52 protein-coding genes and 1 tRNA gene (2 of these 53 running past the window's edge) are annotated in these 57,671 nt (G+C 40.2%); 48 read left to right on the forward strand and 5 right to left on the reverse strand.

What is annotated here, in order from left to right:
- The 9 genes from L877_RS0100510 to carB all read left to right on the forward strand — a co-directional run.
- Window positions 1–762, forward strand: partial view of a CTP synthase gene (locus L877_RS0100510; RefSeq protein ID WP_034784718.1) — the final stretch only. Its footprint begins 840 nt before the window's first position; the window shows 762 of its 1,602 coding nt (coding positions 841–1,602); its start codon lies off the left edge, out of view; its stop codon occupies window positions 760–762.
- Between the two features lie 90 nt (window positions 763–852).
- Window positions 853–2,082, forward strand: a complete 1,230-nt coding sequence (locus L877_RS0100515; protein WP_026834422.1) for a leucine-rich repeat domain-containing protein — start codon at window positions 853–855, stop codon at window positions 2,080–2,082.
- 235 nt (window positions 2,083–2,317) lie between these two features.
- The gene (gene gltB / locus L877_RS11595; RefSeq protein WP_084554715.1) at window positions 2,318–6,790 is read left to right on the forward strand and encodes a glutamate synthase large subunit; all 4,473 of its coding nucleotides are present in this window, start codon (window positions 2,318–2,320) and stop codon (window positions 6,788–6,790) included.
- Between the two features lie 17 nt (window positions 6,791–6,807).
- A complete protein-coding gene (locus tag L877_RS0100525) occupies window positions 6,808–8,292 on the forward strand; it encodes a glutamate synthase subunit beta (protein ID WP_026834423.1) in 1,485 nt (494 codons plus the stop codon).
- 33 nt (window positions 8,293–8,325) lie between these two features.
- Window positions 8,326–9,603 (forward strand): glutamine synthetase family protein, encoded by a 1,278-nt coding sequence (locus tag L877_RS0100530; RefSeq protein ID WP_026834424.1) that lies wholly within the window; start codon window positions 8,326–8,328, stop codon window positions 9,601–9,603.
- Window positions 9,604–9,620: 17 nt separating this feature from the next.
- The gene (locus tag L877_RS0100535; RefSeq protein WP_026834425.1) at window positions 9,621–10,163 is read left to right on the forward strand and encodes an ANTAR domain-containing response regulator; all 543 of its coding nucleotides are present in this window, start codon (window positions 9,621–9,623) and stop codon (window positions 10,161–10,163) included.
- An 11-nt stretch (window positions 10,164–10,174) separates the two neighbouring features.
- On the forward strand, window positions 10,175–11,755 hold the full coding sequence (asnB, locus tag L877_RS0100540; protein WP_026834426.1) for an asparagine synthase B: 1,581 nt from the start codon (window positions 10,175–10,177) through the stop codon (window positions 11,753–11,755).
- Window positions 11,756–11,836: 81 nt separating this feature from the next.
- Window positions 11,837–12,925, forward strand: coding sequence for a glutamine-hydrolyzing carbamoyl-phosphate synthase small subunit (gene carA / locus L877_RS0100545; RefSeq protein WP_341349111.1), 1,089 nt, complete (start codon window positions 11,837–11,839; stop codon window positions 12,923–12,925).
- A gap of 1 nt (window position 12,926) precedes the next feature.
- Window positions 12,927–16,109, forward strand: a complete 3,183-nt coding sequence (gene carB, locus L877_RS0100550) for a carbamoyl-phosphate synthase large subunit (protein ID WP_026834428.1) — start codon at window positions 12,927–12,929, stop codon at window positions 16,107–16,109.
- Between the two features lie 99 nt (window positions 16,110–16,208).
- Here carB and L877_RS13230 read toward each other — a convergent pair whose 3' ends face one another.
- Entirely contained in the window at window positions 16,209–17,015 is an 807-nt protein-coding gene (locus L877_RS13230) for a PDDEXK family nuclease (RefSeq protein ID WP_026834429.1), read from the reverse strand.
- A 756-nt stretch (window positions 17,016–17,771) separates the two neighbouring features.
- Here L877_RS13230 and nrdD point away from each other — a divergent pair.
- From nrdD to L877_RS14450, 5 genes are all read left to right on the forward strand, one after another.
- Window positions 17,772–19,940: an anaerobic ribonucleoside-triphosphate reductase gene (gene nrdD, locus L877_RS0100560; protein ID WP_341349116.1), complete on the forward strand. Its 2,169-nt coding sequence runs from the start codon at window positions 17,772–17,774 to the stop codon at window positions 19,938–19,940.
- Window positions 19,941–19,948: 8 nt separating this feature from the next.
- Window positions 19,949–20,401, forward strand: coding sequence for an HD domain-containing protein (locus L877_RS0100565; RefSeq protein ID WP_034784719.1), 453 nt, complete (start codon window positions 19,949–19,951; stop codon window positions 20,399–20,401).
- 16 nt (window positions 20,402–20,417) lie between these two features.
- The gene (locus tag L877_RS0100570) at window positions 20,418–21,251 is read left to right on the forward strand and encodes a putative ABC transporter permease (protein ID WP_026834432.1); all 834 of its coding nucleotides are present in this window, start codon (window positions 20,418–20,420) and stop codon (window positions 21,249–21,251) included.
- Between the two features lie 3 nt (window positions 21,252–21,254).
- The gene (locus L877_RS0100575; protein WP_026834433.1) at window positions 21,255–22,574 is read left to right on the forward strand and encodes a M18 family aminopeptidase; all 1,320 of its coding nucleotides are present in this window, start codon (window positions 21,255–21,257) and stop codon (window positions 22,572–22,574) included.
- A 466-nt stretch (window positions 22,575–23,040) separates the two neighbouring features.
- Window positions 23,041–23,163, forward strand: coding sequence for a hypothetical protein (locus tag L877_RS14450; protein ID WP_278244170.1), 123 nt, complete (start codon window positions 23,041–23,043; stop codon window positions 23,161–23,163).
- Window positions 23,164–23,167: 4 nt separating this feature from the next.
- Here the strand turns inward: L877_RS14450 and L877_RS0100585 are convergent, their stop codons facing one another.
- Window positions 23,168–23,377 carry a M15 family metallopeptidase gene (locus tag L877_RS0100585; RefSeq protein ID WP_026834434.1) on the reverse strand — a complete coding sequence of 70 codons (210 nt, stop codon included), beginning with the start codon at window positions 23,375–23,377 and terminating at the stop codon, window positions 23,168–23,170.
- A 299-nt stretch (window positions 23,378–23,676) separates the two neighbouring features.
- Between L877_RS0100585 and L877_RS0100590 the strand changes: the two genes are divergently transcribed.
- Window positions 23,677–24,717, forward strand: a complete 1,041-nt coding sequence (locus tag L877_RS0100590; RefSeq protein WP_156922948.1) for a hypothetical protein — start codon at window positions 23,677–23,679, stop codon at window positions 24,715–24,717.
- A 13-nt stretch (window positions 24,718–24,730) separates the two neighbouring features.
- Complete coding sequence (locus tag L877_RS0100595; RefSeq protein ID WP_026834436.1) at window positions 24,731–25,939, forward strand: leucine-rich repeat domain-containing protein; 1,209 nt, start codon at window positions 24,731–24,733, stop codon at window positions 25,937–25,939.
- 216 nt (window positions 25,940–26,155) lie between these two features.
- On the opposite strand, the gene L877_RS0100600 is transcribed toward L877_RS0100595, so the two are convergent.
- Window positions 26,156–26,908, reverse strand: coding sequence for a M15 family metallopeptidase (locus L877_RS0100600; protein WP_051437586.1), 753 nt, complete (start codon window positions 26,906–26,908; stop codon window positions 26,156–26,158).
- Between the two features lie 249 nt (window positions 26,909–27,157).
- On the opposite strand from L877_RS0100600, the gene L877_RS0100605 reads away from it, so the two are divergent.
- The 25 genes from L877_RS0100605 (at window position 27,158) to L877_RS0100730 (ending at window position 49,850) form a co-directional block, all read left to right on the forward strand.
- The gene (locus tag L877_RS0100605; RefSeq protein WP_026834438.1) at window positions 27,158–27,553 is read left to right on the forward strand and encodes a hypothetical protein; all 396 of its coding nucleotides are present in this window, start codon (window positions 27,158–27,160) and stop codon (window positions 27,551–27,553) included.
- Entirely contained in the window at window positions 27,550–28,716 is a 1,167-nt protein-coding gene (locus tag L877_RS0100610; protein WP_026834439.1) for a hypothetical protein, read from the forward strand. Before L877_RS0100605 ends, L877_RS0100610 begins: the two co-directional genes overlap by 4 nt.
- Before the next feature lie 297 nt (window positions 28,717–29,013).
- Window positions 29,014–29,364, forward strand: a complete 351-nt coding sequence (locus tag L877_RS0100620) for a PadR family transcriptional regulator (RefSeq protein ID WP_034784723.1) — start codon at window positions 29,014–29,016, stop codon at window positions 29,362–29,364.
- 2 nt (window positions 29,365–29,366) lie between these two features.
- Window positions 29,367–31,211: a DUF4097 family beta strand repeat-containing protein gene (locus L877_RS0100625; RefSeq protein ID WP_026834442.1), complete on the forward strand. Its 1,845-nt coding sequence runs from the start codon at window positions 29,367–29,369 to the stop codon at window positions 31,209–31,211.
- A gap of 85 nt (window positions 31,212–31,296) precedes the next feature.
- Entirely contained in the window at window positions 31,297–31,644 is a 348-nt protein-coding gene (hypA, locus tag L877_RS0100630) for a hydrogenase maturation nickel metallochaperone HypA (RefSeq protein ID WP_026834443.1), read from the forward strand.
- A 2-nt stretch (window positions 31,645–31,646) separates the two neighbouring features.
- Window positions 31,647–32,303: a hydrogenase nickel incorporation protein HypB gene (hypB, locus tag L877_RS0100635; RefSeq protein ID WP_026834444.1), complete on the forward strand. Its 657-nt coding sequence runs from the start codon at window positions 31,647–31,649 to the stop codon at window positions 32,301–32,303.
- Between the two features lie 268 nt (window positions 32,304–32,571).
- Window positions 32,572–34,833 carry an ABC transporter ATP-binding protein gene (locus L877_RS11605; RefSeq protein ID WP_207637207.1) on the forward strand — a complete coding sequence of 754 codons (2,262 nt, stop codon included), beginning with the start codon at window positions 32,572–32,574 and terminating at the stop codon, window positions 34,831–34,833.
- A gap of 26 nt (window positions 34,834–34,859) precedes the next feature.
- On the forward strand, window positions 34,860–35,396 hold the full coding sequence (locus tag L877_RS0100645; RefSeq protein ID WP_051437588.1) for a DUF1854 domain-containing protein: 537 nt from the start codon (window positions 34,860–34,862) through the stop codon (window positions 35,394–35,396).
- Between the two features lie 31 nt (window positions 35,397–35,427).
- The gene (locus tag L877_RS0100650; RefSeq protein ID WP_051437589.1) at window positions 35,428–37,626 is read left to right on the forward strand and encodes an ABC transporter ATP-binding protein; all 2,199 of its coding nucleotides are present in this window, start codon (window positions 35,428–35,430) and stop codon (window positions 37,624–37,626) included.
- 62 nt (window positions 37,627–37,688) lie between these two features.
- Window positions 37,689–38,738 carry an L-threonylcarbamoyladenylate synthase gene (locus L877_RS0100655; protein WP_026834447.1) on the forward strand — a complete coding sequence of 350 codons (1,050 nt, stop codon included), beginning with the start codon at window positions 37,689–37,691 and terminating at the stop codon, window positions 38,736–38,738.
- Window positions 38,739–38,769: 31 nt separating this feature from the next.
- A complete protein-coding gene (locus L877_RS0100660) occupies window positions 38,770–39,213 on the forward strand; it encodes an arsenate reductase/protein-tyrosine-phosphatase family protein (RefSeq protein WP_026834448.1) in 444 nt (147 codons plus the stop codon).
- 4 nt (window positions 39,214–39,217) lie between these two features.
- The gene (gene rpiB, locus L877_RS0100665) at window positions 39,218–39,655 is read left to right on the forward strand and encodes a ribose 5-phosphate isomerase B (RefSeq protein ID WP_026834449.1); all 438 of its coding nucleotides are present in this window, start codon (window positions 39,218–39,220) and stop codon (window positions 39,653–39,655) included.
- A 30-nt stretch (window positions 39,656–39,685) separates the two neighbouring features.
- Window positions 39,686–40,477 carry a pyrroline-5-carboxylate reductase gene (gene proC / locus L877_RS0100670; protein ID WP_341349112.1) on the forward strand — a complete coding sequence of 264 codons (792 nt, stop codon included), beginning with the start codon at window positions 39,686–39,688 and terminating at the stop codon, window positions 40,475–40,477.
- 2 nt (window positions 40,478–40,479) lie between these two features.
- A complete protein-coding gene (locus tag L877_RS0100675) occupies window positions 40,480–40,761 on the forward strand; it encodes an AtpZ/AtpI family protein (RefSeq protein WP_026834451.1) in 282 nt (93 codons plus the stop codon).
- On the forward strand, window positions 40,733–41,170 hold the full coding sequence (locus tag L877_RS0100680; RefSeq protein WP_026834452.1) for a hypothetical protein: 438 nt from the start codon (window positions 40,733–40,735) through the stop codon (window positions 41,168–41,170). The genes L877_RS0100675 and L877_RS0100680 overlap by 29 nt, the downstream gene beginning before the upstream one ends.
- A 17-nt stretch (window positions 41,171–41,187) precedes the next feature.
- Entirely contained in the window at window positions 41,188–41,904 is a 717-nt protein-coding gene (gene atpB / locus L877_RS11610) for a F0F1 ATP synthase subunit A (protein ID WP_034784727.1), read from the forward strand.
- Window positions 41,905–42,006: 102 nt separating this feature from the next.
- Window positions 42,007–42,264 carry an ATP synthase F0 subunit C gene (gene atpE, locus L877_RS0100690; RefSeq protein WP_026834453.1) on the forward strand — a complete coding sequence of 86 codons (258 nt, stop codon included), beginning with the start codon at window positions 42,007–42,009 and terminating at the stop codon, window positions 42,262–42,264.
- A 20-nt stretch (window positions 42,265–42,284) separates the two neighbouring features.
- Window positions 42,285–42,803: a F0F1 ATP synthase subunit B gene (gene atpF / locus L877_RS0100695; protein WP_026834454.1), complete on the forward strand. Its 519-nt coding sequence runs from the start codon at window positions 42,285–42,287 to the stop codon at window positions 42,801–42,803.
- Entirely contained in the window at window positions 42,791–43,336 is a 546-nt protein-coding gene (atpH, locus tag L877_RS0100700) for an ATP synthase F1 subunit delta (protein WP_026834455.1), read from the forward strand. Before atpF ends, atpH begins: the two co-directional genes overlap by 13 nt.
- 27 nt (window positions 43,337–43,363) lie before the next feature.
- The gene (gene atpA / locus L877_RS0100705) at window positions 43,364–44,875 is read left to right on the forward strand and encodes a F0F1 ATP synthase subunit alpha (RefSeq protein WP_026834456.1); all 1,512 of its coding nucleotides are present in this window, start codon (window positions 43,364–43,366) and stop codon (window positions 44,873–44,875) included.
- Between the two features lie 14 nt (window positions 44,876–44,889).
- Window positions 44,890–45,771, forward strand: coding sequence for an ATP synthase F1 subunit gamma (atpG, locus tag L877_RS0100710; RefSeq protein ID WP_026834457.1), 882 nt, complete (start codon window positions 44,890–44,892; stop codon window positions 45,769–45,771).
- Window positions 45,772–45,800: 29 nt separating this feature from the next.
- Window positions 45,801–47,192, forward strand: a complete 1,392-nt coding sequence (gene atpD / locus L877_RS0100715; protein WP_026834458.1) for a F0F1 ATP synthase subunit beta — start codon at window positions 45,801–45,803, stop codon at window positions 47,190–47,192.
- Window positions 47,193–47,203: 11 nt separating this feature from the next.
- Window positions 47,204–47,626 carry an ATP synthase F1 subunit epsilon gene (gene atpC, locus L877_RS0100720; protein ID WP_026834459.1) on the forward strand — a complete coding sequence of 141 codons (423 nt, stop codon included), beginning with the start codon at window positions 47,204–47,206 and terminating at the stop codon, window positions 47,624–47,626.
- Between the two features lie 236 nt (window positions 47,627–47,862).
- The gene (locus L877_RS0100725; RefSeq protein ID WP_034784729.1) at window positions 47,863–48,729 is read left to right on the forward strand and encodes an NYN domain-containing protein; all 867 of its coding nucleotides are present in this window, start codon (window positions 47,863–47,865) and stop codon (window positions 48,727–48,729) included.
- Window positions 48,730–48,848: 119 nt separating this feature from the next.
- The gene (locus tag L877_RS0100730) at window positions 48,849–49,850 is read left to right on the forward strand and encodes an NlpC/P60 family protein (protein WP_026834461.1); all 1,002 of its coding nucleotides are present in this window, start codon (window positions 48,849–48,851) and stop codon (window positions 49,848–49,850) included.
- Window positions 49,851–49,929: 79 nt separating this feature from the next.
- On the opposite strand, the gene L877_RS0100735 is transcribed toward L877_RS0100730, so the two are convergent.
- A tRNA-Arg gene (locus L877_RS0100735) sits at window positions 49,930–50,001 on the reverse strand.
- A gap of 196 nt (window positions 50,002–50,197) precedes the next feature.
- Here L877_RS0100735 and metK point away from each other — a divergent pair.
- The gene (metK, locus tag L877_RS0100740) at window positions 50,198–51,391 is read left to right on the forward strand and encodes a methionine adenosyltransferase (protein WP_026834462.1); all 1,194 of its coding nucleotides are present in this window, start codon (window positions 50,198–50,200) and stop codon (window positions 51,389–51,391) included.
- 27 nt (window positions 51,392–51,418) lie between these two features.
- Window positions 51,419–53,146: an ABC transporter ATP-binding protein gene (locus L877_RS0100745; protein ID WP_026834463.1), complete on the forward strand. Its 1,728-nt coding sequence runs from the start codon at window positions 51,419–51,421 to the stop codon at window positions 53,144–53,146.
- A 77-nt stretch (window positions 53,147–53,223) separates the two neighbouring features.
- On the opposite strand, the gene L877_RS0100750 is transcribed toward L877_RS0100745, so the two are convergent.
- Window positions 53,224–53,742, reverse strand: a complete 519-nt coding sequence (locus tag L877_RS0100750; RefSeq protein WP_026834464.1) for a hypothetical protein — start codon at window positions 53,740–53,742, stop codon at window positions 53,224–53,226.
- Window positions 53,743–54,107: 365 nt separating this feature from the next.
- Between L877_RS0100750 and thyX the strand changes: the two genes are divergently transcribed.
- From thyX to L877_RS0100775, 5 genes are all read left to right on the forward strand, one after another.
- Window positions 54,108–54,758: an FAD-dependent thymidylate synthase gene (gene thyX / locus L877_RS0100755; RefSeq protein ID WP_026834465.1), complete on the forward strand. Its 651-nt coding sequence runs from the start codon at window positions 54,108–54,110 to the stop codon at window positions 54,756–54,758.
- 134 nt (window positions 54,759–54,892) lie between these two features.
- Window positions 54,893–55,399: an SEC-C metal-binding domain-containing protein gene (locus L877_RS0100760; protein ID WP_026834466.1), complete on the forward strand. Its 507-nt coding sequence runs from the start codon at window positions 54,893–54,895 to the stop codon at window positions 55,397–55,399.
- Between the two features lie 34 nt (window positions 55,400–55,433).
- Window positions 55,434–56,297, forward strand: coding sequence for a class II fructose-1,6-bisphosphate aldolase (gene fba, locus L877_RS0100765; RefSeq protein ID WP_026834467.1), 864 nt, complete (start codon window positions 55,434–55,436; stop codon window positions 56,295–56,297).
- A 103-nt stretch (window positions 56,298–56,400) separates the two neighbouring features.
- Window positions 56,401–57,552: a THUMP domain-containing class I SAM-dependent RNA methyltransferase gene (locus L877_RS0100770; RefSeq protein WP_026834468.1), complete on the forward strand. Its 1,152-nt coding sequence runs from the start codon at window positions 56,401–56,403 to the stop codon at window positions 57,550–57,552.
- 5 nt (window positions 57,553–57,557) lie between these two features.
- Window positions 57,558–57,671, forward strand: partial view of an XTP/dITP diphosphatase gene (locus L877_RS0100775; RefSeq protein ID WP_026834469.1) — the 5' portion only. It continues 474 nt past the right edge of the window; 114 of the gene's 588 nt are visible here — the first part of the coding sequence; it begins with the start codon at window positions 57,558–57,560; its stop codon lies off the right edge, out of view.

The following is a 57,671-nucleotide window of genomic DNA, read 5'->3' on the forward strand; positions in this document are numbered from 1 at the left end:
GATAGAATGCATCATCCTAAAAAGGAAGTTGTAATAGGAATTGTTGGAAAGTATGTGGCACTTCATGATGCGTATTTGAGTGTTGTAGAGGCGCTAAAACACGGTGGAATAGAGAATGAAACTTCTGTAAATATAAGATGGATTAATGCAGAAGAATTGACTCTTGAAAATTTGGAAAGCTATCTACATGATGTGGACGGAATCCTTGTTCCAGGTGGTTTTGGCAAGAGAGGTATAGAAGGAAAGATTCTTGCAATACGATATGCAAGAGAGAAAAATATTCCGTACCTTGGTCTTTGCCTGGGAATGCAATTAGCAATAGTTGAGTTTGCAAGGAATGTGCTTGGTTTGGCAGACGCGGCAAGTATAGAATTAAATCCAGATACGACTAATCCGGTAATCACACTTATGCCGGAACAAAACGGAGTATCAAATATTGGAGGTACGCTTAGATTAGGGGCGTATCCTTGTGTTTTGTCTGAGGATAGTCTCGTATTAAAACTATATGGAAAGAAAGAAATCTCCGAGAGACATAGACATAGATATGAAGTAAATAACGATTATCGTGATGTATTAAACGATGCCGGAATGCGTATTTCCGGTATATCGCCAGATGGAAGAATAGTCGAGATGGTAGAGCTAAAAGACCATCCGTTCTTTGTTGCTACTCAGGCACACCCTGAATTCAAGTCCAGACCGGATGAGGCACATCCGCTGTTTTCGGGTCTGATTAAGGCAGCAGTGAAGAGTAAAGAGAATTAAATATAGATTATTTGTACTTCTTTGACACAAAATCGACACTTAATTCACATAATATATATAGAGTAAAAAAATAACTAGGAGGAATGGATTATGAAGAGATTAATTAAACTAACGCTATTTGTACTTGTCTTACATTGTTGTATTGCATGTTCAGTAGATGCTAATGCAACTGCCAAAGGAATTTGCGGAAAAGAAGCTACATATGAAGATGATGGAAAAGGCACAATGACTATTAGTGGAAAGGGAGTTGTAGATTCATTGCCGACTCAGCCTCAGACTAATTCGGGAGGAAGTGAGTCACTAAAAAAGATAGTAATTTCAGAGGGCATCACTTCAATAAACGTAGGCTTATCTAAGTGGATTTATCTTAATTCTATAGAGAGTGTTGTATTGCCTGATACAATTCAGGATATCGGATCAACATTTTCCGGAACGAAAATTAAGGAAATCATCTTGCCTCAAGGCATAAAAGTTTTAGGAGATAAGTCCTTTTATAATTGTGCAGAATTGAAGAATGTGGTTTTATCGAATAATCTTGTTGAAATAGGTGATAGTGCGTTTTGCAGATGCACAAAGCTTAGTGAAATCGTAATTCCCAAATCGGTTATAAAGATCGGTAAAAATGCCTTAGAAAATGCCGACAACCTTATGAGAGTAGATAACAAATCAAGCGTTGTATGTGAATTACCTACTAAGAGAGAGGGATCCCTTAAGTTGCTTCAAACGTTTTTTGTTGATGGTAAACAGGTAACAAGTGTTCCCGCCAATAAAATTGCAATTGGAAAGTGGAATTCTTATAAGGTAACTTTAAAACTTGCTGGTGGAAAGCTTATAGGAAAAGGTATTAAATATCATGTATACAATACTGAAGAAAAGCTGCCGAAGGCTAGGAAAAAAGGCTACATATTCTGTGGATGGCTCCAAAAGAATTCAGGTTATGATGTGACATGCGATAGGATATCTAGTTCACTATCCCGAGCAGTGACATTCAAAGCAATATTCAAGAAGGTAGTTAAGAAGAAGACTAAGAAAAAAACTACATTGACTCTAAAAAATGCCATAATAGGTAGTGGGTCATCTCATATTGTTGTAAAAGTGTCAAATAACAAAAAGATGGATAAGTCAGTTGTATTTAAAATTGAAATGTCCAAGAACTGCAAGAAAAATAAACGTGGTATTAGTTGTAATTATGTAAAGAAAAACAAAGATATTATAATTACAATTAAAAAACGCAAAGGAAAGTTTGTTAAGGTTTCATGGGGAGATTCTGGAGATTCTGAGAGTACATTGAAGTCGCCAGAGTACTTGATTGCCAAGTAATAGTATAATTGGGTTACGAAGTTGAAATAGTCGTTCCGTTAAATTTATTAAGTTTTTTCGTAAAACTACTTGACAAAGTAAAGTTTCGAGTGTAGAATAATTAATTGTAATAAGAAATAACTGACAAAGGCGTCAGGAGAGCTTGTAGTAGATACAAGTTCTTCGACGTCTTTTTTTGTGCTATACGCACATATAAAAAAGAGTAAAAACGACGAAAGAAACTGGAGGACTACATATGTTAGAGAGTAAGTATAATCAAGGTTTGTACAGAGAACAATTCGAACATGACAATTGTGGAATTGGAGCAGTTGTTAACATCAAGGGAAAGCCAACACATCAAATTGTGGCCGATGCTCTTCATATAGTAGAAAACTTGGAGCATAGAGCAGGAAAGGATGCTGAGGGCGAGACAGGAGATGGTGTTGGAATACTAACACAGATTTCCCACAAGTTTTTCAAGAAGGAATTGAAGAAAATGGGGATTGAAGGCTTGGAAAAGGGAGACTATGGTGTCGGAATGTTTTTCTTCCCTCAGAATGAACTTGGAAGACTTCAGGCCAAGAAGATGTTTGAGATTATAGTGGCCAAAGAGGGAATGGAGTTCCTTGGTTGGAGAGAAGTTCCTACTAAGCCAAGTGTTCTCGGAGAAAAGGCGAGAAGTTGTATGCCTTGCATCTGCCAGGGATTTGTGAAGCGCCCGGAGAATGTAGAGAAGGGAATTGATTTTGACAGAAAACTTTACATTGTAAGGCGTGTATTTGAGCAGAGTAATGTTGATACATATGTACCTTCTCTTTCAAGTAGAACAATTGTATATAAGGGAATGTTTCTTGTTGGTCAGCTCAGAACATTTTTCCTAGATTTGCAGGATAAGAGCTATGATTCAGCGATTGCTCTTGTGCATTCGAGATTCTCGACTAATACGAATCCTAGCTGGGAGAGGGCACATCCCAATCGTTTCATAGTTCACAATGGAGAGATAAATACGATTAAAGGAAATGCTGACAAGATGTTGGCGAGAGAAGAGACCATGGAGGCCGTAAAACTCAGCGATGAAGATATGTCAAAGGTGCTTCCGGTTGTAAGTGCGAGTGGCTCGGATTCGGCAATGCTCGATAATACTCTTGAGTTCCTTGTTATGAGTGGAATGGAGTTGCCTTTGGCTTTGATGGTTACGATTCCTGAGCCATGGACCCACAACGATACAATTTCTCAGGAGGGAAGGGATTTCTTCCAATATTATGCAACAATGATGGAACCATGGGATGGTCCTGCATCAATCCTTTTCTCAGATGGAGATTATATGGGAGCTGTGCTTGACAGAAATGGTCTGCGTCCTTCTAGATACTATCTTATGGATGATGACAGATTGATTCTCTCTTCTGAGGTTGGTGTGCTTGATCTTCCTGAAAAACACATTGTTAAGAAGGAGAGACTTCATCCTGGAAAGATGTTATTAGTGGATACTGTAAAGGGAAAAGTATTCTATGATAAGGAAATTAAAGAGTATTATGCGAGTAAAGAGCCATACGGTGAGTGGCTTGACAGTAACCTTGTAACTCTCGGAGAGTTGAAGATTCCAAATGAAAAGGTTCCTGATTTTACCAGAGATGAGCTAAGCACACTCCAAAAGGCGTTTGGATATTCTTATGAAGAATACCGCGAGGGAATCAAGACCATGGCATTGACCGGTTCTGAGAAGATAGGTGCCATGGGTGTAGATACTCCTATTGCTGCTCTTTCCGGTGAGTATCAGCCGTTGTTCTATTATTTTAAACAGCTATTTGCCCAAGTTACAAACCCACCAATTGATGCTGTCAGAGAGAAAATAGTTACATCAACAACAGTTTATGTTGGAAAAGATGGTAATTTATTGCAGGAAAAGCCAGAAAATTGCAGGGTATTGAAGATAAATAATCCGATTTTAAATGACCTTGATTTATTGAAAATAAAAAATGCTGAAAGTTCAGGATTTAAGGTAGCTACAGTGCCAATTATTTACTATAAAAACACACCTATGAAACGAGTTCTTGATCAGCTATTTGTAGCAGTTGACAAGGCTTATAGAAAGGGCGCCAATATCCTTATTCTTTCTGATAGAGGAGTGGATGAAACGCATGTGGCAATTCCATCACTTTTGGCAGTTTCTGCAGTTCACAAACATTTAGTTAGAACCAAGAAGAGGACAGCATTGTCAATTATCCTTGAGTCAGGAGAGCCTAGAGAGGTTCACCACTTTGCTACATTACTAGGATACGGAGCCAGTGCAGTTAATCCATATCTTGCACATGCTACAATTGGTGAACTTATAAAGGATGGAGCACTTAACAAGGATTACTATGCTGCAGAATCTGATTATGATAATGCTATTATCAGCGGAATTGTTAAGATTGCTTCTAAGATGGGAATCAGTACGATTCAGTCATACATGGGAAGCCAGATTTTTGAGGCTGTAGGTATCTCTGAAGACGTTATTGATAGATACTTTACTGGAACTGTAAGTAGAATCGGGGGAATCGATCTCGATGACATAGGAAGAGAGGTTGACAAGCAACATTCCAAGGCCTTTGACCCACTTGGACTTGATACTGACAATAACCTTAGATCCACAGGTCGTCACAAGATGAGAAGCGACGGAGAGTATCATAGATACAATCCACAGACTATCCACATGCTTCAAAAATCAACGAGAACCGGAAGCTACGAGCAGTTCGTAGAGTATACCAAGATGGTTGACTCTGAGAGAACAGGGTATATTAGAAGTTTGATGGAGTTTAATTATCCTAGCGAGAGCGTTCCAATCGAAGAGGTTGAGAGCGAAGAGGAAATCGTTAAGAGATTTAAGACGGGAGCCATGTCATATGGTTCTATATCGCAAGAAGCTCACGAAGCTCTTGCAATCGCCATGAATAGACTTGGAGGAAAGTCAAATAGTGGAGAAGGTGGAGAGAGCGATGAGAGAATTCTATCCGCGGGAACAAAAAATAGCAGAAATTCTGCAATTAAGCAGGTTGCCAGCGGAAGATTCGGAGTGACAAGTAGTTATCTTGTAAGTGCCAAGGAAATCCAGATTAAGATGGCTCAGGGAGCTAAGCCTGGCGAGGGAGGACATCTCCCAGGTAAGAAGGTTTATCCATGGATTGCCAAGACAAGACATTCAACACCTGGTGTGAGCCTTATCTCACCGCCACCTCATCATGATATCTATTCTATCGAAGATTTGGCACAGCTTATATATGATTTAAAGAGTGCCAATAAGGAAGCTAGAATTAGTGTAAAGCTTGTATCAGAAGCAGGAGTTGGAACTGTTGCTGCAGGTGTTGCTAAGGCAGGTGCGCAGGTAATCTTGATTTCCGGATATGACGGCGGAACAGGTGCTGCACCACTTAGTTCAATTCACAATGCAGGATTACCACTTGAGTTAGGTCTTGCAGAGACGCATCAGACATTAGTTGCAAATGGTCTGAGAGACCGAGTTCGCATTGAGACAGACGGAAAACTTATGAGTGGTAGAGATGTGGCAATCGCCGCAATTCTTGGAGCTGAGGAGTTTGGGTTCGCAACAGCACCATTGGTAACACTTGGATGTACCATGATGAGAGTATGTAATCTAGATACATGTCCGATGGGAATTGCAACTCAGAATCCAGAGCTTAGAAAACGCTTTGCCGGTAAACCGGAATATGTCATGAACTTTATGATTTTTATTGCTAGACAGTTAAGAGAGTATATGGCAAAGCTTGGTGTCAGAAGCGTTGATGAATTGGTTGGAAGAACTGATTTGCTAAAAGTAAGTGACATAAGAGATGATAAGCAGAGAAAACTGGATCTTTCTCAGATACTATATAGAGGAAGTTCAGAAGAGCAGCACATTTTCAATAAAGATAAAGTCTATGACTTTGAATTGGAAAAGACAGTTGACGAGACAGTTGTTCTTGCTGACAAGAGTGTACAGAATGCTATTAAGGGCAAGGGTGAGGCTGAGATTGATGTCGAGCTCATGAATATTAATAGAAGTTTTGGTACATTGGTTGGAGCTGAGATTACAAGGAATCACAGTGAAGGACTGAAGGAAGATTCTGTTAAGATTAATTGTACTGGAGCCGGTGGACAGAGCTTCGGAGCATTTATTCCTAAAGGTCTGACCCTAAATCTCAAGGGAGATTCCAATGATTACTTTGGAAAGGGCCTATCGGGTGGAAAGCTGATTGTGGCACCACCGGAAGATGCAAAGTATGATCCATCGGAAAATGTTATTATCGGAAATGTTGCGCTATATGGTGCTACCAGCGGAGAGGCTTATATCTCAGGAGTTGCAGGCGAGAGATTCTGCGTTAGAAACTCTGGTGTAACAGCTGTTGTAGAGGGAGTTGGCGAGCATGGATGTGAGTACATGACAGGTGGTTATGTAGCAGTCCTTGGAAAGACTGACAAAAACTTTGCAGCCGGTATGAGTGGCGGTATTGCATATGTATATGACGAAGATAGCCATTTATATAAAAACCTCAACAAGGAGTTAATTCTGGTTGAGAAAGTTGAGAGAGAAGAGGACATCAAGAAGCTTAGAGAGATGCTTGAGAAGCATGTGTACTATACTCACTCAGCTAAGGCGCAGACTATTCTCGATGATTTTGAGAATAATCTTGCCAAGTTTAAGAAAATTATACCTGAAGATTTCAAGAAAATCACAGAGAGTGCTAATGCATAGAAAGGAGCGATAGTATCATGGGTAAAGCTACAGGATTTTTAGAATATGATAGACAAGACGCTCCTGTTAGGGAGCCAAAGGACAGAATAAATGACTTCAACGAGTTCCATGGTTGTCTCAGTAGAGAGCAACAAAGCTGCCAGGGAGCAAGGTGTATGGAGTGTGGAGTTCCATTCTGTCAGGGAGGTAGTGTTATTGCAGGCATGGTTTCAGGATGTCCGCTCAGAAACTTGGTTCCTGAGACCAACGACCTTGTAACTCTCGGAAATTACGAATTGGCATATAAGAGACTTTCCTCAACTCATCCGTTTCCGGAGTTCACTTCGAGAGTGTGTCCTGCATTGTGTGAGGCGGCATGTACTTGTGGACTTCACGGTGAACCGGTATCTACTAAGGAAAATGAAAAGACGATCATAGAGTATGCCTTTGAAAAGAATTTAGTGGACTCGGGAGAACCAACCAATAGAACAGGCAAGACTGTTGCAGTTGTAGGAAGCGGTCCGGCAGGACTTACAGTTGCCAAGGAGCTAAATAAAAGAGGTCATAAGGTGACCGTATTTGAGCGCCATGACAGAGTGGGCGGACTTCTTAGATATGGAATTCCCAATATGAAGCTTGACAAGCGCGTTATTGATAGAAGAATAGGGTTGATGGAAAAAGCAGGAATAGAGTTTAAAACAGGTGTTGACATCGGAAAAGATATCAAAGGTGAGGAGCTACTGGAAAAATTCGACCGCGTTGTCCTCTGTGGAGGAGCCACAAATCCGAGGGATATCAAGGTGCCAGGCAGGGAAAGCAAGGGAATTTACTTTGCGGTTGATTTTCTGAGTAAGGTAACAAAGAGAATTCTTGACAATGATTACAAGACGTTTCCATACGAGATGGCCAAGGATAAAAACGTGGTTGTTATCGGTGGCGGTGATACGGGAAATGACTGTGTGGGAACGGCAATTAGACTTGGAGCTAAGAGCGTAACTCAGATTGAGATGATGCCTAAGCCACCTGTTTCAAGAGCAGAGAGCAATCCGTGGCCTGAGTGGCCAAGAATCTTCAAGACTGATTATGGTCAGGAAGAGGCAATATATAAGTTTGGCGAAGATCCAAGAATCTTCGAGAAGACTGTTTCAAAGTTTATCTCCGATGACAAGGGAAATGTGTCAAAGGTTGAGATAATAGATGTAAAAATGGTCCGCGATAATAAGACCGGACGAATGAATATGGAAACTGTAAAGGGGACAGAAAAGGAAATAGATGCAGATCTAGTTCTAATTGCTGCAGGTTTTCTTGGAAATGAAATTTACACGGCAGATAGTTTTGGTGTAGAATGTAATGAAAGAACTAATATCAAAACTCAGAGTGATTCATATCAAACTAACAATCCTAAGGTATTTACGGCGGGGGATATGCACCGCGGTCAATCTTTGGTTGTATGGGCGATGGCCGAGGGGAAGGCAGCAGCCAAACAGGTGGATAAATCGCTTATGGGTTACACTAATCTATAGGGCATAGCAGTTGCCCTAAGTCGGAGGTAAAATATGACAAGAGAAGATATTTTAAATTTGATTGAGGAAGAGGACGTAGAGTTCATAAGATTGCAGTTTACAGACATATTTGGTGAACTCAAGAATGTGGCTATTACTGCAAGACAGTTTGAGCGAGTGCTAGACAATAACTTTGTGTTTGACGGTTCATCCCTCTACGGAAAGAAGAGTGTATTGGAGCAAGATATGTATCTGCGACCGGAACTTGATACATTTGTCATTCTTCCTTGGAGACCACAACAGGGTAAGGTTGCCAGATTTCTGTGCGACATTGTAGATGAAAATGGCAATAGTGTTGAAATATGCCCGAGAAATATTCTGAAAAGGACACTGAGAGAAGCCGAGAAAAAGGGATATTCTGTATATGTTGATTCCGAGTGTGAATTCTTCATGTTCCACACTGATGACAATGGAATGCCAACAACTATCACTCACGAGCAGGCGGGATACCTGGATGTCGGCCCTATGGATCTTGGCGAGAATGCCAGAAGAGGTATCGTTCTCGATCTCGAGGCAATGGGATTTGAAGTAGAATCTTCTCATCATGAAAAGGCACCTGCCCAGCATGAAATCACTTTCAGCAGTGCAGAGGCAATGCAAAGTGCGGATGAAATCATTACATTCAAAAATGCGGTAAGATCTACAGCCAAGAGATTTGGTCTTCATGCAACCTTCATGCCAAAACCGCTGACCGGTGTTCCCGGCTCGGGAATGCATGTTAACTTCGCGGTTTATAAGGATGATCGGAACATTTTCAATTATAAAGATGGAGAGTTAAAGGATGAGGTGAAGTACTTCATCGGCGGCATTCTCAAATACGCCAAGGAGATGTGCCCGATAACGAATCCGATTGTCAATTCATATAGACGCCTGACAGACAGCTTTGATGCGCCAAAGAAGGTGGATTGGACTTCGCAAAGCGGAAATACTCTGGCTAAAGTCAGAAAGAGAATCGGGGATGATATGAAGGTTGAGCTTCGATTCCCGGATCCTTCTGCAAATCCATACCTGACAATAGCTTTGTTTGTGAAGGCAGGACTCAAGGGTATTGAGGAAAATATTCTGCCGGGAGAAGAGTGCAGTGAAAAGGCGGATAGGTTGCCTGCTACACTTGGAGAATCCATCGAGATTATGAGAAATTCAAAGTTTGTCAGAGAAGCACTTGGAGATCAGTTTGTGGATTCATATCTCGATATCAAGAGTGCAGAGTGGCAGGAGTATATGTCTCAAGTGTCAGATTGGGAGATTTCAAAGTATCTATATAGGACGTAGAGAAAGGGTGCGTGCGTATGGCTGGAATTATTATAGCCTCGGCCCATATACAGGATGCTCGCAAACTTAAGGATGTCTTGAATAGGTATGGATATAGCACATGCATAGTGTGCCAAACAATGTCCAGTGCGTTGAATAGAGTCCAGGATTATGATGCGGGAATTGTAATATGCACTGCCAGGCTCCCGGATGGAAACTACGCGGATTTGTACAATGAACTGCCGGAGCGGTTTCAAATGATACTTCTTTCCGGAAAGAGAGAAATTGAAATAGGCGAAGATGAGCGAATTGTACTGATAAGAAGTCCGTTTAAAATACAGCAGCTTATGTATGAATTGGAAGCTGTTGTGAGGCGTTTAGAGTGGAGTAAGGAACCAATTAAGAGAGCAAAAAAGCGCAGAAGTGAGTCTGAGAGACAGATAATAGAAAGTGCTAAGCTTCTCTTAATGGAGAAAAAAGATATGTCTGAGCCGGAAGCTCACAGATACATTCAGAAGATAAGTATGAATTCGGGTGTAGATGTGGTGGAGACTGCTCAGAAAATAATATTAACTTATTAGGAGGCAACAATATGTGTTCAATTATGTGTTACGAGGGAAAGGATATTTCCATTGAAGAATTTAAGAAAAATATGCTGAAGTCTGAGCATCGTGGACCGGATGATGCGAGAGTTATTGAGACTGAAACAGGCTATCTTGGATTTATGAGACTTGCTATTATGGGGCTCACAGAAGAGGGAATGCAGCCATTTGAGAGAAATGGCAACTTCGTAATATGTAATGGCGAGTTGTATGGCTTTCGAAGAATCAAGAAGGAACTTGAGAGAGATGGATATGAGTTCAAAAGCGGATCTGACTGTGAGATCATCCTCCCTCTTCTAGAGCGATATGGTCTTGAGATGCCTGCGCACTTGGATGCAGAGTACGCTTTTGTGATATATGACAAGGAGAAGGGGCTCATAGCAGCAAGGGATCCAATCGGAATTCGCCCGCTTTTCTATGGGTATAGCAAAAGTGGCAACATTATGTTTGCCAGCGAGGCGATTAACCTTGTGGAGTTGACTGACGAGATAAAACCATTTCCGCCGGGAACGATCTATCATGACGGAAAATTCGAAAAGTATGAGGATATCGGACACGTTGATTCCTATAAACATCATTCAGTTGAAGAGATAACGAAAAATATTCACGATCTCTTGAAAGCCGGTGTAGAGAAGAGAATGGACGCTGATGCGCCGATGGGTTATCTTCTGTCGGGTGGACTCGATTCAAGTCTTGTATGTGCGCTTGCGGCAAATATCTCAGGAGCGCCTATCAGAACATTTGCAATAGGAATGGATGTAGATGCTATCGACCTCAAGTATGCAAAGCAGGTTGCAGATTATATAGGAGCAGTTCACACGGAAGTGATAATGACCAAAAAGGATGTATTAGATTCGCTAGAAGAGGTTATTAGACACTTGGCAACCTATGATATTACTACGATTAGAGCTAGTGTTGGAATGTATCTTTTGTGCAAATATATCCATGAAAAGACTGATATTAAAACACTTATGACAGGTGAAATCTCTGATGAATTATTTGGATACAAGTATACGGATTTTGCACCGGACGCAGAAAGTTTTCAGCGGGAAGCGGAGAAGAGAATGCGAGAGCTGTACATGTATGATGTGTTGAGAGCGGATCGATGTCTTGCAGCCAACAGTCTGGAGGCGAGAGTTCCTTTTGGAGACCTTGATTTTGCCAGATATGTGATGCAGGTGGATCCGGCAGCTAAGATGAATACATATGGCAAGGGCAAATACCTTCTCAGGAAAGCTTTTGAGCAGGATGAGATTCTTCCGGAGCAGATTCTCTGGAGAGAGAAAGCAGCCTTCAGCGATGCAGTGGGACACAGCATGGTTGATGATATTAAGGAATATGCCGAGGAATTTTACTCCGATGAGGAGTACGCCGAAAAGATAAAAAAATATTCGGAGAAGACACCATTTACCAAGGAAAGCCTTTTGTATAGAGAGATTTTTGAAAAGTATTATCCTGGACAAGCGAATATGGTTGTAGATTTTTGGATGCCAAACAAGTCATGGGAGGGCTGTGATGTAGGGGATCCAAGTGCGAGATTTCTCTCGAATTACGGCGATAGTGGAAAATAAAAAATTATGCTAGCGTTATTTGAAAAAAGGGTGTATAATCTAATGTGGTAAAAATCAGAATGAAAAAAGAGGTGTTATTCATTGATAGAAAAAAAGAATAGAAAGATTATTCTTGAAGATGGAGTTGAATTCGCTGGATACGGCTTTGGCGCTGATTGCGACAGAGTCACTGAACTCGTGTTCAACACGTCTATGGTGGGATATCAAGAAATATTGTCAGATCCATCCTACACTGATCAGAGTGTGGTTATGACCTATCCACTGATTGGAAACTATGGTATGAATGATGACGATTATGAGACAGTAAATCCAAGCTTGGGAGGATTCATCGTTAGAGAGTATAACGATGAGCCTTCCAATTTTCGGAGTAATAAGACTTTATCAGAGGTGATGAAGGAATATGGAATTCCGGGAATCCAGGGCGTTGATACCAGAGCCATCACTCGTTCTATCAGAGATCTTGGAAGCAGAAAGGTATTAATTACAGATATTGATACATCTCTTGAGGAAGGCTTGGAAATTCTCAAGAAGACAGAACTTCCAAAGGATGCGGTTAGCCGCGTCAGCACCAAGGAAATATATGTGAAGGAGCCAGAAAAATATGACTTTCACGTAGTGGCAATTGACTGCGGAATGAAGTTGAATATCCTTCGCAGCTTGTTGAAAAAGAAGTGTAAAGTTACGGTAGTTCCATACAACACATCGGCGGAGAAAATCAAGGAGCTCAAGCCAGACGGAATATTTATCTCCAACGGGCCGGGTAACCCAGAGGACGCTGTTGAAGTAGTTGAGACAGTGAAACAGCTTGTAGGTAAATATCCTATCTTTGGAATTTGCCTTGGTCACCAGATCATCTCCCTTGTGTATGGAGCCCAAACATATAAACTCAAGTTTGGACACAGAGGTGGCAACCACCCTGTGCGGAACATTTCCAATGGGAAGATAGAGATAACTTCTCAGAACCACTCATATGCGGTGGATGACAAGAGTCTTGCAAATACAGATTTGGAGGCGACACATATAAATATTCTCGACAACACAATCGAGGGTGTGAAGTGTGATAAGGACAATGTATTTAGTGTTCAGTATCATCCGGAAAGTGCGCCTGGTCCACAGGATAGCGGGTATTTGTTTGACATATTTATCGACAATATGAAGGAGGGGAAATAAAGTGCCAAAGAGAACTGATTTGAAGAAAATTATGGTTATCGGATCCGGCCCGATTATAATTGGTCAGGCAGCAGAGTTTGATTATGCGGGAACGCAGGCTTGTCTTGCCCTTAAAGAAGAGGGGTATGAAGTCATCCTTTGCAATTCAAATCCTGCGACAATCATGACAGATCCGGCCATTGCAGATAAAGTATATATGGAACCTCTTAACCTCGAGTATATTGCCAAAATAGTCCGCTACGAGAGACCTGATGCAATCGTTCCAAGCCTCGGTGGTCAGACCGGACTTAACCTTGCTATTCAGTTGGAAAAGCGTGGTATCCTCAAGGAGTGTAACGTGGAGCTTCTCGGTACGGGAAGCAAGAGTATAGAGATGGCAGAGGACAGAGAGCTTTTTAAGGAGCTCTGTGAGAGACTGGGCGAGCCGGTACTTCCTTCAGTTATTGCCAATACAATGGAAGAGGGACTTGAAGCGGCTAAGCAAATCGGCTATCCGCTTATTTTGCGTCCTGCCTATACACTTGGAGGAACGGGCGGCGGATTTGTCTCTAATGAAGAAGAGTTCATCGAGATGATGAAGAATGCTTTGGAACTTTCCCCAGTTAATCAGGTTTTGGTGGAGAAGAGTATTAAGGGATATAAGGAAATAGAATACGAAGTAATGCGTGATGCCAATGACACGGCAATTACTATTTGTAATATGGAAAATATAGATCCGGTAGGTATTCACACAGGCGATTCTACCGTGGTTTGTCCGTCTCAAACACTTACAAACAAAGAGTATCATATGCTCAGAGACAGTGCGCTTAAGATTATCCGTGAGCTTGAAATCAAGGGTGGATGCAATGTTCAGTTTGCACTTGATCCGGAATCATTTCAATACTATTTGATTGAGGTAAACCCTCGTGTTTCTAGGTCTTCGGCACTTGCGTCAAAGGCTAGTGGTTATCCTATTGCAAGGGTATCAGCCAAGATAAGTATAGGCATGAATCTTGATGAGATTATGCTCGCCAATACACCGGCGTCCTTTGAGCCAAGTCTTGACTATGTGGTTACAAAGATGTCAAGGTTCCCATTTGATAAGTTTGCAGATGCCAATAATACACTTGGAACACAGATGAAGGCCACAGGAGAGGTCATGGCAGTAGGAAGGACAATTGAAGAGAGCCTATTAAAAGCTGTGAGGTCCCTTGAAATCGGAGTTGTCCACATCTATCATGACAAGTTTGATGATATATCAACAGAAGAAATTCTCGACTATATCGGTCTTGGAACTGACGATAGATTGTTTGCCATAGCAGAACTCTTCAGAAGAGATGTGGAGTTAGACAAAATACACGAGATTACACAGATAGATAAAATATTCCTTGTAAAGATTAGAAATATTATTGCTATGGAGCGTATGCTGTCAGATAACAAGGGTGATTTGAGCGTTTTAATAGAGGCAAAGAAACTTGGATTTTCAGATACTTATATTGCTAAACTCTGGGAAATGTCTGAGATTGAGGTTTATAATCTCAGAAAAGAACAGAATATTTTCCCTGTTTACAAAATGATAGACAGCTGTGCCTCTGAGTTTGATAGTTATATACCATATTTTTATTCTACATATGAACAGTATAACGAGTCTGTTGACTCAGGAAAGAAGAAGATTATCGTTCTCGGTTCCGGCCCAATTAGAATTGGACAGGGTGTGGAGTTTGATTACTCTACTGTTCATGCCATTAAGACAATCAGGGAATACGGCTATGAGGCCATTATAATAAATAACAATCCGGAGACAGTATCTACAGACTATACAACCAGTGATAAGCTTTATTTTGAACCCCTCACTCCGGAAGATGTGATGAATATCATCAATATGGAGAAGCCTGAGGGAGTCATCGCGTCCCTCGGTGGACAGACTGCCATCAATCTTGCCACCCCTCTTATGGAGCGTGGAGTTAAGATTATCGGAACAGATTGCGATGCCATCGACCGTGCAGAAAACAGAGATTTATTCGAAAACTTGCTCAAAGAACTTGACATTCCCCAACCAAAGGGCTTTGCGGTAACTAGCATCGAAGACGGAGTAAAGGTTGCAGAGGAAATCGGATATCCTGTTCTCGTGAGACCAAGTTTCGTACTTGGCGGGCGAGCTATGAGAATTGTTGCCAAGGAAGAACACTTACGTGAATACCTCAAGACTGCCGTTGAAATCGACGAAGATAAGCCGGTTCTCGTAGATAAATACATCCGCGGTAAGGAAGTAGAGGTTGATGCCATTTGCGATGGAACAGATGTATTTGTCCCTGGAATTATGGAATTGGTTGAGAGGACTGGAGTCCATTCTGGAGATTCCATAAGTGTATATCCTCCATATTCAATCTCCGACAATGTAAAAGAAAAAATTCTTGATTATACTAAGAGGCTTGGCCTTGGAATTGGAATTATCGGACTATTTAACATACAATTCATCGTGGATAAAGAAGAAAATGTATATATTATCGAGGTAAATCCTCGTTCATCCAGAACTGTTCCATTCCTGTCAAAAGCGACAGGATATAGCTTGCCGGACATTGCAACTTATGTAATTCTCGGCGAGTCGCTAAAAAAACAGGGGATAAATATGTTATATCCAGAGGAGAAAAATAGATATTATGTCAAGGCACCTGCCTTCTCTTTCTCAAAGCTCCGTGGAATGGATGCTTATCTATCACCTGAGATGAAGTCAACCGGTGAGGCGATTGGTTATGACAGAAAGCTTCACAGAGCCATGTACAAGGCATTGGTTGCCTCCGGAATTAAGCTTCACAATTATGGAACAGTCATGGTAACTCTTGCTGATGAAGACAAGGAGGAAGCCCTTCCGATCGTTAAGCGTTTTTATGACATGGGATTCAACATCGAAGCAACCATCGGAACTGGAGTATTTCTCAAGGAGAATGGAATTCGCACCCGCATCCGAGGCAAGATGAGCGACGGAAGCGAAGATGTTCTAGATGCCATACGATCAGGCTATGTTAGTTACGTAATTAATACGAGAGCGATCTTGTCTGGAATTCACTATGGCGATGGTGTTTCAATTAGGCGATGTGCCAGTGAAAACAACGTGACCATGTTTACGAGTCTTGATACTGTCCGCGTATTGCTTGATGTCCTCGAGGAATTGACTATGGGAATATCAACTATTGATGCGGAGTAATATAGGGTAATAATAGAAGGGCACCTCAGTCTGTACCGACCTCCAATCGTTAGATTTTAGGTCTAGCTTTTGGGGGGCGGTACAGACGGTGCCCTTTTGTCATGAAAAGAATCTATTAATTATTAGTTGAATATGCTTGGTTCCAAGCGAATGTTCGGAGGTTTCCTCCGTTACAATAAAATCTCTTCCCTGATATAAGCCCTCATTCTCGTAGTCTCGGAATCTCGAGATAGCATGATTAGCATAAAATGAATCATCCATCATACCACGGTGTTCCCAAATGATAACTCTTCTTTCTCTGATATTTAGTACTGTGAAATCGGGATATATAGTTTTTCCGTCACTTAAGTGAAATGGATATTCATATTTATAAGGAATACCATTTTTTTTAAGGAGATTTGCAATATTTATCTCAGTTTTTGATCTAACATGTTCGTTGTTGTCTGTGTAAAAATCAGTGTCATTGTGATAGCTATTATAATCTTCCCAAGGAAGATTCATCCACCAATTAATATAATCCTCATCACTCGTCTCGGCAAGTTCGATGTACTGTTGGAGTTCTCCTGGAAAGCTAGTATGTAAATTTTTAATTGCATCATTGCAACTAGAGTATTCTTTAAATAACTCTAATAATTCTTGTTTCTTTTGAAGCAGCACAAGGACATCTTTGTCATAACTCTTTTGTACAAGCTTTTTTAATAAGCTGGAATTGGACTTGGAAATATATGTCCCCGTTGTGGAACTTGGAGTTTCCCTATGGTAGTATTGCAAACTGTTTTTACACCTTGAAATCTTGAGTTTTCCCGGTGGCGCAGACTTGAGCCTACGCTTGATTTTTCTTATAGTTTTTTTGTTTTTGGTAATTACATCTGGTTCTAATAATATTGAATTTTCAGTATTAATCATATTTCCCCCTATCAAATACATAATGTGTTTAGTACAATTACTATTAAATAATAACTAGATTAGAGTGCGTTGTCAAGTGTCGTTTATACGTGGATGGGAGAAGATGGAAAGTATGTCACGGCAAATTAGAGGAGAATACGGCTAGATTTAGTAATAATGTAAATTTAGCCGTACGACAAGAAAAAAAAAGATAAGTATGTCACGGCAAATTAGAGGAGAATACGGCTAGATTTAGAAGAATTGAAAATTTAGCCGTACTGATAATACGATTTTGGAAAAAACAATGAGCACATAATCTGAGAAATAGGATGGGTACGGAAAAATAGCAAGATTATAGAAATCTAGCCGTAATATGAGTCAAATATAATGAACACAAAAGTTTGTAGACAAGATACGTACGGAAAAAAGTCGGGAAAAGTGGAATCTAGCCGTATTTTCCCTCAGGATCAGCAAACATGCCCCATCCCAGAAGCAAGAAGAGAAGCCTCTGCCATCCCCTTACTTATCCATTTTGCATAGAAAACCAAATTAACCCCAAAATCATTGCAGACTGAATCGAATCCAAAAAAAACAACATTTCATCTTTACAATTGATAGTATGAGTGGTATCATATAAATACAATATGTTGTGCTTGACAAGTATGAGAGTGGTTATTTAGTCCACTCTCATTATTTGCGGTAAAATGGAGATTTTTGGGGTGCCAAAGATTATCCGTCTAGAAAAATATGTATCAAGGGAAGGTTATTATGGGAAAAATCAGAGTAATTAAGCGTAATGGAGAAGAAGTGGAGTTCAATGCTGAGAAGATTAGTAATGCTATTCAGAAGGCGAATGATGAGGTTGATGAGAAGAAGCAACTCACATTACTTCAGATAGCAGACATTACTAATCGTGTGGTGCGTCAGATTGAAAATATGTCTCATGCAGTGAACGTGGAGAATATCCAAGATTTGGTGGAAATAGGGATAATGCGTGAGGGTGGTTATGAAATAGCTCAGAAGTATGTAAGGTACAGATATCAACGTGAGTTGGCAAGAAAAGCAAATACTACTGATAGCGAGATTCTATCACTGATAGAATGCAACAATGAGGAAGTTAATCAGGAAAATTCAAACAAAGATGCCAGTATCAATTCTACTCAGAGAGATTATATGGCTGGCCAAGTAAGCAAGGACTTAACAATGAGATTGCTTCTTCCACAAGACATAGTACAAGCTCACAAAGAGGGAATTATTCATTTTCATGATTCCGATTATTATGCGCAGAAGGAGCACAATTGTGATCTTATCAATCTTGAGGATATGTTGCAGAATGGAACCGTAATCAGTGATACGCTTATTGAAAAGCCACATTCATTTTATACGGCTTGCAATGTTACAACTCAGATTGTGGCTCAGGTTGCAAGTAATCAGTATGGTGGACAGTCTTTTTCTTTGTCACACTTGGCGCCATTTGTAGATATAAGTCGCCAGAAGATTATAAAAGAAGTGAGAGCAGAGTATGCTGCACTTGGAATATCTGATACGGATAAGGGATTTGAAGATGTTGTAAATAGTCGTTTGAGAGACGAGGTAAAGCGCGGCATCCAGACAATACAGTATCAATTGATTACATTGATGACTTGTAATGGACAGGCGCCATTTGTTACAATGTTTATGTACCTTGATGAGGTTGAGGGACAAACTCGCAAAGACCTCGCAATGATTATAGAGGAAGTTTTGACACAGCGAATAAAGGGTGTTAAGAATGAGCGCGGTATCTGGATTACACCGGCGTTCCCTAAGATTATATATGTACTTGATGAAGACAATATTCACGAGGATTCAGAGTACTATTATCTTACTGTGCTTGCAGCAGAATGCACGGCTAAGCGTATGGTGCCAGATTATATTTCAGCCAAAGTAATGAGAGAATTAAAGAAGGGTGAAGTATACACATGTATGGGATGTCGTTCGTTCTTGACAGTTGAGGACTCTCAGAGGAATCCGGATGGAAGCCATAAGTTTTACGGAAGATTTAACCAAGGCGTAGTTACGATTAACTTGGTTGACGTGGCATGCTCGTCATATGGAGATTTTGATAAGTTTTGGAAGATTCTTGATGAGAGACTCGAACTTTGCCACCGTGCACTTCGTTGCCGACATGAGAGACTGAGGGGGACCAAGAGTGACGCTGCTCCAATTTTGTGGCAGTATGGCGCGCTTGCTAGACTAGGCAAGGGTGAAGTTATCGATCCATTGCTTTACAATGGCTATTCGACTATTTCACTTGGATATGCCGGTCTATATGAGATGTGTGTGAGAATGACCGGAAGGTCTCATACTACCGAGGAAGGTAAGGAATTTGCCTTGAAGGTAATGCAGTATTTGAATGATAAATGTTCCGAGTGGAAGGCCGCTGAAAATATCAGTTATTCTGTTTATGGAACACCGATGGAATCGACGACATATAGATTCGCGAAGTGTTTGCAGAGAAGATTTGGTAAGATTAAGGGTGTTACAGACAGAAATTATATTACTAATAGTTATCATATACATGTCACAGAAAAAATCGATGCTTTTTCAAAACTCACCTTCGAATCAGAGTTTCAGAAACTCTCGCCGGGTGGAGCTATAAGCTATGTCGAGGTTCCAAATATGCAGGATAATATTCCGGCTGTATTGGCACTTATGAAGCATATTTATGATAATATTATGTATGCAGAACTCAATACCAAGAGTGACTACTGTAAGGAATGCGGTTACAATGGAGAGATAATCATAAAGGAAAGCGAGACTGGGAAGCTTGTCTGGGAGTGCCCTAATTGTGGTAATAGGGATCAGAACAAGATGTCAGTTGCCAGAAGAACATGTGGGTATATCGGAACTCAGTTCTGGAATCAAGGAAGAACCCAAGAAATCAAGGACCGAGTACTTCACATATAATTGGAAAGATGACTAGTAGGGATAAAAAAATATTCAAAAATGTTCTGCGAGAGATTGTAGAACATCCGAATTCTAGATTTTTAGAGACAAAAGAATATATTCAACATGGCAGAGTGTCAGTTTTTAGACACTCTGTTAATGTTGCATATAATAGTCTTAAACTGGCTCGTAAGCTAAAGATTAAGGTGAATGAGCGAGAATTAATAAGAGGAGCATTACTTCATGACTATTTTTTATATGACTGGCATGATGGCAAACCGGAACGCAGGCTTCATGGGTTCTTTCATCCGGGTATAGCTATGAAGAATGCAGAAAAACACTTTGGATTGTCAAAAAAAGAAAAAGATATTATCAAGCATCATATGTTTCCGTTGACATTTCCTTGGCCGCGCTCCAAGGAAGCGCTATTAGTATGTTTTGTTGATAAGGCTTTGTCAATTAAGGAGACGTTAAATAGATAGGAGCAGAATTTATTAAATGTATGAAAATGGTTTATATAGCGTAAATTATTGGATAATGGTTTTCTATTATTACAGCATAATTGGATGGATTTGGGAGAGTATTTACGAATCAATAATTGCAAAAAAACTTTTGAATAGAGGATTTTTACATGGACCATATATTCCGCTTTATGGGTCTGGGGCAGTTGTGATATTTATGGTCACGTCCAGATTTCGTGACACTTGGTGGCTTCTTTTTATTGCGGGGGCATTGGTGGCTACATTTTTGGAGGAAGTAACGGGGCGTATTATGGATAGGGTATTTGATATTAGATGTTGGACATATTCGGGTTATCCAGGCAATATCGACGATATCATATGTATCCCAGCTGCTTTTTTCTGGGGAGTATTGTCATGCCTTGGAGTGTACTATATCAACAGACCATTGGAATATTTTCTCTCGTCTATGGAAGTAAGACATATAGAATATATAATTTTAGCTATCACAATTATTTTTGTGTCAGATGCTACGATTTCGGTCAAAAATGCTCTTGCATTTAGATTTGTTATTGAGCGAGTTAGAATTATTAAAGAAGAGATTGTCAAACTCCGTGACAAGCTTGAAAATATGGTTTTGAAAAATGAAAACGCAAAAGAGAGTAAGGAATATCATCAGTTAAATGAGAGAATTCTCAAGTCTATGACGGAGGTTGAAATATATGAAGGGCGCGTTCGTCGCTATATTAGGAGAATATTGAGTATAAATCCCAAAGCAACGGTCATCAGTTTGGGAGTTAAGGTTGTGGACTTAAAGAATGATTTGCTCTCGCATATTCCAGCGAGATTTACAAGAAAAGAAAGAAAGGAATAAAATATGGACGAAAGAACTAAGACTATAGATAAGTTTTTGAATAGAATATCAAGTGATACCTGCAGTTTTACTACCGTAAAAAATTCAATAGAAGAGCTTGAATTAAAGGGATTTAAACCCCTTTGTCTTGCTGATGAAAAATGGGATATTTCTCCGGGAAATAATTACTTTATAAATATTTACGATTCATCCATAATCGCCTTCTCAGTCGGGGAAAATTGGAATCGAGATAGTAGTATTACACCTGAAAACAGCCTGAGAATTGCAATGGCTCACACAGATCAGCCATCCCTCTATGTCAAAAGCAATCCGGAAATTGTAGATAATAATTATGGAAAACTCAATGTTGAGGTCTATGGTGGAGCAATCCTCAACACATGGATGGATCGCATGCTTTCGGTGGCAGGAAAAGTAGTGCTCAAAAGTGATAATCCATTTGAACCAGAAGTTAAGATAATTGATATGGAACGTCCGTTATTTACAATTCCCAATCTCGCAATTCACCTTAACAGAGAGATTAATAAGGGAATAGAACTTAACAAACAGACAGATATGGCAGCTATTGCATGTGTTAGCGGAGAAAAAATAGACAAGAATTTCTTCATGAACATGCTTGCAAGGAAATTGCACGTATCTGAGTCAGAGATTCTTGACTACGAATTGTTCATATATAATTGCTGCGCAGGTGATGTGGTTGGATTCAGAGAGGATATGATATCTGCCCCAAGAATTGATAATATCTCATCTGTATCAGCGTGTCTAGAAGCAATAATTAATGCCAAACGACCTGCTGGAATCAATGTAATTGCTTTATTTGACAATGAGGAAATTGGAAGCAGGACAAAGCAGGGAGCTGATTCGGAAATATTTAGAATAGTATTGGATAAAATTTTATCCAGCTTAGGGTTAGATGAGGATAAGATCAACACTATGTTGTTAAATTCATTTGCACTTTCCGTAGATGTGGCTCATGGTTATCATCCGAACAAACCAGAGAAATCGGACCCAACTAATAAGAATTTTCTAGGTGATGGCGTAGTTATCAAGCGAAGTAGTGCCCAGAATTATGTTACTGACAGTTCGGCAGTCGCTACTGTCATGATGATCCTTGAGAACGCCAGTATTCCTTACCAAAAATTTGCCAGTAGATCAGACGCTCCGCAGGGCGGAACACTTGGCTCACTGGCGTCTAAGTATCTTCCGGTCAAGATGGTTGATATGGGAATCCCTATCTTGGCCATGCATTCTGCCAGGGAAATGATGGCGGTGGAGGATTATATATCTTTGGAGAAGGCGATAAAGAGTGTGTTTGGTGGAGTTTAATTAAATCTGGGGTGTGTGGCATTATTGGCGCCGTGTAGCTCTGTGTGTCGCAGAATACGGCAAAAATTCTTTTTTTAATGATTTTTGCCGTACGATATCTTTTTGTGGAATTCTTGTTCAAGGAATTTGCCGCAAAATACGGCAAAAAATCTTTTTTTAACGATTTTTGCCGTACGATATCTTTTTTGTGGAATTCTTGTTCAAGGAATTTGCCGCAAAATACGGCAAGAATTCTTTTTTTAACGATTTTTGCCGTACGATATTCTTTTTAGAGAGTAACCATTTAGTGTGATTTCCTAATAAGTACGGCAAAAATGACTATTTTAGAATATCTAGCCGTATTATTCTCTAATTTGGCGTGACAAGATTCTTGCTCAGAACTAAGGGTACGGAAAGATTACGTAAATCTACAATATTTGCCGTATTATGCTTTGGAGCATTAGATCAGAAAACAGGAAAGGAGATCATGAAAGTATTTAAACAACTTAATGAAATAGGTAAGACAATTGTAATTGTTACTCATGATCCCCAAGTTGCCGCGGCATGTGATAAAACTATTAACATTGAAGATGGTAAAATAGTCAGCTAGTTGATTACTTCTCAAAATGTTGATAATCCTTTACACTATGCCAATCGCCACCCCATTTAAAACCATATTTTTTAAATAATTTAAAAGCCTTATCCTTGTGAGAAATCATATGATCTCTGAGTTTCTTGCGATTGACATAAGGCTTTCTTTTTTTGTATGAACAAAACCACTTTCCATTCTGATGAGGCCTGAGAGGTTTTTTTTTATTATTCAACTGTCAAACTCCCGAGACTCTTATTATTAAAAAATAAATTAAAATATCAAAAAGGGCTTGACAATTTATATGTATATATATAATTGTTTAGTGACTATGCGCATAAGTTGATAATTTTACTACGGAGGAAAAACAAATGATTAAAAAAGCGATGTGTATAATGATGTCGACGGTAATGATGCTGACAACGGCTAGTTACTGTAATGACTCTGCAAATAATGTTTCTAATAGTGTAAGAGATTACACTGTAACAGAAACGTCTTTAGAAAATGGAGAGGAATTAAATCGACATAGTGTAGGTGAAAATAATAGTGATGCATACAACGTTAGAAGATGTAAATGTTGCAGATGAAAATGGCGTTAGGATTGAATCGGCTGATTCTGAGAAAGTAGAGAATATTTTTGATGATATTGAAAATAATGAGAGTGAAATAGATTCATTTGGGAACAATACGCTTGTTGAGGGACGCTGGTCAAAACATGATAAAATTGCAGCAGATTATACAAATGTAAAGGAATTTCAAAATGGAGCTAAAGAACCTGATTCTAATTCAAATCTTCACGGTTTGTCAAATAATCATGGTTTGCATGGTGGAAGGTATGTAAATTGTATAGCTATTTATAGGTATTTGAATAAAGTGGCAAGAGCTGTAAATGGTCTAAATAAAAATGCTACTTTGAAACAAATAAAAGAAAAAATAAGTGGAGTTGCAAGAGTGACAGGTATGGAGGATTCTTGTATAATTCCAATGTTGAATGTAGTTTATAATTCATATAAAGATTTGGGGATATATGGAACTACTAAGAAAAGATTGACAGATTATGTTGCTCAAAAGCTTAAAGGGAAAACGGGCAGAGAAAAGGAAGCCTTTATGTTTGGTATGGCTTCTCATACAGCGACAGATTTGTACGCACACGCATCATATAGATATTTAAATGGATATTGGTATTGGATAGATCACATAGTAGACGAAAATGGAGACATGGTGGCAGGAGATCCATTTCATGCAGATAATAAAAAATGTGTTGAAAGAAGATGGAATTCTGCAATTGCCGTGCTAAATAATATTATATTAAGATACAACAATAAAAGAAGCGAAATAGATATAATTAGAGACTTTTTGATTGATTCAATTAAAACTGATCCAGACAAGAGAGATTATTATAACTCTCGTTCAATAAAATATACTGGAGTAAAAGACAAAGATGCAACATATAGACTATTTAATTTTCAAAACTATATGCGTGCAGCAGGAGAAAAAGATTCGTCTATTCTTGGTGTGTACGGATGGGCAACTGTTTATAGTGACGAGAAGAAAATAAATACAATTAAAGATTAAAAGGAGAGAGAATATGAAAACCATAATGATAAAAAAATTAATAATATTCATGTTAATATGCGCTTGTTTTACAAGTATAGGTTCTATAGAAGTGCGTGGAGAAAACATGGATAATAACTCTGATACAAAAGTAAATGATGTTAGGACAGTAAAGATTAGTGATGGTGTAACCGCTAAAGTAAGTTTTGGTGATTCCGGATGTTGGATTCAAAAACTAAAGGTTTCAAAGAATGTGAAAAAGCTGATAATTCCTGATAAGATTGATGGAAGTCCGGTAGTTTGGTTTGATTATACCAACAAGGGGGTTGAAGGAGATTCCGATGATGAGTGGACTAATATTTTCGGGAAGAAATTTGAAAGCCAAGGTGATGAGCTAAATCCAAAAAAATTATACCCTGCAAATAATAAAAACATAACACAAATAGTATTGCCGGATACTATCACCTATATTGGTAAAAGGTCATTTGCCGGTTTAACGAGCTTGAGCAAGATAAAATTGCCGAAAAATCTTGAAAGAATAGCAACTAGAACATTTGCAAGGTGTGAGAAACTAAAAAAAATCGATATTCCAAATAAAGTTGAAGACATAGATAAATCCGCATTTGTCTATTGTAAAAAGCTTAATAGAATACATATTGAGAAGGGAAATAAAAATTATATCGAAAAGGGAGATGTTATTCTCAAGTCAGATATGAAAACGGTATTTTCTCTTTCAAATGTAAAAAAAACACTTAATATTCCTGGATGTGTTGAGGCATTTGATACCCCTTTATTGAGCAATTTTATACCTCGCAAAATAAAGATTTCAAAAAATAATAAATGTTTAGCAATAGATAAAAATTGTATATATAAGAAGAAGAATAGAGAACTTGTGTTAGCTTTAGCAGATAATAAGAAAATTGCAAAAATATCTGATAAGGTTAAGGTTTTGAAAGAAGGAATAGCATGGGCAGGTAAAATAAAAAAAGTTGTAGTTCCAAAGTCAGTTAAATATTTGCGTCAGAATTGGTATTTGGGGTTGTTTTCGGAGACTGAAAATACGATAGTGTTTATGTCCAATAAACCACCAATAATTAAAGCTACAAATGGTGATAATGGATTGCCATCCTCAGTGCGTGTAAAGGTTAGTGCTAAATCATTTAATACGTATAAAAAATGGCTTAAAAAACGTTGTGATCATATTTTGGTGGAAAAGAAGAAAAATTCGTTTTACATTTTTTAAATTTTTTCAATAACGGGAGCGGAATATGCTTAATCATATCGCTGCTTGATGAAAATGGAAATGAAGAATTTTATAGAGATAACGTGTGCGTTTTTGTAAAATTTGACATTTTAAAATAGTGTGTGCTATAACCCGAGTTTGCCACTTGCAAAGGTAAAAACGGAGCCTTTTCTGGCTCCGTTCTCCTTGAAGATGGTATAATAGTCAGCTAGTTAATTACTTCTCAAAATGTTGATAATCCTTTACACTATGCCAGTCGCCACCCCATTTAAAACCATATTTTTTAAATAATTTAAAAGCCTTATCCTTGTGAGAAATCATATGATCTCTGTGTTTCTTGCGATTGACATAAGGCTTTCCATTTTTGTATGAACAAAACCACTTTCCATTCTTCTTGGAAAGATAAGGGTTTTCTATTGGATTGAGGTCTATTGCCATACCGGTTGCGTGTTTTGATATTTTTGAGCCTTTTACAGTTTTTCTGTAACAAAAACTTGTCGTATTTCCAGCCTCACATGATGCTTTATCAGCTGCCTGCGCTCCACCTTTTGACCAATAATTGTCAATTAAAAATGCGCTTTTTATCTCATAGCCGCTCCGCATCATTTTTTTGAGAATTGTTATCGCATTCTTGGCGATTTTTTTATTGACAATCATCTCGCCAAGTTGGAGCTCATGGTCGTAGTTGTAGTGAACGAATTTTAGATACCTAAGCTGTGACAGCTTTATATAGGGATTCTTCTTATATGATTTACCGTTAATTCTCTTATAAACATCTGATTTTTTTGTTATCTTAAATATTTTAAAGTAAGATGCTTCCTCTTTTCGTGTGAGCTTTTCCGGGGCAAGAACCGTCCCGGCATCGATCATAGTTACATCTGTAGAGGTGGCTGATGATATTGATGATGTACTCAATATCATTGTAATGCCTAGTATAGGAACTAGAATTTTACATAATATTTTTTTCATGATTAATCCTCCTAGTATAATATGAGATTGGAATGTGTTATAAATAATTATAGCACATTAAATGGTATTAAACAAGCCATATCAACTTCAAAGTGGTAGGATACGTTCCCATTACCATTGACAAAGAATAACTATTATGCTACAATGTCTTCTGGTACTACAATTAAGCTTAATTATATACCGAACAATAAGACTTGAACCACGAAACACACTATTATCAAGTCAAAATAATTTTTTAGGAGAGTAAAAGTGAAAGGGAAGAAGAAACTTAATACTATTAAAGTGCGCACTATTTCGGGTGCTTTGTCGATGTCTATTATTGCATCTGCATTGTCATTTGGAGGAGTGTTTGTGTGCAATGGAAGGAATTATTCAGAAGTAAAAGCTGCAGTAAAGGAAAGTAATACAAAAAATGTATTAACTGAAAATTCAACTATTTATAACCTTGGAAATGGAAAACACAAGGCTGTATTATATGGAACGGATGGATATGTTTATGAGGTTGCTAATACAGATAAAGATGTATCATTTCCGAGAGAATTATCAAAAGAATCACCTGTAATAACTGAATATGATGAATATAAAGCGGGTCTTGCATATAAGAAGAATGATCAAAGTGATCAAGAGGAGGGAGAATTCCAATGAAAAAAAATAAGCTTAATATTATATTTTTTGTAGTTTTATCACTGCTTGTTTGTAGTGTAACAGAAGAAGCGAGCATATATGCCAAGAGTGTATCATTAAGATGTAAAGCTGTAAAGATTGTATTGGGCAAAACCAAGACTATTGAGATTAAAGGAGCAAATAAAAAACAACTTAAGAAAGCCAAATGGTCTGTTAAATCAGGCAAGAAGTGCATAAAAATCAAGGTATCTAAATCCAAAGCATCTATAAAAGTGACAGGTAGGAAGACAGGAAAAGCTAAGATTTTGTGCAAGGTTGCAGGTAAGAAGTTGGTATGTAAGATTACTGTGAAAACAGCGAAAAGCAAATCAATCAAACCAGCTGTAACAGCCACAACACCTGTGAACAAAGCCACTCCTGTACCAGTGGCAACTTTGGCTCCTACACCACAAGCAACGATAATGCCAGTGGAATCTGAGCGTCCAACACATATTCCGACAGAGGATAAGTTGATGGCAGAGCCAGCTAAGTGTACAGAATTACCTAGAATGGACGAAAATGGTTGTGCTATAGAAAGAGCAGAAGGATACGATGCATATTATTTTTATGGTACAAATGTGTTGCGATTTGACATTGAAACATTGACATACTCATCTGTTATTGATGTGCCGGAGGATGCTATTAATCAATTTGATGTATCTGAAAAACAGAATAAAAGTGTTATTGCATGGTATACAGATAGGGATGATAATAACAAATATGAAATGACTATAGCTCAGACAGGAGGAGTAATAGCGAACGAGGATTCATCATATTTGTGTTGTGGATTGTCGGATGTGAGAGGATTTGAGAATTTGTATACGGAAAAGATGAAAAATCTTACCAGAGCATTTTATCAGTTTATTCCTGCGAAGAATGGGGATGTGATGCTTGACTTAGGAGACAATTTTGACACATCGAGTGTTGAGGTGTTTGATAGAATGTTTGAGCGAGTTGGATCGATTATGCAAGACTTTAAAATACGGTTGGGAAAAAAGTTTGATGTAAGAAGTGCAAAGTCAGCTGAATGGATATGTTATTATGGCCCTTATAATCATATTGATAGATTTATAGCACCAAACCGAGAGGTTGCAGATTGGTTTTTGAAAAACCAGCTAAGTTATTCTGTCGTTGTTGAAGCATAGTGGGCTCATAAATTAAGACATACTATACCCAAATGCTCAAAGGAGCAAATAAAAAACAAAGCATCTATAAAATAGTAAAGCCTCGGTTTTCCGGGGCTTTTTCTGTAAGTCCTATAAAAATTTCATCAAAATTTCCAAAAGATGTTGACAAGTCAGTGTTTGCATGTTATATTATATACGACAGTCGTACTACGACAGCCGTAGCAACGATAGACAAAGTAACGACAGATGAAGTAGTTAGCGGACCAGAGGAAATATACAAGTGAGTTTGGGCCGGAATCGCAAGGAGGTTTGACCATGATTAGTAGTGATGTTATCCGTGGATACAACGATACTATTATTTTGTGTCTTCTGCTTGATGAGGATTCATATGGATATGAGATTTCCAAGAAGATAAGAAATCTCTCAGATGAAAAGTATGTAATAAAGGAGACTACACTTTATTCGGCGTTTTCAAGAATGCAGAAAAATGGCTATATTGAATCATATTCAAGTGATGGAGAAAGTGGTAAGAGAAGAAGTTACTATAGAATCACGGACTCGGGAAAAAAGTATTATGATGAGAAATGCAAAGAGTGGACGGTGACAAAGGAAGTTATTGACAAATTTGTCAGAGAAAACTTGGATACCAATGAGGAGGGAAAATAGTTATGGAGACAATAAGAGATTATCTTGACAATCTTTTTCTGAATATTAAGGAAACGCCTCAGAGCATCAAAGTTAAAGAAGAGTTATATCAAATGATGGAAGATAAGTATGAGGAGCTGATTGCCGACGGGAAATCTCAGTCAGAGGCGATTGGAATAGTGATTTCAGAGTTTGGAAATTTTGATGAGATTGTGTCTGAGTTTGATTTGATTAAGATTGAGGGAGCTAATCGAAGCGGTGGCTTTAATGGATCAGCCGGAGTTCCTGGAGCAATGGGAGCCGGAGCTTTTGGCGGAGCAGGCGGCATGGGTGGAAACGCAGGAGGAGCATCCGCTAATACAGGCAATTCCAATAAAACTCAAGCAGGACCTAAATTTAAGAATGTATATAGTTGGTCGGGGAGTCAAGTTGAACAGTATATTAAATACAGTAAGAAACATGCTGTATATGTGGCTTTTGGAGTTGCATTAATTCTTCTAACGTTTGCTCTGGAGCAAATACTTGATACTATCGGTGGCTTGGGGGCTGTCGGAGGATATCTGGAAGATATTTTCTCGGGAATTGTATTCTTTGGTGGCATTGGAGCAGCGGTTTTGTTCTTTATCAATGCAGGACGTGAGAGCAAGAAAGCCGGAAACATAGCAAAGGATGCCGTTATATTAGACAGTTCAGCAAAAACTGCTTTGGAGCAATACAATGACGATTTTGAAAAGGACAGAACATCTATGACCACGATAGGAGTTATCCTGTGCATAGCAGCATTTGCTATATCATCTATAGATGTTCCGTTCAGTAGATTCCTGGATGAGTTAGTGGAGAGTATGTTCTTCGTGCTTATCGGCGCTGGCGTGTACTTGTTTGTGTACTTTGGAAGTATCAAGAACAGGTTGAAGGAGCTCGCCATTGCAGTTAAGAAAGCGCAGATGAATTCGGAGATAATAAGCAATGCGCAACCCCAAAATGAGTGGAAATACAAGCCGGACCATTTTAAAGGTGTCCACGTGGTAGCTATTGTGGTTGCAGCGTTGGTGGGACTTGGAATTATATGTTCGGTTATAGGAAGTAGCATTGTGAGAGGAGTTTCCTTGGCAAATGTTATCAATCCTATTGGGAAATTTAGGGTCAATAGAAATGTTAAAAATATTGATAAACAGCAAGCCTATGGAATCGAAAGCGTTGATGAGATAGAGATGGATATAGCTGCCGGAGATATCGAGATTGTGCCTTCTTCCGGAAATCAAATTGAGTTTTCATATTCCGGAAGGGATGATTTGGAGCCGATTGCAGAGGTGAAGGATCGCAAGCTTAGCTTCGAGCAGAAGAAAGAGGGATTCAACCTTTTTGGCGATATTTCTATGGATAGCAAGCTTACGGTAAAAGTTCCAACTAGCAAGAAAGTCGAGTATGATGTGGAAGCAGCGGCCGGAAGCTTGAAAATTCAGGACCTGTCGACGGCCAAGACTAAGATTGACTTGAAGGCAGGCAACTGTACTGTGAATAATGTTATTATGGAAGGAGATTGTGACATTAAGGCATCAGCAGGAAGCGTTGAGTTTAACACAGTTGAGTGTACAGGTGTTCTAGGGTGCAAGGTTTCTGCCGGCTCAGCTCAGATGAGGGGCATGAAAATTCGCGAGATGGATGCGGACGTGAGCATGGGAGAACTTGATTGTGATATAGCTGATGACAGCATGTTAGATAAATATTCCTATGATGCTTCCAGTTCCATGGGCGAAGTGAATATTGCAGGACAGAATAAGGGAAACGAATACAGAAGCACTGACCAGACTTGGGATGGTTATAGGATTAAAGCCAAAGCAAGCATGGGAAGTATCAAGATTTATTAGACATGTGACTTGATTGACTTTAACTGTATTGAGTGGTATAATCCATAGTTGATAGTGAAGTGAGCAAGATAGCATGGAGGAGATTATGCACGAGCTACCTATAACCCAGAGTATATGTAATATTGCGGTAGAGAAGGCCGAGGAGATGGGCGCTAACAAAGTTTGCAGTATTACTATTAAGATGGGAGAATACTGTGATTATGTTCCAGAGATTATACAAGAGTATTTTAACCTTTTAAGTGATGGCACGGTTGCAGAAAATGCTAAGATTATAGTTGAAAATGTTCCGGCAACGCTGTATTGCAATGATTGCAATAAGCCATTTTCGGGAAGAAGCTATAGCTATAGATGCCCTAATTGTGGTGGAAGAAATACTGAGCTTAAAACCGGTAAAGAGTTTTATATAGATCGAATGGAAATAGAGGAGGATTAACCATGGAAGTTAAAGTTGTAAAGCAGATTATGGAGTGGAATGAGGATGTCAGCAATGATGTTATAAATACGCTCAAGGAAAAGAAGGTTTGTATGATTAATGTGATGGGTTCGCCCGGAGCAGGAAAGACCACATTGATTAAGAACATTATCAACAGACTTAAGGATAAATACAAATTTGCAGTTATCGAGGGAGATATTGCCGGCCAGATTGATGCTGAGGATATTGAGAGCATGGGGATTCCTTGTGTTCAGCTACAGACCCAGGGGGCGTGTCACATAGAGGCGATGTCTGTACAGCACATGCTTCCTATGTTTGACCTTGATAATGTAGATGTTTTGATAGTTGAAAATATTGGAAACCTTGTTTGCCCAGCAGAATTTAACATAGGTGAGGACTTTAGAATTGCGGCTCTTTCTGTGCCGGAGGGAGATGACAAGGTTGTCAAGTATCCTCTAATGTTCTCTACATCAGATGGAATCGTTATGCATAAATATGATATGATGGAGTTCTTTGACTTTGACGATAAGAGAGTAGAGAATGATGCCTTGGATGTTAATCCAAAAGCGAACATTTTCCGTGTATCATCTAAGAATGGCGATGGAATGGATGAGCTTATTGATTGGATTCAAGGTAAAGTTGATGCCAAAATTCGATAACAATTTGTGATGTTAGATTAATAAAAAGATTTTTTTATACTCCAGAAGCCCTAATAATGGTGGTTTCTGGAGTTTTTTTCATTAAAAAATATAAAATGATAAACTGGTCAAAAAAAATGTTGAAATAATGCTGCTATTGTGATAGAATTGTTTTTAATTTACATTTATTGATTAACACATATAGATTGATAGGAGAAGTAAAATGAGGGACAATCAATTACCGCGAGCTGTATTGGCTCTTTTGCGGAAAAAAGGCATAAGAAAACACATGATACTAGATGTATGTCCTTTTGACATGACAGAAAAAGGGGAATACGCAAGTGGTTATCTTTTTCTAACTGAAAAGTACGTGGGGATTCTAACAAGTCAGCCCGAGAATGGGAGAATCAGATATTTCAAAGGAACAGAGGTAAGCGGGACAACTTATGCGCTGGAGAATAGGGAATATGCTTGTAAACTTTTGGATGTGAACAAGTGTGAGAAGATGAAGTTGGAGCGACAGGTTGTAACCAATGTTGTAAGTATTTTTCACGAGGGAATACAACTGAGAATTGCGGTACTGACCAACTTATATCTCGCTCAGATGATTCAATTTGTCAAGAGTTTTGGTAAGCTCAAGAAGTATCCGGGACATGCGGATGAGATTGAGGCTTCCGCTGAAATTGTGGAGGAAGAGGAGGAATTCTGCCCAATTTGTGGAACTAAGTATCCAGACCCAAAGAGAAAAGTATGTCCGAAGTGTACCAACAAAAAATCCATATTCGGAAGAACATTAGGCCTGTTTTTAAAGTACAGAGTGCGAATAGCATTTGTTGTATTTTGCTATATATTAGAGTCGCTTTTTTCGATTATTTGGCCGTATTTAAGCGGTACTGTTTTGTACGACTGGATTCTAAAAAAAGACAATACAATTCTTGCAAAGTTTGGTTTTGAAGGGAAATACTATGCGGCGCTCAGTGCTCTTGTGATATTTGCCATCGGCTTTACAGTGGTTCAAAAAGCTGTGGATGTGCTTCAGAGAAAGGTTATGATAAAGCTTACTACCACAGTTGTGAGTGATATTAAACAGAAGGTTTTTGAAAAATTAGAGAGTCTGTCTCTGGGCTTTTTTACAAGCAAACAGACAGGTGGACTTATGACTCGAATTCTCAGTGATGCATCCCGAGTTTCGGAGTTTTTTGTAGACGGATTTCCGAACATATTCATTCAAGGATTTACTATTATTTCATCCTTTACAGTTATGTTTATGCTTAACTGGAAGATGGCTTCGGTTGCATGCGTGCTCATACCTTTGTTGGTATATATCAGCGTGATGTTAAAGCCTAAGCTATGGACTCTTTTTGGCAAGAGGCACAGGGCGGAGAGAAGCCTTACAAGTCGAGTTAATGACAATATTACGGGTGCCAGAGTTGTAAAAGCTTTTGGACAACAGCGCAATGAAATAGACAGATTTGAAAGTCCAAACTCGAGGTTAAAAGAGGCTGAAGTGCACATTGTTCAGTATAATAACAAGTTTACAATTTTGTTTAATTTTGTCCAGGAAATATCAAGTATTTGGGTGTGGATTATGGGTGTATTACTTCTTCTCAGAACTAATACGATTGAAATAGGAGTACTTATCACTTTTGTCGGCTATGTTGCACAGCTCAACGGACCTATGAATTTCTTCTCGAGAGTTATGCATATGTGGTCTGATAGTATCAATGCATCTCAGAGAATTTTTGAGATCATAGATGCAATACCTGACATACAGGAAATCGATAATCCATTGAAACTTGAGAACCCTCGTGGCAAGATTGAGTTGCGAGATGTTACTTTTGGCTATGATGTCAACAAGCCAATCCTCAAAAATCTCAACATCGAGATTAAGGAGGGTGAGATGCTTGGAATCGTTGGTCGATCAGGAGCAGGTAAGACTACTCTTGTCAACTTGATTTCCAGGTTATATGATCCAAACGAGGGTGAGATATTAATTGACGACAAGAATGTCAAGAATCTTGCTTTCTATGATTTGAGGAGAAATGTTGCCACGGTTTCGCAGGACACATATATGTTTATGGGAACGATTGCTGACAATATCGCTTATGCGAAGCCCGATGCCACATCTGATGAGATTATCAGGGCGGCAAAACTTGCCAGCGCCCATGACTTTATATCAAGAATGCCGGATGGTTATGATACGATTATCGGTGCATCCGGAAAGGATTTGTCAGGTGGAGAAAAACAGCGTCTATCAATAGCAAGGGCGATTCTCGCTAATCCTAAAATTCTTATTCTCGACGAGGCAACTGCCAGCGTGGATACAGAGACGGAACGTGCTATCCAGCAATCCATAAATTATCTGATTAATGGAAGAACGACTATCAGTATTGCGCACAGACTAAGTACTTTGAGAGATGCGGACAGAATAATAGTAATTGAAAATGGTCGTATAGCCGAAGAGGGCACGGGACGCGAACTAGACAGGCAAGGTGGCATATACCACAAGCTCATGGAGTTGCAGACCAAATCAATGGCACTAGAAATGTAGGGTAGATAATGATTTGAGGTGAAAGTATGAACGATAGTTTTAATTCAATAGAAAAAGAAGCGGATAAAATGACGGAGTTGAGATATATCGACAAGAAGAACTCGACTTTCAAGAGAACAGAGGGTGGATTTGTAAGCGCTGAGATTTGTGGCGAGTCTTATGATAGGGTATTGGTTACGCGACTATTTCCCTTCACAAATCCTGACAAATTCATATCTATTAGGACACCGGATGAGTCGTCCAGGGAAATAGGTGTAATAAAGGACATGAAAGATGTCTCTAAAGAAACCAGGGAGATGCTGGAAGAGCAGCTTTTGCTCAGGTACTTCACACCTATTATCACTAAGGTAATAGATATTAAGGATGAGTACGGATATGCGTATTTCCATGTTGTGACCGACCGTGGGGAGTGTAGATTTACTATCAACATGGGAAGCGATTCGGTTGTGAGATTGACAGAAACTAGACTGATTATTAGCGATTTGGACGAGAATAGATTCGAGATTCCTGATGTAACCAAGCTTACGGTGAAGGAGCAGAAGAAGCTAGACTTGTTCTTGTAGTGAGAGATGTACGAGTTAGGAGAGACGATAAATGATACTCAAATATGATTTAGATAATTCTATTATCGACGCTCTGAAGCTGCGCGAAGGGGAAGAAATATATTATGCAGTCAAGTATGATATTTCCCACGACAAAAAGTGGCTTGCCAATTCCTATGTGGTAGTGACGGCCGCGAGAGTGGTGATAATAGAGGAAGGAAAATTAGCGCGAGAGCTGGATATAAGTGGAATCAAGTATGCAAAGTCCGAACCACAGATTGGCTGTGGTGTCTTGGTGGTAAATGACGGGAAAGAGGATCTGGCTTTGGTTCAGTTTTCCGCCAGCCATTTGGCTAGATATGCATATATTGCCAGAGGTATAAATATCCTTGCATCGGGGAGAACGGAGAAGGTTGTCAGCACTGAGTACGAGAAGATTTGTCCGAAGTGTGGCAGAGCTATTCCCGGCATGAAGGAGTGTCCGAGCTGTTCGAAGGAATCAGGATTTTGGAAAAATTTTCTGAATCTTTGCAAACCTTATTCCAGAAGCTTTGGGCGGATTATTTTTCTTATGATTATGGCATCGGTAGTAACCCTCCTCAATCCTGAGGTGCAAAAGTACCTTGTTGATGATGTGTTAAAAAGCGAGGGGAGTAAACTCCAGACAGCTATGATTTGCCTTGGAATAATGTTTTTGTTGAGTATAAGCATTGTTATAATAAATGTTCTGAAGCAGTACTTTTGTACGCTTCTGGGAACGCAGATGTCGGGAGACTTGAGGGAAAAACTGTTTACTAAGATTCAGCTTTTGTCTCTAAGCTATATCAATGACAGGCGTCCCGGTGAGTTGATTAACCGTATTGTCATGGATACGAGAGCTATCAAGGAATTTATGGAGAGAACATTTTGCAACATGTTTACTGTATGTTTCATATTTGTGTGCGATGTAATATACATGCTTGTTCTCAATGCGAAGCTGGCTTTGATAAGTTTTATCTTAGTTCCGGTGGCTGTGGGCGTAACTTATTCAGTGAGAAAAGCGATTCACAGAAGATTTCACCTTCAGCGACGCAAGGAAGATGATATAAGTAGTAGTCTTCAGGACGTGCTGCAGGGAATGCGAGTGGTAAAATCATATGGCAAAGAGGAAGATGAGCGAGTGAAGTTCAACAAACTTGCAGAGGAAATTGCCGTCAGAACCTACAACAATGAGATGTTTTGGTGCGTTGTTGAGCAGTTTGTGGGATTTATCATGAATGCCAGTGTGTTCCTAGTGATCTTTGTGGGTGGTCGCGATGTTTTGGGCGGCTCCATGACAACCGGTGAGTTGCTTCAGTTCATAACATACACTAGACTTTTGTACCAATATCTCAACTGGATGACATCCATGCCTAGAGATCTCATGAGCCTTATCAGTAGTATTGAGCGTATCAATGATGTTCTCGGACAAGAGCTGGATGTGGAGGAAAATATTCTGGAGGATGAGAGTTCGAACCAGGAGATTAAGGGTGAGATTGTATTTAAGCATGCAACTTTTGGATATAAGTCATATCAGCCCGTTCTGGAGGATATCAATCTTCACATCAAACAGGGCGAGATGATCGGTATTGTGGGAGCTTCGGGAACAGGTAAATCAACGCTTATTAACCTTATAATGCGACTTTACAATATAGATGACGGCGAGATTTTTGTAGATGGAAGAGAAATTTCCGATATTCCACCTATGGAATACCATTCCAAGCTCGGTGTTGTTTTGCAGGAAACATTTCTCTTCTCTGGCACGATTCTAAGTAATATCAGGTTTTCGAGACCTGATGCAACGCTGGAAGAGGTTATCATGGCAGCTAAGATTGCCAATGCTCACGAGTTCATATGCAAGATGCCGGATGGATATAACACCTATGTGGGAGAAAAGGGATATACTATCTCAGGCGGTGAGCGCCAGCGAATTGCCATCGCCAGAGCTGTGCTAAATCAACCGAGAATCTTGATTCTCGATGAAGCGACTGCGAGTCTTGACACAGAGAGCGAGTTTATGATTCAAAGAGCGCTCGACAGATTGACTTCGGGAAGAACTACTTTCGCTATAGCTCACAGATTGTCAACACTAAAAAATGCAGACAGATTGGTGGTTATCGACGGTCATAGAATCGCTGAGGTGGGAAGCCACGAAGAACTTATTGCCAAGAAAGGCTTTTACTATAGGCTTTTGAAAGCACAATTTGATATGCAAGAGGGACTGTCCGTGTAATGCGGACAGTTTTTTGTGGCAAAAAGTTGTGAAAAATGGAAAAATATGATACAATTAACTTTATGCAGACGATTAAAATATTATGGAGCGAAGATAAGGGTTTTAATGAGGAGGAATTGGATAGGGCGGCTTCCATAATCCGAGAAGGAGGATTGGTTGCTTTCCCTACAGAGACAGTTTATGGACTGGGAGGCAATGGGCTGTTGGCGGACGCCTCAAAAAAAATATATGAGGCCAAGGGAAGACCTTCGGACAATCCGCTAATATTACATATCTCAGATATGGCTATGTTGTCTTCGATAGTGACTGATATTCCAGAAAGTGCCAAGGTTTTAGCGGAAAATTTTTGGCCGGGACCATTGACGATGGTGTTTAACAAAAAGGATATAGTTCCCGGGACTACGACAGGAGGGCTTGATACTGTGGCGGTGAGGATGCCTGTGCACAAGGGGGCTCTGGAGTTTATTGCGAGAGCAGGAGTGCCGATTGCAGCGCCCAGCGCCAACACCTCGGGAAGGCCAAGTCCTACTAGGGCTGAGCACGTGGCTGAAGATCTGGATGGAAAAATTGATATGATTATAGATGGTGGATACGTGGGTATCGGCTATGAGTCTACAATTGTAGACGTGACCAGCAACGTGCCGACTATTTTACGAACAGGCTTTATTACCAAGGCTATGTTGGAGAAGGTTGTTGGCAGTGTGGCGATAGATCCGGGGATTAGTGGAGGAAGTGTGAGACCCAAAGCTCCGGGTATGAAGTACAAGCATTATGCGCCAAAAGCGGATATGATTGTATATAGAGGGGAAATCTCCAATGTGGTTCGGGCTATCAACAGGGATGTTGAGAAAATGGCGACTACGAAGAATCCTGACTTGATTGGAATCTTGGCGACAGAAGAAACTAGGGGAATGTATCCTGTCGGACAGGTGTTGAGTGTGGGATCTAGGTCGGAAGGAACTGCGGGGAGAGATTTATATGATGTATTAAGAAGATTCGACGAGATTGGTGTGAAAATCATATATTCGGAGAATTTTGACGAGATGGAGAAGAGTGAGGCAATCATGAATCGACTTCTCAAGGCAGCAGGACAGAGATGGATTGATGTTTAGTGCGGCAGAATGAAGAAATTGTGGTGATATTATGATTTACAAGAAGATTATTTTTGTCAGTGAGAATAACATTACAGTAGGGCCTATGGCAGAGTGGATGTTAAGATACAAATTGGCAGATGATAAGGAAGTGTGTTCAAGAGGGTTAGTTGTTCTGTTTCAAGAACCCATGAGCGTAAAAGCCATGGATATATTGAAGGAGCATGGAATTCCCTGTGAGGCTACATTTTCAGAAGAATTCAGCGCAGAAGAAGTGACTGAAGATACGCTTGTTCTCACCATGAGATTATCGGAAAAGATCATTCTCATGGAAGAATATGGGATTGAGAATAACGTATATACAATCAAAGAATTTGCTGAGACAGAGGGCGAGATAGATCCGCGATTTGGGGGCGGAGATGAGGTTTACGAGGAGGTTTACCAGGAACTCGTGGTTCTGTTGGATGTAATAAAAAGAAAAATCGGATGGAGGTAGCAAATTGATAGCATTAGGAAGCGACCAGGCGGGTTACGGCTTGAAACAAGACATTATCAAGTATCTTGAGGAGAAGGGATATGAGTACAAGGACTATGGCAGTTACAGTTCAGATCCTGTAGATTATCCAGTTTATGGGCACAAAGTAGCCCATGCAATCGTTGATGGGGAGTGTGACAGAGGAATCCTCATCTGCGGAACTGGAATAGGAATTTCTATTGCAGCCAATAAGGTGAAAGGCATCAGGGCTGCAGTTTGTGGAGATTGTTTTAGTGCAGAGGCGACGAGATTGCACAATGATGCCAATGTGTTGGCGTTAGGTGCAAGGGTAGTTGGAGCCGGTTTGGCAGTTAAAATAGTCGAAACATTTTTGAATACAGAATTTTCTGGTGTAGAGAGACATGCCAGAAGAGTTGAAATGATTGAACAAGACTGCTATTGATAAAAAAGATGACAACAAAGGAGGAAAATCATGTTAGGTTTTATTGGATGCGGCAACATGGCTACGGCTATGATGACGGGCATTATCGGCAAAGGAACATTTTCAAAAGAGGAGATTATCGCGGCGGACAAGAGCGAAGCTGCTACAGAGAAGATCTCCAATGCATTAGGTGTGAAGACAACTGGAGACAATGCGGAAGTTGCCAAGGCAGCGGATGTACTTGTTATAGCTGTTAAGCCATTTCACCTTGAGGCGGCGATTAATGAGATTAAGGATCATATTAAGAGTGATGCACTGATTATCTCTATTGTTGCAGGTCAGTCTATTGAGAAGATTGAGAAAATGTTCGGCAAGAGTATCAAGTTAGTTAGAACTATGCCTAACACTCCTGCTTTGGTACTGGAGGGAGCAGCTGGTGTTTGCTTTAATAGCAATATCACTGATGCTGAAAAGGAAGTTGCTCTCGGAATATTTAGAAGTTTTGGAATTGCCCACGAGGTACCGGAATCTATGATAGATGCGGTTGTAGGAGTCAGCGGAAGTTCACCTGCATATGTATTTATGTTTATTGAGGCGATGGCAGATGCCGCAGTTGCGGATGGTATGCCTAGAGCTTTGGCTTATGACTTTGCAGCTCAGAGTGTGCTCGGAAGTGCTAAGATGGTTTTGGAAACCGGAAAGCATCCGGGAGAACTCAAGGATATGGTTTGTTCGCCTGCGGGAACTACTATTGAGGCGGTTCAGATTCTCGAGGACAAGGGGCTTAGAAGTGCAGTTATTGAGGCGCAGAGAGCCTGTGTAAAGAGATCTAAGGAATTATAATTATGAGAAAAAGAGACACGAAGAAAACTAACAAAGAGATACTTCAAGCCCTATTTATGATAACTCAGATGGGATTATCTATGCTGACCTGCATGGGAATCAGCATAGCCATAGGGATTTTGCTTGACAATCACTTCGGTACCAAGTTTTGTGTCTTGATAATGCTCGTGATAGGGATAATGGCATCCATTAGGAGTATGATGATACTTACGGGAAAGATTGTTACCAAGGGTGACAGTGATACGGAGGAGCAAAGTGAGAGAGGCAAAGAAGACGCTGATTAGAGTAAACCTGATAATATGGGTAATCGGCGGAGTCACCGCTATTGTTGGATTGATTTTGGCAATTTGGTTGTCCATCAATTTGTTGTCCTACATTCTCGGAGATGTCTTGGGATGTGCCTGTTCATCGGTGTTGATGCTTCATAGATATATGACTCTCGACGCGGAGTTGGATATGGCAAAGAAAACAGCGAAAAATCACCTAAAAGTTATGGCGACATTGAGAACAGTATTTATGTTATTCGTCTTATTTTTGGGGTTTTACAAACCGGATATTTTTTGGCCAGTGACTGTATTTGTCGGACTATTTTCCACAAAGATAGCGGCTCTCATATATCCGTTTATATTTAGAGAATCATCAGCAGTGGATGCAACGGATTCTCTGGATGCCGGAGACGGCGAAAAAAAGTGAGGAAAGGAGAATAAGAATTGGGTTCAAACGATGTGGATTTTTACATACACGGCTATAAACAAGTTCATATTGGGGATTTCTCATTTTGGATAACCACAAGCCATGTGTGTTTGGCAATTGTAATGATTGTACTGATTATCTTTGCAATTATCGCTAATCGAATAATAAAGAAAGCTGATTATACCAAAGCACCTACAGGATTGCTCAACGTAATTGAGTTGGCAGTTGAGACGGTTGACAAGCTGGTTCTCGATAATATGGGACGCAAGTTGGCTCCGGGCTTTAGGAATTATATTGGCACAATTTTCTTGTTGTTGTTAACTTGTAATTTGTCGGGATTGTTTGGTCTTAGACCACCAACAGCAGATTACGGTGTGACATTACCATTGGCGCTTATCACATTTGTGATGATTCAATATCAGGGATTCAAGTGGCAGAAATTTGACAAGATTAAGAGTCTTTTCGAACCATTTTTCCTGTTTTTGCCGGTTAATATTATTAGTGAGTTTGCAACGCCTATTTCCATGTCATTGCGTCTTTTCGCCAACATCTTGTCTGGAACAATGATGATGGCATTGATATACGGGCTGCTTCCAAAACTTATCTTGTTTGTTTGGCCGGCAGCGCTTCACGCATATCTTGACGTATTTTCCGGTTGTCTGCAGGCGTATGTATTTACCATGTTGACAATGGTATTTGTCGCCAATGCTGCGGGAGATAAGGCGATGGAGTAAAAGTATGAATTAACCGCCGCGGTTGCGACGGAAGTAAATGAAATTTTGAGTTTAATGCGGAGTAATCCGCCAGATTAATATTTTCTTAAGGAGGAAACAGTTATGAATATTTCAGGAGTAGATTTGATTAGAGCAGCATCAGCTATAGGAGCAGGTTTGGCAGTAATCGCCGGTATCGGTCCTGGTGTAGGTCAGGGTATCGCAGCAGGTTACGGCGCATCAGCTGTTGGACGTAATCCTGGAGCAAAGGGAGACATCATGTCAACAATGCTTCTTGGTCAGGCGGTAGCAGAGACAACAGGTCTTTACGGTCTTGCTGTTGCTATGATCTTATTATTTGCTAATCCATTGGCAAAATAAGAAAGAAAAGGTGATAAGACATGGATAAATACATATTTGGCCTTGATGGCCAGTTATTAGCGAATACAGGAATTACGCTAATTGCTATGCTTTTTCTATTCATTCTTCTTTCATATTTGCTATTTAATCCTGCGCGCAAGTTAATAGAAAAGCGCAAGGAGTATATTCAGGGACAGCTGGATGACGCGGCTGAAGCGAAGAAGGACGCCCTTGAGATGAAGGCGTCTTATGATGAGAAAATCGCCAACGCAGACGCAGAAACAGCGGAGATTCTTGCCACAGCGAGAAAGAAAGCGTTGGATAAGGAGAAGAAGATTGTAGATGAGGCTTCTGAGGAGGCGCGTAGGATTAAAGCCCGCGCTGAGAAGGAAGTCGCGCTTGAGAAGGATAAAGTCAAAGACGAGATGAAGCAGGAGATGATCGACATCGCATCTGCCATGGCAAGCCGTTTTGTGGAAACTTCTATGGATGAGGCAAAGCAGGCTGAACTCGTCGATGAGACCTTGAAAGAAATGGGTGATGAGACATGGCAAAGTTAGTTTCTAAGGTATATGGAGATGCTTTGTTTTCACTTGCTCTCGAGGAAGGTAATCTTGATGAAGTTTGGCAAGAGGTCAAACTTCTCGATAAGGTTATAAGCGACAATCCCAAGCTTTTGGCAGTAATTGCCCATCCGGACATGACCAAAGTCAAAAGCAAAGAGCTCGTCGAAAGGCTTTTTAAAGGAAAATTATCCGACAATGTTATGGGCTTCCTGAATGTTATTATTCAGAAGGGTCGCTTTGGCGACATCAAATCCATATTGGACTATTTTCAAAGTGAAGCAAAGAAGTATAAAAAAATAGGAGTTGTCTATGTGACAACCCCAACGGGCCTATCTGAACAGCAAAAGGCCGCGGTAGTATCAAAACTAAAGGAGTGTTCGGAGTACGAGGATTTGGAGATGAACTATATCATCGATAAGTCGGTGCTCGGAGGCATGAGAATTAGACTTGGCGATAGAGTAATGGACAATACAATCCAGAGAAAATTGTCCGACATGTCGAGAAGTCTCGGCAAGATTAGAATTTAGTTTTGGGAAAGAAGGTGTTTGAAAAACATGAATTTGAGACCTGAAGAAATCAGTTCAGTTATAAAAGAAGAGATTTTGAAATACAGCAAAGAGTTCAGCGTGGCAGAAGTTGGAACTGTAATTCAAGTTGCAGACGGTATTGCTCGTGTGCATGGTCTGGAGAAGGCTATGCAGGGAGAACTCTTGGAATTCCCTAATGAAGTATATGGAATGGTCCTCAACCTAGAGGAGGATAACGTAGGTGTCGTTCTCCTTGGAGATCATTCGAATATCAATGAGGGAGATTCTGTAAAGACAACCGGTAGAGTGGCAACAGTTCCGGTAGGAGATGCAATGCTCGGACGTGTAGTCAATGCCTTGGGTCAGCCTATTGACGGCAAGGGACCAATCAAGACTGACAAGATTCGTCCAATCGAGCGAGTTGCAAGCGGAGTTATTTCCAGAAAATCAGTAGATACTCCACTCCAAACCGGTATCAAAGCTATCGATTCCATGGTGCCTATCGGAAGAGGTCAGCGTGAGCTCATCATCGGAGATAGACAGACCGGTAAGACGGCTATTGCAATCGATACAATCTTGAATCAAAAGGATCAGGATGTTCTCTGTATCTATGTTGCAATTGGACAAAAAGCTTCTACAGTTGCAAATATTGTTAAAACATTGGAAGACAATGGAGCGCTCGACTATACAACAGTTGTAGCTGCGACAGCCAGTGAGCTTGCTCCACTTCAGTATATCGCTCCATATGCGGGATGCGCCATCGGAGAAGAATGGATGGAAGCAGGTAAGGATGTACTTGTTATATATGATGACTTGAGTAAACATGCTGCCGCTTATCGTACACTTTCATTGCTTCTTCGTCGTCCACCGGGACGTGAGGCATACCCTGGAGATGTATTCTACTTGCACTCAAGACTTCTTGAGCGCGCGGCTAGATTGTCTGACAAATTGGGAGGTGGATCACTTACAGCGCTTCCAATCATAGAGACTCAGGCTGGAGACGTATCAGCATACATCCCAACTAATGTTATCTCTATCACAGACGGTCAGATTTATCTTGAGACAGAAATGTTCAATGCAGGTTTCAGACCTGCTATCAATGCCGGACTCAGTGTATCTCGAGTTGGTGGTTCGGCTCAGATCAAGGCAATGAAGAAGATTGCCGGACCGATTCGTATCGAGTTGGCGCAGTTCCGTGAGTTGGCTGCCTTTGCTCAGTTTGGTTCTGACTTGGATGCAGATACCAAGGAGAAACTTGAGCAAGGTGAGAGAATTCGTGAGATTCTCAAGCAGGGACAGTATCAGCCAATGCCTGTATGGAATCAGGTAATCATCATCTATGCGGCAACCAAGAAATACTTGCTTGATATTCCGGTAGAAGAGGTTCTTAACTTCGAAAAAGGATTGTTTGAATTCATTGACACTAAGTATTCAGAGATTCCTGCTTCAATCCGCGAATCCAAGGAGATTACAGAGGATACCGAAGAGAAGTTGATTAAGGCAATTGAAGAATACAAGAAACAGTTTTTAAGTGAATAATGGAGGTATAGTATATGGCCTCAATGAGAGATATAAAAAGACGTAGGTCCAGTATACAGAGTACTTCACAGATTACCAAGGCGATGAAACTTGTATCGACGGTAAAGTTGCAACATGCCAAGGGACGAGCTCAGGAGACAAAACCATACTTTGATAAAATGTATGAAACTGTTTCCAATATGTTAGCAAAGTCCCAAAATATCGACCATCCGTTGATTACAGACCGCGCGGATAAACCTAACAAAAAGAAGGGCGTAATCCTCATAAGCTCAAATCGCGGTCTCGCAGGAGGATACAATTCCAACATCGTAAAACTTGTGACCAAAGGCGACTTCAGTCCGGAGGATACGATTATCTATCCCGTGGGAACCAAGGGAATGGATGCTGTGAAGAGACAAGGCTATACTTGCGTTGGAGATTATTCTGAAGTAATGAACAGCCCTATGTTCGGCGACGCCATCTCAATCGGAAAGACAGTCATCTCCGATTTTGAGCAAGGGGAAATCGATGAGATTTACTTGGCATATACGGTATTTAAGAATACGGTTGTCCACATCCCAACTCTCATCAAATTGCTGCCATTTTCTCAAGAGGATATGGATAAAATGGTCAGCGACGGTGAAAGCGCGGCAGATAATCTCATCATGAATTATGAGCCTGAGGAAACCGAGACTCTGGGAATTATAATACCTATGTACATCAACAGCTTGATATTCGGTGCACTAGTAGAGGCGGTTGCCAGTGAAAATGGTGCGCGTATGCAAGCCATGGACTCTGCAACGACCAATGCAGAGGAAATGATTGACAAACTGGGCTTGCAATATAACCGTGCAAGACAGTCGGCAATCACTCAGGAATTGACAGAGATTGTTGCCGGTGCATCGGCGATAGAATAGAATAATCCGAAAGGAGAGAAAGAATCACAATGGCAGAAAAGAATAATAATTTTGGAGTAATCACCCAGATTATTGGTGCGGTTCTTGATATAAGATTTGACAATGGAAATCTTCCAGAGATTAATGATGCCATACGCATTGACAACAACGGCAACAAGCTAGTTGTCGAAGTTGCACAGCACCTTGGCGACAATACAGTTCGTTGTATCGCCATGGGTCCTACTGATGGACTTGTTCGTGGCATGAAAGCTGAGGCGACAGGTGCTCCTATCAGCGTTCCGGTTGGTGAGGAGACTCTGGGAAGAATGTTTAACGTTCTTGGAGAACCAATAGATGAAAAAGAAGCGCCAAAGGTTAAGGAATACCATCCTATCCACAGAAAGGCGCCTAAATTCGAGGAACAGTCAACACAGGCTGAAATCCTCGAGACTGGAATCAAGGTAGTTGACCTACTTTGCCCATACCAGAAAGGTGGAAAAATCGGACTTTTCGGTGGTGCCGGAGTAGGAAAGACAGTTCTTATCCAGGAGCTCATCACAAACATCGCAACAGAGCACGGTGGATACTCAGTATTTACCGGAGTTGGTGAGCGTACAAGAGAGGGTAATGACCTCTACTATGAAATGAAGGAATCAGGCGTTATCGATAAAACGACCATGGTATTTGGTCAGATGAACGAGCCACCTGGAGCGAGAATGCGTGTGGGTCTTACAGGACTTACTATGGCGGAATATTTTCGAGATAAAGCAGGAAAGGACGTGCTCCTTTTCATCGACAATATCTTCCGTTTCACACAGGCCGGATCTGAGGTTTCGGCCCTCCTAGGACGTGTACCTAGTGCCGTTGGTTACCAGCCAACACTCCAGACAGAGATGGGTGCTCTTCAGGAGAGAATCACATCTACAAAAGACGGTTCTATCACTTCTGTTCAGGCTGTTTACGTGCCTGCAGACGACCTTACTGACCCGGCACCGGCGACGACATTTGCTCACTTGGATGCCACAACAGTATTGGACCGTTCAATCGTAGAGCTTGGAATCTATCCTGCCGTTGACCCACTTGGATCAACATCTCGAATCCTCGATCCTAGAATCGTAGGAGAGGAGCACTATAAAGTTGCCCGTGGCGTTCAGGAAATCTTGCAGCGCTACAAAGAACTTCAGGATATCATCGCAATCCTCGGTATGGACGAATTGTCAGAGGATGAGAAGATGCTCGTTAACCGTGCAAGAAAAGTTCAACGTTTCTTGTCACAGCCATTCTTCGTTGCCGAGCAGTTTACCGGCTTGAGCGGAAAGTACGTGCCAATCGCTGAGACTATCCGTGGCTTCCAGGAAATCTTGGACGGTAAGCATGATGACATCCCTGAGAGTTACTTCCTTAATGCAGGTTCAATCGATGATGTTGTAGCAAGAAAGTAAAGGTGTAGATTATGGCAGATATTAAAAAATTTCAACTGGATATAATATCGCCTGAAAGAGTTTTCTATACAGGGGATGTTGAGATGGTTGAATTGACGACCACAGAAGGCGACATAGGTATCTATGCGGGACATATTCCGCTCACTACCGTTGTAGCGCCGGGTGTGTTGACAATTACAGAATCCTCAGGTGAGGACGGACTCAAGTATGCTGCCGTTCTCGAAGGGTTTATGGAAGTTCTCCCTGACAAGGTCACTATTCTTGCTCAATCTTGTGAATGGCCAGAGGAAATAGATATGAATCGAGCCCTAGAAGCCAAGAAGAGGGCAGAACGCCGAATCAGCGGTGGAGATGGAAGTGTTAACATGGTTCGTGCAGAGTTGGCACTGAGAAAATCTTTGGTTAGAATAGGACTTGCAGAAGGCAGAAAATAATTTGCGAACTTAAGGCGATAGGGTGAAGCAATAAAATAGTTAGAATAATATGGGTAGTGCGGCAGATTTCGTAATATGCGAAGTCTAGCCGCATTTGGTATTTTGGGGATTGGAGGGAACCCCCCGCCCCAAAAGTTAACTCCCCCAAACTTTGACAATCTCCACGAAGTGTGGTATATTAAACTTTAGTGCTAGTTGCACATATATATAAAATTTTGAAGAAAGGAGGATATGGAATGCTTTTTGGAACGAAGAAACGCAGTGCTGTTGCCTTCGTCGATTATGAACATTGGTTTTATGGATACAATAACAAATTTCAAATGAGACCTAATCTTTCTGACTGGAAGAAAGAGTTAGAAGAAGAGTTCAATCTAAAGGATTTATTTATTTTTGGTGATTTTTCCGAGCCAAATCTGGAACGAGATATGGACCGAATTAAGACAATCAAGTCTAATGTCATTCACACAGCAAGTGAGAAGCATGGTGTAGACAAGGATTTTACAGATGTTATTATTCTTGATCAGATATATAGATATGCAGCAAAGAAGAAGAGTCCGGAAGTTTTTATTATTTTTACCGGGGATGCTCATTTTGTAAAAGTTGCAGAGTATCTGAAGGAAATAGGCAAAAAGGTAATTATATACGCTGTAAAGTTTGCGTTTAGCAATAGATTAAAAGATATTGCTACTAGTTATGTTGAGATGCCTAGGCAATCTCAGGAAAAAGATCATTACAATGATTTGATTTTTAAGAGCTTGTATAGACTGAAGTCAAAGCCAAAGTCTAAAGCGACATATTGGAAAACTGTGCAGAGTGTTGCTCAGTACAATGATGTACCACAAGAAAAGATTAAGAATGCTCTTGATAATTTGATTAGACAAAAATATGTTAATGAGAAGGAAGAGACCATTCTCGTTAAGAAGAAGTCAAAGGATGACCCTAGAGACAAGAAGGGCAAGAAATCCGATAATTCTAAGAATGGCGGAAAGTCTAAGAAGACTAACAGCAAAGGCAAGAAGATTTCGAAGGAAGAGTTTAGAATGATTACCTTCCTAGAAGTTGATTGGGAGCGTGTTGAGGCAGAAGGTGTGTGGTCTGCTTAACTAAAAATATTGGCAGTATATGTGAATGAAAATTTGCATATACTGCTTTCATAATTTTAACACATTTACGGAGTATAATCCATTTTATAAAAAATAGAAAAGAAATAGGTGAGGATGGAATGAGAAAAAATAGTAGAGTATTATTGGTAGTATTGTGTATGGTTTTGGCTTTTACCAGTGCGGTGCCGATGGTGTTGCCGACTCGATCAGAGGCTATAAGTTTAGTGGGCAACGGAGGCGCTGAGCAGTCAGGAGGTAGCAAGAAAGCTAAGAGGACTACGATTACGCCGTCGATTAATGACTTGATTAAGATGTCTAAGAAATCTGAAAAGGGTTCAAGTAAGACTAAGAACCTGTCCAAAAGAGAAAAAAAGAAGTTGGCAGTTGTTGAGTATGCGAAGTCATTTAAGGGAAAGATCAAGTATTTATGGGGCGGAAAGCCATCTCATAAGTACAGTGGAGACGATGCTCCTAAGGCATTAGATTGTTCTGGATTTATGATGTTTATTTTCTGGAATACTTTGGGCAAGAAGGATTCCAGGTTCTATTCGACATACAGCATAACATCAAGCTTTAAGAGGATTAATCGCTCAGAGCTTGAGATTGGAGATTTGGGAACGATATACTCAGAGGGATCTTCATATGTGGTTAAGTACTTGAATGATGAGTGCAAAAAATGCAAGAAAAAGTTTTATGACGACTATGCAGCAGAGGCGTTTTGCAAGAAGAGAAAAGCTAAGCTTAAGAAGAAAATCAAGAAGCTTGAGAAGAGAAACGCAAAGCTCCTAGATTATATCGATGACAACAAGGAAGTAGAAGAGGTATCGGCAGAGTTTGGAGAAGACATCGAGGCATATAATGAAGCTTGCAAGGAGAAAGAAGAGATTGAAGCCAACAAGGAACTTTACAAACGTGAGATTAAGCTTAACAAAGCTGAGATCAAAGGTTTGAAGAAACTCAGAAAATCTTGTAAAATGGTCGACAAAATCAATCACGTTGGAGTATACTGTGGTAAGACTTCCGGAGGCAAGGAGATTTGGTGTCACTGTGCATCATCCATGCATGGAGTTGTGGTTATGAAGGGATACAAGAAATTCAAGTGTTTCTATAGAAGTTTATAATACTTAGTGATAAGAAAAAGATAAAGACTTCCCCAAATATGAGTTAAAATCATATTTGGGGGAGTCTTTATAGTTATCGTACTCCCGGGGGGAATCGAACCCTCAACTAGCCCTTAGGAGGGGCTTGTTATATCCATTTAACTACGGAAGCTTAAAAAATATCAACAATACAATTTTATTAGATACAGGGGTGTTTTGTCAAGGGCAAAGAAACAAATCCCTCAAATATTTTTGCTGGAGGGAGTTGAAATAAGATTTGCCAATTCTACAATCTTATAGTATAATGTTCATTGCTACATAAAAATAATCCTTTAAAAGATAAAGATATAGATATGGAGGAAGATAAAATGGGAAAGAGACTTTTTACTTCAGAGTCAGTTACTGAGGGACATCCGGACAAAATCTGCGATCAGATTTCAGATGCAGTATTGGATGCTTTGTTAGAGCAAGATCCGATGAGTAGGGTTGCCTGTGAGACAGCAATTACTACAGGTCTTGTGCTCGTAATGGGAGAGATTACTACAGAGGGATATGTTGATATCCAGAAAGTAGTCAGAGATACTATCAATGAAATAGGATATAATCAGTCAATTAAGGGATTTGATGCCAATACTTGTGGTGTTATTGTTGCCCTTGATGATCAATCAGCGGATATAGCTATGGGTGTAGACAAGGCCCTTGAAGCCAAGGAAGGTGCTACCGAGCTCACAGATTCTGAGATTGAAGCTATCGGAGCGGGAGATCAGGGAATGATGTTTGGTTATGCTACTAACGAGACAGAGGAGTTCATGCCATATCCTATCTCACTTGCCCACAAGTTGACAAGGAGATTGACAGAGGTTAGAAAAAATGGTACTTTGAAGTACCTTCGCCCAGATGGAAAGACACAGGTTACTGTTGAGTACGATGATGATGACAAGCCTGTAAGAATTGATGCAGTAGTAGTATCATCACAGCACAGTGAGGATGTGACTTGGGATCAGGTTAAGGCTGACATCAAGAAGCATGTTATCGATCCAATCCTTCCTGCAGAGCTTCTTGATGACAAGACTAAGATTTACATCAATCCGACAGGAAGATTTGTTATCGGTGGACCTAACGGAGACAGCGGTTTGACAGGAAGAAAGATAATTGTCGATACTTACGGTGGATGGGCTCGTCACGGTGGCGGAGCATTTTCCGGAAAAGACTGCACAAAGGTAGACCGTTCAGCGGCATATGCAGCTCGTTACGTTGCCAAGAATCTTGTTGCCGCAGGGCTTTGTGACAGAGCAGAGATTCAGCTTTCATATGCAATTGGTGTGGCATCACCTACATCAGTTCGCGTGGATACATTTGGAACCGGTCGTTTGCCTGAGAGCGAACTCGTGGATATTGTCAATGAAAACTTTGACTTGAGACCGGCGGGAATTATCCAGATGCTTGATTTGCGTCGTCCAATTTATAAGCAGACAGCTGCATACGGACACTTCGGCAGAACAGATATTGATTTGCCATGGGAGAAGACAGACAAAGTAGAGATTTTGAAAAAATATCTATAAATTGAAGTTAGATGAAGGTGTTAGAGAATGAAAAATAATCTGAAAAGAATGGTTGGGTACTATAAGCCATATCTCGGAACATTTTTTATTGATATGTTTTTCGCCTTTATGGCTTCGATAGTTGCTCTTATCATACCACTTACTGTGCGATATATCACTGCCACGTTGGTTAAGATGGACAGGGAGTATATTATAGATAAGTTGATAATTATTGGGATGGTGCTGATTGTGTTGGTGCTGATTCAGTTTTTTTCAAACTTCTATATTACCAATTATGGCCATGTGATGGGGGCAAAAATCGAGTATGATATGCGTGCGGAGATATTTGCGCACTACCAAAAGTTATCCTTCTCGTTTTTTGACGACCAAAAAATAGGACAATTGATGAGCAGGATAACCAGCGATTTGTTCGATATAACGGAGCTTTTGCACCATGGACCGGAGAATATAGCCATATCGGTTGTGAAAATAGTCGGAGCATTTGTCATACTTGCAAATATTAGCTGGCGACTTACATTGGCTGCTTTTGTGCTGGTTCCGATTATGTTTGCATATGCTTTCTTCCTGAATAAGAAGATGAAGAGAGCTTTTAAGAGAAACAGGGTGAAGATTGCTGAGATCAACACGCAGATAGAGGACAACTTGTCGGGAATAAGGGTTGTAAAGTCTTTTGCCAACGAGAAAATAGAGAACAAGAAATTCAGAAAAGGCAATGATGGTTTTCTGGATGCGAAGAAAGACAGTTATAAATACATGGGATTTTACCAGTCGGGTCTGACTGCATTTACGATGATGATCAATGTTATGGTAATTGTATTTGGCGGTATTATGATGGCAAAGAGGCTGGTAAGCGTTCCCGATTTTATGGCCTTTTTGCTGTATATCAATATTTTCACAGATCCTATCAAGACATTGATTGACTTTACGGAGCAGTTTCAGAACGGTTACTCTGGTTTTGAGAGGTTTGTGGAAATCTTGGAGATTGAACCTGACATAGAGGATTCACCAAATGCCATAAAACTTGAGAAAGTAAAGGGGCATATTGTATTTGATGATGTTTCATTTAAGTACAAAGATGGTGCTCACAGAGTTTTGAGACATATCGATTTGGATGTGCCGGCGGGATCCTATGTGGCGCTGGTTGGATCATCAGGTGGTGGCAAGACTACGCTGTGCAGTTTGATTCCTCGATTCTACGAGGTTACAAAGGGCAAGATAACTATTGATGGACTAGATATCCGAGATGTCAAGTTGAAGAGTCTCAGAGACAATATTGGTATAGTTCAACAGGATGTATATCTCTTTGCCGGGACTATTTTTGACAATATCAAGTATGGCAGGTCTGATGCGACAGATGAAGAGGTGATAGAGGCGGCGAAGCTAGCCAATGCTCATGAGTTTATCATGTCTTTGCCAGATGGATATCATACTGATATAGGGCAGAGGGGTGTGAAGTTATCCGGAGGACAGAAGCAGAGAATCAGCATTGCCCGTGTATTCTTGAAGAATCCGCCGATATTGATCTTTGATGAGGCCACAAGTGCCCTGGATAACGAGAGTGAAAATATTGTCAAGGAATCACTGGAGAAGCTTGCCTTCAATAGAACGACATTTGTCATCGCCCATAGACTTTCTACGATTCAGAATGCGGAGAAAATCCTTGTGCTGACTGAAAATGGAATTGAAGAGAGCGGAACTCATGAGGAATTGATTAAGAAAAATGGTATATATGCCGGGCTGTATAGCATGAAGTAGACGGCTTGAAAAAATTGTCTTACGAACGACGTGAGTAAGACCAGCGATATGCGATTCCGAAAAAAGCAGAGTGTCAGTTATGCACTCTGCTTTGTTACGTTTTGAATTATATATGCAATAATGCCCATGTCAACTGTAAGATCTTGGTATAATCCATCTGGATTGATAATCGAGACGACCTTGCTCTTATCAGTGCTGCAGTTGATTGAAAATGAATCGTCCTTGTTGTAAGCAATGTTATAGTATTTGTCATCATGGGCTATAGTCAGGCTTTTATTATTGGCAGCAACAATTTCCATATTCATGCGCTCCAGAGATGGTGTAATAGAATCAATGATGTTTGGATATGGCAGCTTGTTGTCGCAGGAGAATGTATACTCTCTCAAGTGAGACGCCCGACTTTTAAGAAGTTTGATTTTAAAAATCCATCCCATCCCCATCCCCAAAAGAGAATAGATCAGAATGAGCAAAAGTGGGTGCTTGAGAAATATTCCGATGAAACATCCCAAAGCAAACCCCGTAAAGCAAAGAATATTTAGTCTTCTGTGCTCTGCGTCTATGGGTTGCATAGACTGTAACACAACGTTTTTATTCATATTGTACCTCTTTCATACTATACTTTTCATACATTAAGTGATTAGATAACTAATCCCCGTCCGGATTCTATAATTAAATTATAAGGCAAAAATGTGTCAAAAATTTTTCCTTTTTAAATTTATCGGAATCGCATAGCGCTGGTCTTACTCACGTCGTTCGTAAGACAATAAACGCATATTGCTTGTAAGACAATTTTTATAATTTTTACAAGCATAATTATAATATCACGGTTATATGACAAGATGTGGCAAGGAATCCATATGTAATCTTGACATTGACGCGAAGAGAGTTAGTGTAGTATAATTAGAGATGGTATTCGCTGAGTTTGGTGTAAGCGAAGAGTATAGAATGAAAGGAACGTGCCATGAGAGTTATTCAACCTAGTGTCGAGATTATCGACATGGATTCGTATGAGAATATTTTAAAGAAGATTGAGAAGATAGGTAGAGTTTGCTATAAGAGCGAAGGACGTATTGCCGAAGGAAGTGCGGAGAAGTTTATAAAGAATCTTCTCACAAGACAGCATGAATCGGTTATTGAACATGAGTCTATATCAGTGAGATTTACATGTGATAGAGGTGTTACTCATGAAATAGTAAGACATAGAATTGCAAGTTACAGTCAAGAGAGCACGAGATATTGCAATTATGCGGTTGATAAGTTTGGAAACGAGATTACAGTTATCGATCTTGCAACCGGATTTAAGTATGACTTGAATGATGAGAAGGACAAGGCCAAGTACGATATATGGACTAAGGCCATGGAAGATGCTGAGAAGCACTACTTTGAGTTGCTTGAGCTAGGAGCAACTCCGGAGGAAGCGCGTTCAGTGTTGCCAAATTCTCTGAAAACAGAGATTGTAGTAACTATGGATCTTCGCTCATGGAGACATTTCTTCAGGATGAGAGTTGACTCCCATGCTCACCCTCAGATGAGGCAGGTGGCAAGGGAAGCATTTGATATATTCAAGGAAAAGCTTCCGGTATTTTTTGCCGATTTGGAGGGCGAGTTCTAGGGCGGAACATTTATCTGCTTAATAGGCGAGAATATGTTTGTGTTGCTTTAGAGAGTTTTTTGTGGTAAAATAATCATGGTTTCTCACGAGATTATGCGAGGAACACACTATGTTATACCCAGGAGGTTATGAAGATGGCGTTATTACAAGAATGGCGTGATTATGCGTATTCGGAGGAGATGCAGACTTCCAAAGAAGGAGAGAAGTTCTGGAGCAACTACTTTAAGTTGGAGAAGGGGATATATGAGCAGTTGTTGTCTAACCCAACGGAGATAGTTGAGGGAACAGTAGAAGAATTAGCAACTAAGTACGATGTACCTTTGTCTATGATTGTTGGTTTTTTGGATGGAATCAATGAGAGTCTCAAGGAGCCAAATCCTATTGAGACCATGGAGAAGGATACAGTAGTTAAGTTAGATATAGATTTGGAAAAACTATATTATAATATGGTAGACTGCAATGCAGAGTGGTTGTACACATTGCCACAGTGGGATTCTATCCTTGATGCAGACAAGCGCAAGGCGCTCTACAAGGAGCAGAAGAATTCCGGGACTGTAAGGCGTGAGGCACCAAAAGTTGGACGTAATGATCCATGCCCATGCGGAAGCGGACGCAAGTACAAGCAGTGCTGCGGAAGATAGAAACAATTAATTTTACGAATGGAGGTTTAAAACTATGTTAGTATCAGCAGAGGAAATGCTTAAGAAGGCGAAAGCCGGAAAGTATGCAGTTGGTCAGTTTAATATCAACAATTTGGAGTGGACAAAGTCAATTCTTTTGACAGCTGAAGAGCTCAAATCCCCTGTAATCCTCGGTGTATCTGAGGGAGCAGGAAAGTATATGTGTGGATACAAGACAGTTGCTCAGATGGTAAGTGCTATGATTGAGGATTTGAATATTACAGTTCCTGTAGCTTTGCATCTTGATCACGGTAGCTACGAAGGAGCTAAGGCTTGTATCGAAGCTGGATTTTCATCAATTATGTTTGATGGTTCACACTATCCTATCGAGGAAAATGTTGAGAAGACTAAGGAATTAGTTGGGATATGTAAGGAGAAGGGTATCTCAATTGAGGCCGAGGTTGGTTCAATCGGTGGAGAAGAGGATGGCGTTGTTGGAGCTGGCGAATGCGCAGATCCTAAGGAGTGTAAGATGGTTGCAGATCTTGGAGTAACTATGCTTGCTGCCGGAATCGGTAATATCCACGGAAAATATCCTGATAACTGGGCTGGTCTTAGTTTTGAGACATTGGATGCAATTCAGCAGTTGACAGGAGATATGCCACTTGTTCTTCACGGTGGTACAGGAATTCCAGAAGATATGATTAAGAAAGCTATTAGTCTTGGAGTATCTAAGATTAATGTTAATACAGAGTGTCAGCTTTCATTTGCTGAGGCTACAAGAAAGTATATTGAGGCAGGCAAAGACCTTGAGGGCAAGGGATTTGATCCTCGTAAGCTTCTCGCTCCCGGAGCAGAGGCAATCAAGGCAACTGTTAAGGAGAAGATGGAACTCTTCGGTTCAGTTGGCAAGGCTTGATTAATTAAAAAAATTAATGAGTAAATTATATTCGACCGTCGTCAGGGGGATGTGTTTGTCTTGGCGATGGTCGAATTGATGCTTATAAGAATAGGAAAGTAAGATGAAAAAAACTTATAGATTAATTGCTCCGTGCCACTTTGGTATGGAGGCTGTGCTGAAAAGAGAGATATTAGATCTCGGATATGAGATTGATTCTGTGGAGAATGGCAAGGTGTGCTTTATAGGTGATGATGAGGCTATATGTCGCGCTAATATCAATCTTCGAACCACTGAGAGAATTCTCATAAAAGTAGCGGAGTTTGACGCCTATACATTCGATGATTTGTTTGAGGCTGTTAAGGCAATTGATTGGGATGAGTATATTCCCAAGAATGGAAAGTTTTGGGTAACCAAAGCTACGTCTGTCAGCAGTAAACTTTTTTCTCCAACAGACATTCAGAAAATTGTTAAAAAAGCTATGGTAGAGAGTCTCAAGGGAAAATATGGGATTTCATGGTTTGACGAAGATGGAGACGACTATCCGGTGCGAATAAGTATTATAAAGGATAGAGTTACCGTGGGACTTGATACAACAGGAGTATCTCTTCACAAAAGAGGTTACAGGAAGTTCACAGCACCTGCCCCAGTGACAGAGACATTGGCGGCAGCTATCATCTTGCTATCTCCGTGGAACAAGGATCGAATACTTGTGGATCCTTTTTGCGGAAGTGGGACTATCCCCATTGAAGCGGCTATGATTGCAATGAATATGGCGCCGGGGATGAATAGAGAGTTTACGGCAGAAAAATGGTCCAATATTATTGACAAAAAGTTGTGGTATGATGCAGTAAACGAGGCATTGGACGAGATGAACGAGGATGTCGAGTTAAATATTCAGGGATATGACATTGACTCTGAAGTTCTTAAGATGGCTAGGGCTAATGCCGAGTTGGCGGGAGTTGCAGATAAGATTCACTTCCAGCAGCGCGATGTAATAAATTTTAGCAATCCGAAGAAATATGGTTTTGTTATTTCCAATCCGCCATATGGTGAGAGGTTGTCAGACGCCTCTCAGATGGAGATGCTTTATCGCTCTATCGGACAGATTGTAGGGGAGAATCCCACCTGGTCATTTTTCCTTCTCAGTGGTTTCGAGAGGGCAGAAAACTGCATAGGTAAAAAGGCGACAAAGAACAGAAAGATTTACAATGGTATGATGAAGACATACCTTTATCAATATATGGGAGAGAGACCTCCCAAGAAGAAGAGGTGAAAGTCATGAAAAGATTGGTATTTGCAACCAACAATCAGGGAAAGGTAAATGAAATCAAGCAGATTCTCGGCGAGGGATATGAAGTTTTATCTCTCAAAGATTTGGATATCGATGTTGAT

Origin of the sequence: Eubacterium xylanophilum ATCC 35991, assembly GCF_000518685.1 — a bacterium.
Classification (GTDB): domain Bacteria; phylum Bacillota; class Clostridia; order Lachnospirales; family Lachnospiraceae; genus Eubacterium_F; species Eubacterium_F xylanophilum.

What these genes read in the sequence shown, in the direction of transcription:
- L877_RS0100515 (WP_026834422.1), top strand. Translation starts at nt 853, where the DNA reads ATGAAGAGATTAATTAAACTAACGCTATTTGTACTTGTCTTACATTGT.
- gltB (WP_084554715.1), top strand. Translation starts at nt 2,318, where the DNA reads ATGTTAGAGAGTAAGTATAATCAAGGTTTGTACAGAGAACAATTCGAA.
- L877_RS0100525 (WP_026834423.1), top strand. Translation starts at nt 6,808, where the DNA reads ATGGGTAAAGCTACAGGATTTTTAGAATATGATAGACAAGACGCTCCT.
- L877_RS0100530 (WP_026834424.1), top strand. Translation starts at nt 8,326, where the DNA reads ATGACAAGAGAAGATATTTTAAATTTGATTGAGGAAGAGGACGTAGAG.
- L877_RS0100535 (WP_026834425.1), top strand. Translation starts at nt 9,621, where the DNA reads ATGGCTGGAATTATTATAGCCTCGGCCCATATACAGGATGCTCGCAAA.
- asnB (WP_026834426.1), top strand. Translation starts at nt 10,175, where the DNA reads ATGTGTTCAATTATGTGTTACGAGGGAAAGGATATTTCCATTGAAGAA.
- L877_RS13230 (WP_026834429.1), bottom strand. Translation starts at nt 17,015, where the DNA reads ATGATTAATACTGAAAATTCAATATTATTAGAACCAGATGTAATTACC.
- L877_RS0100565 (WP_034784719.1), top strand. Translation starts at nt 19,949, where the DNA reads ATGACTAGTAGGGATAAAAAAATATTCAAAAATGTTCTGCGAGAGATT.
- L877_RS0100570 (WP_026834432.1), top strand. Translation starts at nt 20,418, where the DNA reads ATGTATGAAAATGGTTTATATAGCGTAAATTATTGGATAATGGTTTTC.
- L877_RS0100575 (WP_026834433.1), top strand. Translation starts at nt 21,255, where the DNA reads ATGGACGAAAGAACTAAGACTATAGATAAGTTTTTGAATAGAATATCA.
- L877_RS14450 (WP_278244170.1), top strand. Translation starts at nt 23,041, where the DNA reads ATGAAAGTATTTAAACAACTTAATGAAATAGGTAAGACAATTGTAATT.
- L877_RS0100595 (WP_026834436.1), top strand. Translation starts at nt 24,731, where the DNA reads ATGAAAACCATAATGATAAAAAAATTAATAATATTCATGTTAATATGC.
- L877_RS0100600 (WP_051437586.1), bottom strand. Translation starts at nt 26,908, where the DNA reads ATGAAAAAAATATTATGTAAAATTCTAGTTCCTATACTAGGCATTACA.
- L877_RS0100610 (WP_026834439.1), top strand. Translation starts at nt 27,550, where the DNA reads ATGAAAAAAAATAAGCTTAATATTATATTTTTTGTAGTTTTATCACTG.
- L877_RS0100620 (WP_034784723.1), top strand. Translation starts at nt 29,014, where the DNA reads ATGATTAGTAGTGATGTTATCCGTGGATACAACGATACTATTATTTTG.
- L877_RS0100625 (WP_026834442.1), top strand. Translation starts at nt 29,367, where the DNA reads ATGGAGACAATAAGAGATTATCTTGACAATCTTTTTCTGAATATTAAG.
- hypA (WP_026834443.1), top strand. Translation starts at nt 31,297, where the DNA reads ATGCACGAGCTACCTATAACCCAGAGTATATGTAATATTGCGGTAGAG.
- hypB (WP_026834444.1), top strand. Translation starts at nt 31,647, where the DNA reads ATGGAAGTTAAAGTTGTAAAGCAGATTATGGAGTGGAATGAGGATGTC.
- L877_RS11605 (WP_207637207.1), top strand. Translation starts at nt 32,572, where the DNA reads ATGATACTAGATGTATGTCCTTTTGACATGACAGAAAAAGGGGAATAC.
- L877_RS0100645 (WP_051437588.1), top strand. Translation starts at nt 34,860, where the DNA reads ATGAACGATAGTTTTAATTCAATAGAAAAAGAAGCGGATAAAATGACG.
- L877_RS0100650 (WP_051437589.1), top strand. Translation starts at nt 35,428, where the DNA reads ATGATACTCAAATATGATTTAGATAATTCTATTATCGACGCTCTGAAG.
- L877_RS0100655 (WP_026834447.1), top strand. Translation starts at nt 37,689, where the DNA reads ATGCAGACGATTAAAATATTATGGAGCGAAGATAAGGGTTTTAATGAG.
- L877_RS0100660 (WP_026834448.1), top strand. Translation starts at nt 38,770, where the DNA reads ATGATTTACAAGAAGATTATTTTTGTCAGTGAGAATAACATTACAGTA.
- proC (WP_341349112.1), top strand. Translation starts at nt 39,686, where the DNA reads ATGTTAGGTTTTATTGGATGCGGCAACATGGCTACGGCTATGATGACG.
- L877_RS0100675 (WP_026834451.1), top strand. Translation starts at nt 40,480, where the DNA reads ATGAGAAAAAGAGACACGAAGAAAACTAACAAAGAGATACTTCAAGCC.
- atpE (WP_026834453.1), top strand. Translation starts at nt 42,007, where the DNA reads ATGAATATTTCAGGAGTAGATTTGATTAGAGCAGCATCAGCTATAGGA.
- atpF (WP_026834454.1), top strand. Translation starts at nt 42,285, where the DNA reads ATGGATAAATACATATTTGGCCTTGATGGCCAGTTATTAGCGAATACA.
- atpH (WP_026834455.1), top strand. Translation starts at nt 42,791, where the DNA reads ATGGCAAAGTTAGTTTCTAAGGTATATGGAGATGCTTTGTTTTCACTT.
- atpA (WP_026834456.1), top strand. Translation starts at nt 43,364, where the DNA reads ATGAATTTGAGACCTGAAGAAATCAGTTCAGTTATAAAAGAAGAGATT.
- atpG (WP_026834457.1), top strand. Translation starts at nt 44,890, where the DNA reads ATGGCCTCAATGAGAGATATAAAAAGACGTAGGTCCAGTATACAGAGT.
- atpD (WP_026834458.1), top strand. Translation starts at nt 45,801, where the DNA reads ATGGCAGAAAAGAATAATAATTTTGGAGTAATCACCCAGATTATTGGT.
- atpC (WP_026834459.1), top strand. Translation starts at nt 47,204, where the DNA reads ATGGCAGATATTAAAAAATTTCAACTGGATATAATATCGCCTGAAAGA.
- L877_RS0100725 (WP_034784729.1), top strand. Translation starts at nt 47,863, where the DNA reads ATGCTTTTTGGAACGAAGAAACGCAGTGCTGTTGCCTTCGTCGATTAT.
- L877_RS0100730 (WP_026834461.1), top strand. Translation starts at nt 48,849, where the DNA reads ATGAGAAAAAATAGTAGAGTATTATTGGTAGTATTGTGTATGGTTTTG.
- metK (WP_026834462.1), top strand. Translation starts at nt 50,198, where the DNA reads ATGGGAAAGAGACTTTTTACTTCAGAGTCAGTTACTGAGGGACATCCG.
- L877_RS0100745 (WP_026834463.1), top strand. Translation starts at nt 51,419, where the DNA reads ATGAAAAATAATCTGAAAAGAATGGTTGGGTACTATAAGCCATATCTC.
- L877_RS0100750 (WP_026834464.1), bottom strand. Translation starts at nt 53,742, where the DNA reads ATGAATAAAAACGTTGTGTTACAGTCTATGCAACCCATAGACGCAGAG.
- thyX (WP_026834465.1), top strand. Translation starts at nt 54,108, where the DNA reads ATGAGAGTTATTCAACCTAGTGTCGAGATTATCGACATGGATTCGTAT.
- L877_RS0100760 (WP_026834466.1), top strand. Translation starts at nt 54,893, where the DNA reads ATGGCGTTATTACAAGAATGGCGTGATTATGCGTATTCGGAGGAGATG.
- fba (WP_026834467.1), top strand. Translation starts at nt 55,434, where the DNA reads ATGTTAGTATCAGCAGAGGAAATGCTTAAGAAGGCGAAAGCCGGAAAG.
- L877_RS0100770 (WP_026834468.1), top strand. Translation starts at nt 56,401, where the DNA reads ATGAAAAAAACTTATAGATTAATTGCTCCGTGCCACTTTGGTATGGAG.